This is a genomic window from Thalassolituus sp., from assembly GCF_984348125.1.
The window spans coordinates 57,540-114,036 of record NZ_CFHJLR010000008.1; the positions used below are offsets into that span (position 1 = coordinate 57,540).

The window sequence follows — 56,497 nt, forward strand, 5'->3', positions numbered from 1 at the left end:
GTTTGAAAATATCGCAATTGCTATCGATGACTTTGGCACAGGGTACTCATCGTTCGCCAGCCTGCGTACGCTGCCCGTTGATTACCTGAAAATTGACCGCGATTTTGTTAAGTCTGTGGGGATAAATAACGACGATGATGCGATTGCGGGCTCCATTATTCACCTTGCTCACAGCCTGAAGCTCAAAGTAATCGCAGAAGGGGTCGAGCAGGTATCGACGCAATCACGACTGGCAGGTCTGGGTTGCGACGAATGTCAGGGGTATCTGTTTTCAAAACCGCTCGCTGCTGAGAGAGTGCCTGAATTTGTAGCCCGGTGCGCCTGACAATACAGAACTGCATCGCTATCATAGGCGCTGATTTTTTAGCGACGGGATTTTTCTGTGAAGCTCTCCATGATAGTGGCGGTTGCCGAAAATGGTGTCATCGGACGCAATAACGCATTGCCCTGGTATCTGCCGAATGACCTCAAGTACTTCAAGCAAACCACGATGGGTAAGCCTGTCATCATGGGGAGAAAGACTTACGAGAGTATCGGTAAGCCACTTCCCGGTCGCACCAATATCGTGATTACCCGGCAGGCCGACTACCAGCCTGAAGGTGTTAAGGTCGTGAGCAGCGTTGAAGCTGCAAGAGAACTGGCGGAGAGCGTATGCCTGATTGATGGCCAGGAAGAAGCCATGATCATGGGGGGCGCAGAAATTTACGCACTGGCACTGCCTCATACCGATCGCCTGTATCTGACCGAGGTTCATGCAGACGTTGAGGGGGATGCTTTCTTTCCTGAGTACGACAAAAGCTTGTGGCAGGAAGTTGCTCGCGAAGATTTCGCCGCCGAAGGCCCTAATCCATACAACTACAGCTTTGTTGTTTACGAGGCAAAGGCCTGACAGAGACCGGGCTCGCCCAGACTCTGACGCTCTTTGATTGCTTCCAGAGTAGCTGACAGTTCTGTGCGCCAGTCGGGTGGATAAATACCTAAATCGGGTAGCTTCTGCGATACCAGGGCAGAATTGTGTGGTCTCATTGCGCCCGAACCCGGCGGGTTAATCGTTTCTGGTAACAGACGGCAGCGACGGTCGACTAACCCTAACTCGTTGGCCTGACGTAGCATCTCACCTGCAAAAATATAAGTGCTCGCAGTTGGCGTACCGGCGAAATGGTATCGCCCTCTGGCAATACGCCCCTGTTCAGCCAGACTGGCAATTTCTACCATGGTTTCGGCTAACGAGACAGCGGGTGTCGGAGAAACATAGGCGTCGCTTGCCACATTGATCTTGAGGGACTTCTGAGCACTGTTCAACATGTAACAAAGTGGATTTTTACCATACTGACTGAACAGCCAACCCGTACGGATGACGACGGCTCTATCGCAGCTTTCCATTACTGACTGCTCTCCGGCCAGTTTACTTCGCCCATATTCTGATAAAGGGCAGGGTAAGGCACTTTCAGAGTAGGCATCAGCCATCCAGCCAGAGAAAACGTAGTCTGAAGACAGAGGAATCAACCAGGCGCCATTGTCGTTACACCATCGGGCCAGTGTTGAGGGTGCCCTCGCATTGACTTTCCAGGCGAGTTCTCCCTGTTGCTCTGCTTTATTCATGTGGGTATAGGCAGCGCAGTTGAAGATCACTCTGGGTCTGCTGGCCTCGAGTACACGAGTCAGTAGTTTGTCGTTAGTGATGTCTAATGCGCTATGACTGAGCGCGATGATGCGGCGCCGCGATTGTTTGAGTTGTTGCTGCAAGCACTGGCCTACCTGGCCTCCCGCACCTGTGATCATCCATGTCATACCATTCTCCTTCGGTATTTGATGCGTATTGGTCTCGTCACACTACCAGACCATGAATCTACTGACAGTGACCATCGGAGACATCAGAAGCATTCTGAGAATTGCTGATATTGTCACTCTTTCCTGACTTGGAGAGGTGTGCCTATCTGGCCCTGACAATTATTTATAGTCGTGTACGTTCGTTCTTCACACACTTCCGTAAACTATCTGATTAATTCCTCTTAAAATTTGATGTCGTCAGCATTTTCGTAAAATTTCTGAAGACCATCCAGCGGGAGCCCCTTGTGTCTGAGAAAACCTACGTCTGGGATATATTTATCCGTATTTTCCACTGGGGGCTGACTGTTTGTCTGGCGGGTGCCTGGCTGACTGTCGAGCAGGGCTGGATGGATTGGCACCAGGCCTTTGGACTGACGGCTCTGGGATTGATCATTTTCCGGGTACTGTGGGGCGTGGCTGGGCCTGCGTATGCCAGATTTAGTCACTTTATCCGTTCTCCGAAATCGACTCTGGTGTATGCCCGGGATTTGCTCAGCGGAAGAGAGTTGCATTATCTCAGCCATAACCCCCTGGGTGCGTTGGCGGTGCTTGGTTTGTTAGGTCTTGTCGGATTTCAGGTTGTCTCGGGATTATTCGCTACGGATGATGTTTTGTTCGAGGGGCCCTTATTCCCGATGGTGAGTTATGACACCAGTCTGCTTCTTACTGAACTCCACGAAATTTCCTTTAATGTGCTTCTGGGCATCGTTGGCCTGCATATTCTGGCAGTACTGTTTCATCAGTTCGCGAAAAATGAAAGCTTGCTGCAGGGGATGGTGACAGGCAATAAAAAACCGGGCCGGTATGCTGACGGGCCGGTGAATAAAAAAGCCCGGGCGCCTGTGTGGACCGGGCTTTGTTCTGTGGCGTTGGCCGCCGGAGCGGTGGCGCTTTTAATCAGTCTTTGAAGTCATCGTGGCAGCCTTTACAGGTGCGGGCAGTGGCTACGAATGCTGATTTGATCGCTTTCATATCGTCGCCTTTTGCGGCGACCGCTAAGGCGGCTGCTTTTTCGCTGAAGGCATCACCAGCTGCGGTGAAGTCTTCCCATTCGTCTTCAATCACAGGCAAGGCTGATGTGGCACTGGCGTAGGTGCCAGGGCGGAAACCTTCCCATGGCATCTGACTTAATGCCGCGAGCAGATCTGCGCGGCGCGCGAAGTCTTCGCTGTCGAATTCAGCTTTACCTTTGACCATGTCACCCATAGCGCCGAAATGCCATTTAACGGCTTTAAAAATACCCTTTCGGTATTCCACAGCCTCAAAAGGTTTAATGTCGGCGGCAGCGTGGCCGGCGACACCCGCAAGTACGAGGGTCGCGGCAACTTTAAAAAGTGGCTTCATCAGAGTTCTCCATCTCGGTAGTCGGTTGTTAGAACTCAGTGTATATGAACCATCCTGCGACGGACTGAGCACTTACTTTCCTTTACCCATGTCCCGGCCGGGTGAGACTCTCTGACGTTTCATGACGTTATCAGAGCTCGCGTTTGGCCTGAGTCATGTCGCTCCAGTGGGTGATGGCTTCTTTTACATCCGCCTGGTTGAAGTCTGCGCCCACGGCCTCGCAGATCTCTGGCGTCAGTGCGCGCTTGCCTTTGCGTACTCCGGCCATTTTTACCAGCGCGTGGCCATATAGCTTACCTTTCACCATTAAGCGGTGTTCGAAGTAGATGTACTTTTCGTCCCAGGTCAGCAGCTTGGTGTGAATTTCGTAGCTGCTGAACAGGTTAAGCTCACGGATAAAGGTAATTTCCAGCGATGCCACTACCAGGTTGATGCGCTTCTCAAAGAGGTGTTTGAACCAACCGTTGTCACGGAAAAGGGTCCAGCGGGCACCTTCGAGAACATTCAGGTACTTGGCGTTATTCATGTGAAGGTTGTAGTCGATCTGGTGTGGCCAGACGCGCTGGCGAACGACCGAGGTTCCCTGCGCAGGAATGATTGCAGGCTCATTGCGTTTGATAATCGACTTGATGATCTGACCGAGCATGGAGATACAGCCTCATGAGTGATTCATTAGAGGCAGGCATATTACACCAGACGGTTGCCGGTGCATTGGCAAGGATGACGTTGATTGTCTTGAGTTCGGCCTGCCAGCAGGCAGGCCATCTGAATAGCCGGGTATATCAGGCGGAGGTCAGTGGGCGGTTTCGTACCCACAGTGTAAACAGGGTCGCTGTGGCGAACATCAGCAGGCTGTACACCGATGGTGCAACAGCCATTTCGGGGCTGGCCAGAATACCGGTGACGACCATGAGAGCCAGCGTACCGTTCTGGAGGCCAACTTCGAGGCAGATCGTTCGGGCCTGGTCCTCGTGGTGAAGCAGGGCATTGCCCAGCAGGTAGCCAAGACCCATAGTAATCAGGTTCAGCAGCAGAGTGGCCGGGCCAGATGCGACTACAAAGTCGATAAGCTGAGGGCCCAGATTAATACAGATGGAGATGATAACGAGAGCCAGTACGGCGACCGAAAAGCGCGATACCCAGGGTTCCATCTTTACAGCAAAGTTGCTGGCAAAGCGGCGGATCAGCATGCCGACAATTACAGGAATAACCGTCACAACCATCAGCGTAATCCAGGTCTTGGCCAGTGGCAGCTCAAACGTCTGGTCGGCATCGCCATACTGGTGAATCGCCCAGGCGCCGAGAATCGGGATAGTAAATGGTGTGATAAAACCGATGACGGCGGTCAGCGATACTGACAAACCGACGTCGCCACGGGCAAGAAGCGTATAGAGGTTTGAGGTGGTGCCTCCTGGGCAGAGTGCGAGTATAAAGAGGCCGATCGCCAAGGGGCCGGTCAGGCCCGTCAATTCAATGATGCCGATAGCGATTAAAGGCAGCAATACCATCTGGCAGACAGCACCAATCACGAACGCTTTTGGCTGGGCAATCACTCGGCCAAAATCAGCTGGAGTCAGCCCCATGCCGACGCCTGCCATGATCAGAATCAGGGATATAGGAAGAGCAACCTGGGTGAGAATCTCGAACATGGGAGTTCCTGAATAAGTTGTTATTTAGCGACGAAAACTATCGCAGCAAAGGGGGGATAGCAAGGTGGAATGACTCGTGAGTTGATTATAGGTACCATGCGATTATTCGACACAATAACAGGGTTTTAAGATGGATCTGGCAGCTTTCGCAGTATCATTTCTCGGCTTTGCCATTATGTATGCGGGCATCATTATGGCCCGTAAGGTAGACAGTAAAGGGTCGGCTTCGGTATTCCGTATTGGCGGTATCTTTATCGGCTTTATGATGGTGCCGATGCTGCATACGGCGCTGGGTTCACCGGTGACGTCCGCAGAAATCTCAGGTAAGTATCTGTTGGGGATGGTCATTGCTGGCTTTATCGTCGATTTCTTCTTCGTACGGCGTCGCGGTTAAAAGTGAAGCGCCGCGATTGAGAGTGGAGCGTGGTAGCAGAAGGCTCTTTACTTAGTCCAGGCTTGACCTGTTGGGCTTTCCGCGCCATTGTTTTGTTCTTCTCACGAATCAGATTCTAATAACAACAATGAAAATACAGTATGCAATTGGCGCGCTCGTGGGCGCGGCTGCTCTTTGCTCAGCGAATGTCTCGGCCAGTCAGTATCTGGGCGTAGGTGCAGAATATGGTGAGCTCAATGAGCAGTACTCAGGCGCTGACTATCCCATTCTGAACTTTGAAACCCGCTTTGGTATGGACTTCAGTGATCGCTTTTCGCTGGAAGTCGAAGGTGCCGTTTTGGGTAAAGACGACCGGGAGTTTGAAGGAGGCTGTCTGGATCAGACGGCAGTTGACCGCATTACTAACGATGTTTCTGTTGGTTGTGCTTATCTCGATAGTGTCAGTCGTCAGGCGGTGACCGTGAATTTTGTTCTGTCGCAGCCTTTTGCGAATTTTGACCTCTTCGCCGGTTTGGGTGTTGGTGCTGTTCGTACCAGTTATACTTTTACAGTCGATAGCGTCGGTGTCAGTTCGACGGAAGCCTTTCAGGAATTTGCGGCAGCAGATATTCAGCAGATACAGAATTACCTGGATTTTTTCCTTGGTGAAGGCGCTATTGATCTGCAGCTCCCGGACGATGTGTCAGAAACCTCCATTGATCTGATGTACTCGCTGGAAGGCGGCATCCTGATTGATGATACGCACCGGTTGTCGGTTACCTGGAATCCGGAATACGGCAGCGAAGAAGTCGGCAAATATGAGTATGTTGGCTTTTCTTATTCATGGCTGTTCCGTTTCGACGATTTTTAAACCGACGAAACGTTTAAGCGAATCAAGCTCTGACACCCGGGTGTCAGAGCGTTTTAAAGAAGACCTTAGAGTTTCTCTGGAAGTTATATAACTTCTGCTTTTCCTGCGGTAATTCACTGACCTGCCCGGCTTTAAAACCGTGCTCAACAAACCAGTGCGCTGTTCGCGTCGTCAGAACAAAAAGGCGGTTGTAATGACGTCTTTTGGCTTCCTGTTCAATCTGCTCAAGCAGCCTTTGACCACGATTACTACCGCGATAGTCTCCATGAACAGCAACGCAGGCCAGCTCGGCTTCGTCGTCTGAGTAGGGATAAAGCGCTGCGCAGGCCGTAATTAAACCGTCGCGCTCGATGACATAAAAACGGTGAATTTCGGTTTCCAGTAATTCACGCGAACGCCGTACCAGAATGCCGTCGTCTTCTAATGGTTTCAGCAAATCAAGAATGCCTGCCACGTCATCGATGTTAGCAGCGCGCAACTGGTCATATGCATCCTGACTGATCAGGGTGCCGCTACCTTCACGGGTAAACAGCTCTTGCAGTAATGCACCGTCAGTCTGATAACTCAACATATGCACGCGCGGCACGCCCTGACGTACACACCGCAGTGCCATATCGGCCTGCCAGCGTGGGCTTCCCGACAAGGAGCTGAGAATATCTTCAAGCTCACGGCAGGTTAAATCTTCCAGCGCAGTGCCATCTTCACCGGTTAAACCGTCGTTTTCACCAAACGCGATCAGTTTATCGGCGCGTAATGCAACGGCAGCGTGACGCGCAACATCTTCGACGCTGAGGTTGAACATCTCACCCGAGGGCGAGTAACCGGAGCAGGATAAGAGCACGACATTTTGTTGATCTAACAGATGACTCACCGCCTGATGTTCAATACGACGGACTTCCCCCGTGTGCTGATAATCGACACCATTGATGACGCCGAGGGGCTTAGCCGTGACGAAATTACCACTGACGACGCGGATACGCGCACCATGCATCGGAGAGCCAGGAATACCGATCGACAGCCGGGATTCAATGTCTGCCTTAACCATCCCCACGGCCGCTTTTACCGCGCGCAGGGCCTCACCGTCGGTAATGCGCAGGTCGTTATGGAACTGGCTGGTAATATCCAGACGCTCCAGAACGGCATCAATCTGTGGTCGAGCACCATGTACCAACACGAGTCGCACGCCAAGGCTGTTCAGCAGGGCAATGTCCTGAACCAAGGTATCAAAATTAGGATGCAGCAAAGCGTCGCCATCAAACATGATGACAAAGGTCTTGCCTCTGTGCGCATTGATGTACGGTGACGACTGGCGAAACCACTGTACGTATTCGGTGTTGTCGGTCAAAACGGGACTTCCTGTTCTGCGTTAGTTGGTCCAAAGGGGCAGCAACGTTCGGCAGTGGGTACGGTGTAGTGATACTGAATAAAGGATTCGGGCGTCTACGCCATGGATGGCGCGGCCGAGCCTACATGGATGTATTTACGGCGTCCCGTAGAGTTATTCGGTATCACTTCTTCTCATGATTTAATCACGGGCGGGAGTGAGACAAAAGCGCTCGATCAGATTGCGCAGAATATTCACGCACGGCTCTATCTGATCCAGTGCCATAAATTCATCGACCTGATGCGCCTGATCAATACTGCCCGGGCCTAGCACCACGGTTTCCATGCCCAGGTTCTGCAGAAACGGCGCCTCAGTGGCGTAGTTAACGGCCACGCTGGTGTATCCGGTGAGGCGTTCGGCTTCTTTAATTAGCGCGCTGTTTTCGCTTTCTGCAAAGGGTTCGACGCCAGGGAATAATTGCTCGAATGACATTTCTACATTGTTCTGCGCGGCAATCGGATTCATGCGTCGACGAATTTCTTCGCGCAGGTCGTCATTACTCATGCCCGGCAGAGCGCGTAAATCGAAAGCCAGTTCGCAGCTGCCGCAAATACGGTTTGGGTTGTCGCCACCGTGAATACAGCCAAGGTTGAGTGTCGGTGTTTGCACGGCAAAGTGCGCATCGCGATAATTCTCGGCCAGCTCAGCGCGCAGGTTTTTAAGTTCGCCCATAACTTCATGCACGGCGTCCATGGCATTAATGCCCAGCGCCGGATTGGAAGAATGTCCGGCCCGGCCTGTTACCCGGATGCTATCCATAATGATGCCTTTGTGCATGCGCACCGGTCGCAGGCTTGAGGGCTCGCCTATGACGGCATAACGACCACCGGGGCCCGTACTCTGACTCAGCGCGCGGGCGCCGCTCATTGAGCATTCTTCATCGGCGGTCGCGAGTATCATCAGCGGCTGGTGGAATGTTTTATCGCGAACCTGTTCTAACGCTTCCAGCGCAAGGGCAAAGAAGCCTTTCATATCGCAGGTGCCCAACCCGTAGAGTTTGCCGTCGCGCTCGGTCAGGGTGAATGGGTCTGATGTCCACTTTTCCGGGTTGCAGGGCACAGTATCGGTATGGCCACTCAGTACCAGGCCGCCCGGCCCGCGGCCGTAGGTGGCCAGCAGGTTGAATTTCCCCGGATGGCCTTCAATCGGCATAATAGAAACTTCGAAACCGAGATCCCGGCACCAACCTGCCAGCAGGTTAATCACACCTTCATTACTTTGATCGTATTCGGGTAATACAGAGCTGATACTGTTCTCAGCGATCAGGGCCGAGAGCTTTTCGAGCGTGGAGGGCAGCGGCATGATGGCCTTATCCTTGATGATCTTAAACTGCAAAATACAGCGACATAAAACAATAGCGCGATGGCAAAAGAAATTGAACTGAAACTCAGGCTCCAGCCTGAAGATATCCCGGCGCTGGTCAGCTGGCTTGATAACGAAGCGACAGCAACGGGCCAGAAAACTCTGAATAACGATTATTTCGATACGCCTGAGCTGGCGCTGTCTGCCGCGCATTCAGCATTAAGAATACGCTCGACGAACTCGGGATTTGAACAGACTTTCAAGGCCCGCAGTCAGTCCAGCAGTGGTGTTCAGGTTCGTCACGAATGGAATTGGCCTTTGCCTGAAAGGCAGCTTGATCCATCGTTGCTGGCGTTACCAGAGGTACAGGCGTGCTGGCCAGAATCGGCAGCGAGGGATCGTCTTACGACGGTGTTCAGTACTGACTTTGAACGTCGCAGCTGGCTATACACAGCTGCGGATGGCTCGGAGATTGAAGTGGTAATCGATCAGGGCAGTATTCTTGCCAACGGTCAGTCGGAACCTCTGTGTGAGTTGGAGCTTGAGTTGGTTTCAGGTGATGCCGCTGCAATGTGGCCTTTATCAGAAGCGCTGCATGACGTGGCGCCCATGTGGTTGAGTGATATTTCCAAAGCCGAGCGTGGCTACCGCCTGGCTGGAGTCGGGTCTGCATCGTTTCACGGCGCAACAATTGATGCAGAGGGCGCCGGTTTGCCTGAGCAGGCGTTTGATCTGCAGCGGGCGCTTGAGTATTACCTTTGGAGTGATGGCGACTTACAGGCCATCTGGCAGTCAGGCTACCCCATTGCGCGGCTTATGAGCAAAGAGAGTGTACTTTGGCAATTGCTCGACAAGAGTCTCTCTATGAAGTCAGAGCATCTGCTGAAGGATAAAGCAGCAGCGAAGGCATTAACGTGTGCGGTTCAGCAAGTGGCTGGAATGTGCACTGAGTCGCAGCTAGGCCGAGAAAGTATCCGTGATCGCTGGGACGAGGCTCGCAGCCAGGTAGGTGATGTGATTGAATGCAGTGAGACATCTTCGTTATCAGCTTCTTTGAAACAGTTACTAAAGGATTAATGCATGCAGGCGACGCCAGACCGGGTACTCAATCTGTCGACACTGGTGAGTGATCTACACCGCGATGGCCTGCTCACCGAAGATGATCACCAATTGGCCCTGACGATTCGCAGAGGGGCGGATGACGCTACTCTGCATCCTCTGACCCTGATCGCCCGCCAGCGTTACAAAGACGCCCGCGTAGACGGCAAAGTGCTGACTGAGCACGCATTGATTGAATGGTTGGGTGAGCGTGAGTCGATGGATGTGATCAATATTGATCCACTTGAGATTAACGTATCTGCGGTAACTGAGGTGATGTCATACGCCTTTTCAGAGCGGCACAAAATCCTCGCGGTGAAAGTCAGTACTGATGAGGTGGTGGTGGCCTGTACCGATCCGGATTCATCAAGCTGGGTCGGTGACCTGGAACACGTGACCCGTCGCAATGTGAAACGGGTGTTAGCTTCGCCATCTGATATCAGTCGCTACCGGGTTGAGTTTTATCAGTTAGCAAATTCGGTCTCTAAGGCGCGCAAAGATCATTCTGGTATCAGCTCGGTGCAGAACCTGGAGTCGATGCTGGAGCTGGGCAAAGCGAAAGCGCCTGACGCCAACGATGAACATATCGTCAATATCGTGGACTGGTTGCTGCAGTACGCCTTTGACCAGCGCGCCAGTGATATTCACCTTGAACCGCGTCGCGAAACAACGCACGTGCGTTTCCGTATTGATGGTGTTCTTCATAATGTCTACGAGTTACCAGCCGCAGTAGGTATGGCCGTGATTGCGCGGGTTAAGTCACTGGGGCGTATGAATATTGCTGAGAAGCGTAAACCTCAGGACAGCCGCCTGAAGACTAAAACGCCCGAGGGTGATGAAGTCGAGCTGCGTCTGTCGACCTTGCCCACTGCTTTCGGCGAAAAAATGGTGATGCGTGTCTTTGACCCACAGGTGCTGATGCGCAGTTTCTCTGAAATGGGATTCTCGCGTGAAGATCGCCGTCGCTGGTCTGAAATGACTGACAATAATCACGGCATTATCTTCGTTACCGGGCCGACAGGCTCAGGTAAAACGACCACCTTGTATTCGACACTGCGCCAGCTGGCGACCAGTGAAGTGAATGTATCGACCATTGAAGACCCGATTGAAATGGTTGAGCCCGCGTTTAACCAGATGCAGGTCAACCCAACGATTGACCTGACCTTTGCGTCAGGGGTTCGCGCTCTGCTGCGTCAGGACCCGGACATTATTATGGTGGGTGAGGTGCGCGACCTTGAGACGGCCGAGATCGCTGTGCAGGCTGCGCTTACCGGACACCTTGTTCTGTCGACACTTCACACCAATGATGCGCCTTCGGCCTTTACCCGCTTACAGGAACTGGGACTGCCTGCTTACCTGATTCGCTCCAGTGTGATCGGTGTTATGGCCCAGCGTCTGGTGCGTACTTTGTGCCCACACTGCAAAGAGAAGCAGCCTGTCGACGAAAAGGTCTGGAAACAGCTGACTGCCCCTTGGCTGATGAAAACGCCAGAACACATCTATACTGCAAAAGGCTGTCTGGAATGCCGCGGGACAGGTTACCTCGGGCGAATGGGGATTTACGAAGTGATGCCCTTGTCTGAGTCGCTGGAGCCGCATATTAATGAAACAACGGATTACCAGAAGCTACGCCAGGCAGCGATGAAAGAAGGGATGCACAGTCTGCGCCTGAGTGGTGCTCATAAGGTCGCCGCAGGTATGACAACCATTGCAGAGGTCATGCGGGTCGCCCCAGCGAGCAGAGCGCTGTCTCAGTAGGTGACAGCCGTAAAGGCAGTAAAATAGTCACATTGAATAATCCGGCCTGAGCGTCCAGAATGCCGGCCTGAAATTAACGAGAATATGGCAGTTATTTGTGAGTAGTTCCCTTCCACCCATCATTGACGTCGAAGCCTCTGGATTTGGCCGGGGGAGTTTCCCCATCGAAATCGGCTTTGCTCTCGAAGACCGGGAAGTGCACAGCTATCTCATCAAGCCTGTCAGCCACTGGACGCACTGGTCAGAAGAGGCCGAAGCGATCCACGGCATCAGCCGCGACAAACTTGAGCAGGAAGGTCTGAGCATTCGTGATGTCGCCCTGCTGCTCAATGAGCACCTGTTCAATAAAACTCTCTACTCTGATGCATGGAGCTTTGACAGCTCATGGATTGGCCGCCTGTTCGAAGAAGCTGAGCTGGTCCAACGCTTTCGCATCGAAACCATCAACAAGCTACTGACCATGGAAGAAATGGAGCGCTGGGCAGACACTAAAAGCACACTCTGGAATGAGTTAGATGTCGACCGGCACCGTGCTGCCAATGATGTGAAAGTCCTTCAGGAAACCTTCAAGCGGGTAACGGGCAACTAAGGTGGGCCTGAGAGTCGAGTGCCTTTACGGCGTGGAAATAAGCCCGGTTCTTGAGGAACTTGCCGACCTGCGGATTCGGATATTCCGCGATTTTCCATACCTCTACGACGGCTCGGAAGATTACGAGCGTGCTTACCTCGCCACCTACACCAAGTGCCCTGACAGTATTGTGGTGCTTTGCTGGGAAGGCGACCATCTGGTTGGAGCATCGACCGGTCTACCCTTAGCGGCGGAAGTCGATGAGTTCAGAGCTCCGTTCCTGAAAGCGGGAATCAATGACAAGGCGTTATTCTACTGTGCTGAGTCTGTACTCCTGCCTGAGTATCGGGGTAAGGGAGTGTATCGACAGTTTTTTGATGCTCGGGAGAAGCATGCACGTGCCCTTGGGTTATCCGCCTGTGTCTTTTGCTCCGTGGTACGGCCCGATGATCATCCTTTACGCCCAGAGAACTACCAGTCACTTGATCCGATCTGGAAGCATATGGGCTATCAGCCTATGGCGGGTATTCGCACGTCTTTTGCCTGGAAAGACGTCGATGCATCGGGCGAGTCGACCAAACCTATGCAGTTCTATCTGAAAAACCTCTTCTGAAATCTGTGTTGCTCTTTAGTACGAGTTGGTGCAAATTGGTGCAATGCAGCTACATCGAGCTTTCTTCTAAAGCGCCATCCGTACTTTGTCTGACTTTCTGTTTGTGAGTTAGATGCTCTTATCTCGATAAACCCGTTAAAAATCATAATGTTATAGATTCCCCTGTCTTGCCTGACGAATCTGGCACAAGTGTCGCTACGAATCTTGTATACAAGTATGAATTCAATGGCGGTTGGCATGACAGAAGTAACGACAGGAATTGGCTGGAATCTGAACGATTGGGCCCGGGCATATAGGAATGGCGCTGATGTAGGTGAGCTTTTACTGGCCACCCGGAAAGCGATTGCTGCAGACGAGCTGGATACGAATGGATTGCCCCGCAATGGTAGCGCCTGGATTGCGCTAGCCAGCGAGGAACAGCTTACTAAACAAATAAGTTACCTCGAAAACCTGAAAGCTGCAGCGGACGATGAGGGCAGAAACCTTCCCCTTTTCGGTGTGCCGTTTGCCGTGAAAGATAATATTGATGCTGCGGACTTTCTCACCACGGCGGCGTGCCCTGAATATGCCTACGAGCCGGATGATGATGCTTTTGTTGTTCAGCTTCTGCGTAAGGCAGGTGCCATCGTTATGGGGAAAACCAATCTCGATCAGTTCGCAACCGGACTGGTTGGTACTCGCTCGCCATACGGTGCAGTGAACAACGTGTTTAATCCTGAGTATATTTCTGGCGGCTCAAGTTCTGGTTCTGCGACTGCGGTTGCAAAGGGCCAGGTGGCCTTTTCGCTCGGTACCGATACCGCTGGCTCTGGCCGGGTGCCTGCGGGCTTTAATCATATCGTCGGTTTAAAGGCGACTGTAGGCGCTATCAGTGCTTCGGGCGTTGTTCCAGCATGCCGAAGTCTTGATTGCGTTTCTGTCTTTGCGCTCAATAGCCGCGATGCCGAGCGCATTTATGAAATTGCTGCGCAATTCGATCCAGCAGATGGCTACGCCCGCTCACGTACTATGGTGCGTAATGAACGTATCCAGACATTGGGTATCCCTGCAGATGCACCATGGTTTGGAGATGACATACAAAAAGCGGCGTATGAAAAAGCCTGTGAGCAGGCTGTTGATGCAGGCTTCGATTTAAAAACAATCGACTTTACGCCCTTGTTTGAGCTGGCCAGCCTTTTATATCAGGGCCCATGGGTGGCCGAACGCTATGCGGCTGTCGGCGAGTTTCTGAAACGGGATTTACCGGGTATTAATCCGGTCGTAAAAAACATCATTGCTGGTGGCGTTAACGGTACGGCAGTGGATGCATTCAAAGCAGAGTATCGCCGCAAAGATCTGGTGCGCCAGATACAGAGTATTTTTAAAACAGTGGATGCGTTATTTGTTCCCACTGCTCCTCGATTTCCGACGATGGCAGACGTTGATGCCGCCCCGGTTGAGGTCAACAGTCAGTTAGGCACTTACACAAACTTCGTCAATCTGGCCGACTTATGTGCCTTGTCGTTGCCTGCGCATATGCGTACCGATGGTTTACCGTTTGGAGTTACTGTTATTGCACCTGGATGGCACGAGCTGGCTCTGACCAACTTTGCTGGCCAGTGGCAGTCACACCTTTGCTTAGCCGAAGCGCCTGTGATGCTGGGCAAAAAAGAAGATACTTCTGTAGTCGTTGCCGTTGTGGGTGCCCATCTGACCGGGATGCCTCTGAACCATCAGCTGACTAGTCGTCACGCGACCTTGTTGGAACAGACACTCACCGCCAACAAGTATCAGCTCTATGCTCTCGCAAATACAGTACCTCCGAAGCCCGGTCTGGTGCGCCTTAACGAAGAGGATCTGAAGAGCGGCGAGGTTACAGGGAATCAATTAATCGTCGAGCTGTGGCGTTTAGATCAGGCGGCCTTTGGTTCTTTCGTTGAAGAAATTCCGCAGCCGCTTGGTATTGGAACTCTTGAGCTGGAAGACGGCCGTCTGGTGAAAGGCTTTATCTGCGAACCAGAGGCGGTGGCGAGCGCAACGGACATTAGTCATCTCGGCGGCTGGCGGGCCTATATCTCATCACTGAACGCATAAGGTCATGTTGTGAACCTTGCCGAGAAAGTATATCGACAGCTGAAAGAAGATATCTTCGACTTCAGAATGCTACCCGGAGATCGCTTCAGTGAAAGTGAAGTTGCAGAGCGTATGCAGGCCTCCCGGACACCTGTCAGGGAAGCGCTGTATCGCCTGGAGCGCGATGGGTATGTGCAGGTGTACTTCCGTAATGGTTGGCAGGTCAGGCCTTTTGACTTTCGGTATTTCGAAGAGCTCTACGATGTCCGCATTCTGCTGGAGTGTGAAGTGGTTCGCCGCCTGTGTATGGAACCAGACCGGGCGGAACGCTTAGCGGGACTGGTCACCATCTGGTGCTGCAAGCCCTCACAGAGGCAGGTTGATCCTGTTGATGTAGCGTTTCTGGATGAGGAATTTCACTTCGGACTATTGGAGTGTGGCCAGAACAAGCAAATGGAAGCCATTCATAAAGGCGTATGTGAGCGTCTGAGGATCGTAAGGCGCCTCGACTTTTATGAGCCTAGGCGTATACAGGCAACATACGATGAGCACAGTAGTATTCTCAGTGCGATTCTTTCGGCAGACAGCTCTCGTGCAACGCGAGATCTTACTAAACACATCGAGGTCAGTCGCAATACTGTTCGCGAAATAACAGTTCACAGAATTCAGGAAGCGCGACAACGATACTCCACCGACTTATCAAGGAAATAGATACGCACGCTTTCAAGGCAAAAAAAACAACTCGCTGAGCACTATTGGTGCGAATTATCTCCTCAAGACCGGAAATGCTCCTCTGGGGGGCACTCTTTGCCAGAAATTGCCGAAAAATAAGGCATGAAAACTGGTACGGCGATTGCTCTAACTAGATCGGTTTTATAGTTGCCCGCTCTTACACACCCCCAAGAGAAGAGTCGAGGCCGGACATAATCCTGACCATAAAAAGGAAATAATTATGAAAAAAGTAAGTCTCAAAACTCTGATGAAAGCGTCACAGATTGTTGGTATGACAGCGATGGCTGCAGGCGTAAGCATTGCGAATGCAGCAGATGACACCATTAAAGTCGGTGTCCTGCACTCTCTGTCGGGTACTATGGCAATTTCAGAAACTACTCTGAAAGACACTGTTCTTATGATGATCGAAGAACAGAATAAGAAGGGCGGCCTGCTAGGTAAAAAGCTTGAGCCAGTGGTTGTCGACCCAGCATCTAACTGGCCTCTGTTTGCAGAAAAAACCCGTGAACTTCTGGAAAAAGAAGACGTTGATGTGATCTTCGGTTGCTGGACTTCAGTATCCCGTAAATCGGTTCTGCCAGTTGTGGAAGAGCTGAATGGTCTGCTGTTCTACCCGGTTCAGTATGAAGGTGAAGAATCTTCTTACAACGTATTCTATACCGGTGCTGCGCCAAACCAGCAGGCGATTCCTGCGGTTGATTACCTGATCAACGATCTCGGCGTTGAGCGTTTTGTACTTGCAGGTACTGACTATGTATACCCTCGTACGACTAACAAGATTCTTGAGTCTTACCTGAAGTCTAAAGGTGTTGCTGAAAAAGACATTATGGTGAACTACACGCCGTTTGGTCACAGCGACTGGCAGACTATCGTATCGGATATTAAGAAATTCGGTGCCGCTGGTAAGAAAACGGCCGTTGTTTCTACCATTAACGGTGACGCGAACGTTCCTTTCTACAAAGAACTGGCTAACCAGGGCGTAGCGTCTGAAGAAATTCCAGTTGTTGCCTTCTCAGTAGGTGAAGAAGAGCTGTCAGGTTTTGATACTGAGCCACTGGTTGGTCACCTGGCTGCATGGAACTACTTCCAGAGTGCAGAAAGCGAAGCTAACGATGAGTTTATCGCAGCATGGCATAACTACATCGGCGATGAAGACCGTGTAACTAACGACCCAATGGAAGCGACTTACATCGGTTTCAGCATGTGGGCAGAAGCGGTTGAAAAAGCAGGCTCTGCAGAAGTGGATAAAGTACGCTCTGCGATGTACGGCATCGAAGTACCTAACCTGACTGGCGGTACGGCCGTAATGAACGAAAACCATCACCTGTCTAAGCCGGTACTGATTGGCGAGATTCAGGAAGATGGCCAGTTCGAAATCGTTTGGGCTACTGACGAAGAAGTGAAAGGTGATGCATGGACGGATTATCTGCCAGAAAGTGCAAACCTGATCTCAGACTGGACTGCACCTATTAACTGCGGAAACTATAACACCTCAACGAAAACCTGTGGTGGTTCGGCGGTTGCAGGCGAGTAATTCGCTGGCAGCGGAATAGAGTGCGGTAAAACGCGCTCTATCGCAGTTCGTAACAAGGACAGGCAGGGAAATTCTTTCCTGCTTCTCTCAAAATTCCCGGTGATAATTATGTTTTCTGTATTGATACGGACGGCCGTGCTGTTCGCATTTGTTTTGTATACTGTGGTGGTGGCAGGGGCTGAAGCATCACCTATGAAGCCCAACACAGCGTTGCATGCGATAGCTCAAGAATTAATCGATGCAGGGTATCGAGAAAAACAGGCATTAACAGAACGCCTGACGACCATCGATGACCCAAAAACTCTCGAATTTATGCAGGTTATGGTCGAAGGCGACCTGTATTACCGTAAAGACGATCGGGTCGTCGTTATTAATGACGATGATTCGGTGACGACATTTTTCAGTGGTGAAGAGGTCACTCTGGAAAGTAAACGCGATATCAAAAAAATCAGCGTAAATAATAAGCTACGTGTGTTGCTGAGAAACGGCATCGCACGCTTGCAGATTTTCTCAGATGATCCGGACATGCGCTTGCAGGCAGCGGTCAACTTACTGAAGTCTGCGGAAGATCTTGATCAGGCGACGCTTGATGAAGCGTTAGATAACGAAGAAAAAACAGACGTTCGTGACGTTCTTCTTCTGGTGAAGGGCATACGCCTGCTGGAAGCAGAGACCGAAAAAGAACGCATCGCAGGCGTGAAGCTTCTTTCAGGGTCACTTTACCCGGATGTTCGCGGTGCGTTGGCCAACTATCGCCGTGCTGCTGAAGCAGATTCCAGAACCGAGGAAATTCAGGCGGCAGACGAAGCACTCAAGAAAATCGAAAGCCTGCTGTCACTGAACAGCGTTGCTGAAAATCTCTATTTTGGCCTGGCTCTCGGTGCTGTGCTGCTCCTTGCGGCCATTGGTCTGGCGATTACATTTGGTGTGATGGGCGTGATCAATATGGCTCATGGCGAAATGATCATGCTGGGCGCCTACACAACCTACGTTGTTCAACAGTTGATGCCAGACCATATTGGCATGTCACTGGCCGTTGCTGTGCCTGCAGCATTTCTGGTGAGCGGTCTGGTGGGCGTCGCTATTGAGCGTGGTGTTATCCGCCATCTCTATGGCCGCCCATTGGAAACTCTGCTCGCCACCTTCGGTATCAGTCTGGTGCTGCAGCAGGCGGTACGCTCAATCTTCAGCCCGTTAAACCGTGAAGTAGCTACGCCCGACTGGATGGCGGGTACTTTCATGATTAATCCGGCGCTTGAACTGACCTTTAACCGTTTATACATCATTATTTTCAGCCTCCTGGTGCTCGCGTTGTTGGCATTAATACTTAAGCGAACCCTGTTCGGATTGCAGATGCGTGCAGTAACCATGAATCGTCCGATGGCGAGCTCTATGGGGATTCGCACTGGCTGGGTTGATGCACTGACGTTTGGCCTGGGCTCAGGTATCGCCGGTATTGCAGGTGTTGCCCTGTCACAGTTGACTAACGTTGGGCCAAACATGGGTCAGGCGTACATTATCGACTCATTTATGGTTGTCGTGTTCGGTGGTGTAGGCAACCTGTGGGGCACTTTGGTCGGTGCTATGTCTCTGGGTGTTGTGAATAAACTGCTGGAGCCGTGGGCCGGTGCCGTCGTCGCAAAAATTCTCGTACTGATATTTATTATTCTGTTTATCCAGAAGCGTCCTCGTGGGTTGTTTGCCCTCAAGGGTCGTGCTGCGGATATGGGTTAAGGAGCGCATAATGAAACAGGAAATTAAAGGCGGTCCACTTACCCGGTTGATTATGAACGATGTCGCTGGCCGTCGCATGATGATGATCATTCTTGCGATTGCCATCATCGTACCTTTCTGCAACCTGGTATTCCCGGAAGGATCGGCCCTGCACGTATCTACCTACACAATGACTCTGTTAGGTAAGTATCTTTGCTACGCACTACTCGCAGTATCCGTTGATTTAATCTGGGGATATTGCGGAATTTTAAGCCTGGGTCACGGGGCATTTTTTGCGCTTGGCGGTTATGCGATGGGCATGTATCTGATGCGTCAGATCGGCGACCGTGGTGTCTATGCTAATCCTGATCTGCCAGATTTTATGGTGTTCCTGAACTGGACAGAGCTGCCATGGTACTGGTTCGGTTTTGATCAGTTCTGGTTTGCTATGGTGATGGTTCTCGCCGTACCGGGTATTCTGGCGTTCGTCTTTGGTGCATTGGCATTCCGTTCGCGGGTTACCGGGGTCTACCTTTCCATTATTACCCAGGCGCTGACGTATGCCCTGATGTTGGCGTTCTTCCGTAACGATATGGGCTTCGGTGGTAATAACGGCCTGACTGACTTTAAGGATATTTTAGGCTTTGATCTACAGGCTGATTCGACGCGTGCCGCGCTTTTCTTTGCCTCAGGTATTGCTTTGATTCTCGGTTATTTAATCAGCCGCTTTATCGTGACCTCTAAGCTCGGACGAGTTCTGGTCGCAATCAGAGACAGTGAGTCACGGGCGCGATTCTTAGGTTATCGCGTTGAATGGTACAAGCTGTTTGTGTTTGTCGTCTCAGCGATGCTGGCAGGCGTAGCGGGTGCCTTATATGTTCCTCAGGTTGGCATTATCAATCCGGGTGAGTTTGCTCCGATTAATTCAATCGAGATGATTATCTGGGTAGCCGTCGGTGGTCGTGGAACCTTGTTTGGCGCCGTCATCGGGGCCGTACTGGTGAACTACGCCAAGACCTATTTTACCGGTGCTTTTGCCGAACTGTGGCTGTTTATGCTGGGTGGTTTGTTTGTATTGACGACTCTGTATCTGCCAAAAGGTGTCGTTGGTTTGTGGGCACAAATGAAAGACAAATTTATGTCTTCTGGCGGTGGTGGTAACAGTGGAATCACTACAGGTTCGAGCTCTGGAAAAAGTAGCGATCAGAAGACCAGCAAAGAAGCGGAGGGTAATGCATGAGCCTCGCAAAAACGAAACATATCGAGCAGCCTACTGTTCTGTATATGGATGGTGTGAGCGTCAGTTTTGATGGCTTCAAGGCTTTAAACTCCCTGTCGCTCTTTATCGAACCAGGAGAAATGCGCGCAATTATCGGCCCGAACGGTGCCGGTAAAACTACCATGATGGATGTCATCACAGGCAAGACCCGCCCCGACGAAGGGACGATTCTGTTTAATGATGAGCTCGACCTGACGCGTTACGACGAAGCGCAGGTAGCGAATATGGGCGTTGGTCGTAAGTTTCAGAAACCAAGCGTGATTGAGAGCCTGACAGTATTCGAAAACCTCGAAATGTCGTTAAAAGGTGGTCGCTCAGTCTGGCAGGCGCTGACCCATAAACTGACGGGCGCAAAGCAGGATAAAATCGACGAAATTCTATCCATGATTGACCTGAAAGATCGCCTCTACGAAGACGCGGGTAGCTTGTCGCATGGCCAGAAACAGTGGCTTGAAATCGGCATGTTGTTAGGTCAGGAGCCTGAACTGCTCTTGATTGATGAACCTGCTGCCGGAATGACCGACGAAGAAACGATGAAAACGGCTGAGCTGTTTAAAGAGCTTTCAAAGAAACACTCTTTAATGGTGGTCGAGCACGACATGGACTTTATTGAAGCCCTGGATTGTCGTGTGACGGTACTGCACGAGGGCTCGGTACTCGCCGAAGGCAGTCTGGCGAATGTGAAGAATAACCAGCAGGTTATCGAAGTGTATCTGGGGCGCTGATATGTTGAATGTAACGGATTTAAATGTTTCTTACGGTGCTAGTCAGGCGCTTTACAACGTCAGCCTTAACGCAGACGTGGGCAAAGTGACCTGTGTTCTGGGACGTAATGGTGTTGGTAAAACCACCCTGATGAAATCACTGGCCGGGCACCTTGCACCGGGGTCGGGTGATATCACCTGGGACGGAAAAAGCATTATAAAACTCGCGCCCTATGACCGCGCGAAACAGGGGATTGCGTTTGTACCCCAGGGTCGGGACATCTTTCCGCAGCTGACGGTAGAAGAAAATCTTCAGACCGCGTTTTCAGCGGTGCCGCGCTCCCAGCGTTTTATCGACCCGGAAGTCTTTTCGCTTTTTCCTGTGTTGCAGCAGATGCTCAAACGTCGTGGTGGTGACCTCTCGGGTGGTCAGCAACAGCAGCTAGCGATTGCTCGAGCACTGTTATTACGCCCGAAAATGTTGATTCTTGATGAACCAACCGAGGGTATTCAGCCATCGATTATTAAAGACATTGGTCGCGTCATTAAACTGCTTCGTGATCGCGGTGATATGGCGATTGTTCTTGTTGAACAGTACCTCGATTTTGCCAAAGAACTCGCTGATGAATTTATTATTCTTGAGCGGGGGAGAGTAGTGAGTCAGGGGACGGGTGAAGAGCTTGAACACTCCGAGGAAGCGAAGGAGCTTCTGGCTATTTAACAGTAGCCGCTAGTTTATGTGGCCGCCGATTCTGTAGCCGCTAGCGCGGTCTGACTTTTTTGGCTGTCGCCAGGGTTTTATTGCCCTGTTTGGGGATTGCATCCCCGGGCGGGCAGCCCCTCCCCTGCTTCGCACTTTCTGGGCCTTAGTTCTGATATTTACTGGCTTTTCCGGCAACCGGCTCCGGCGGGCACCCATGCCCGTATGGAGCCTCGTTCGGCATCCTGCCTCTCGTTGCCTTCAAAGCTGGCGTAAATTTCAGCGGCCCCAGAGGCGCAGAATTTTACCCTCAATATCGTATTTCAAAATCTGATTGGCCCTACCGTAAAAGTGTGTGGTGGATATTGCTCACCAGGCTGTGTTGCAGTTAAACCTATCTAATTAAGAAAGATACTTTCGCGGGCTGGTAATTGCGCCTCTGGGGCCGCCGAGCAGAATGATGAGAAGCCCGCATGGCCCCGGCATGGATGCCGGGCAAGGGGCTGGCAGCAGGGATGCTGCATTGGCCCGTTGCGAGGGTTCTCAAGTTCTGTGAAGGAAACACGGCCCAGAAAGCGCGAAGCAGGGGAGGGGCTGCCCGCCCGGGGATGCAATCCCCAAACAGGGCATTAAAGCCCTGGCGGCAGCCAAAAAAGCCAGCCCGCGCTAGCGGCAACTCAACTGGCCATCAGACCTTAGCGGCAGCTAAAGAAGTTACCCCGCGCCAGCGGCTACTACCACAGCGGCCCGCAGAATCAGCGGCCAAAAACAAAAAAGCGGCCATCAGGCCGCTTAATCAAAGCATCAGAAGATCACTCTGCTTCTAACTTAGCAACACGCTCTTCAAGCTCCGCCAGTCGTGCACTGGTACGACGCAGAACTTCTGCCTGCACGTCGAATTCTTCCCGGGTCACCAGGTTGGCGTTAGTGATCAGGCTCTGCAGTTGAGACTGAAGTGCCAGCTTCAGGTCAGATGACAGGCTGGCAAACGGGCTCTTTTCCAGCATTTCTTCGAGCCGGCTCTTAATCGCATCGGGTTTCATAATTTACCTCCGGAAGGGTTTTGGCGCAGTGTACCAGAAAGGGCAAAGGGGATAATTTCAAATGCTGCACCCAAACAGTGCAAACCGTCAGAAGGGTGTGCAATAAATGGGTGCTGGTTTTGGCTGCGTGCCCTCTTTTGGTTGCGTCAATGACTGTAAAAGTCCGCATACTTTTACTAAGTTATTGATTTAAAAGGGTGTATCAAAAGTTGGCACACACCCTGCTATAACCGAGTGACAGAAAGATATCGGTGCGAATTGCCCATATCGACCAAATTGAAAGATCAACAGCTAAAAAAACCGTAATAGGAAAAAGAACGATGAAAAAACTGACTAAAGCAATCGCTCTCGCTGGTGTAATGACTACAGGTCTGACTGGTGCTCAACTGGCTCAAGCTGAAGTAGATGTGTCTGCATCTGCGGCAGTTGCGAGCATGTACCTGTGGCGTGGCCAGGACCTGGGTAACGGTGATGCTGCCGTATCTGGTGACATTACGCTTTCATCTGGTGGTGCTTACGCTGGTATGTGGACTTCTAGCGGTGATAGCGCAGCTGGAAACGAATACGACCTGTATGTAGGTTACGGTGGTGAAATGGAAGGTTTCTCCTACGACGTATCTGTTGTGACTTACGTTTACCCAAGCGCGGGTAACTTCTCTTACGTAGACACTACCGATGAAGATGGTAACGGCATTGCAGATGTTCTGGAGTCTGAGCAAGACACTAGCGGAAACACTTTTGATCTGTCTGAGCTGATCGTATCTCTTGGTTACGAAGGTGCGTCTTTCTCTTACTACTACCCAGTATCAAGCAACCCTAACGACTATAGCTACCTGACGCTGGGTTACGGCATGGGTGCTTTCAGTGCAATGGCTGGTATCACTATGGTTGAAGATGATGCAGGCGAAGACGCTGGCTACACTCACCTGGACCTGAGCTACGCATACAACGACAACCTGTCTTTCACTGCGAGCAAGGTTGTTGCTGAAGACGAAGAAGACTCTTACGACGACGATCTGAAGTTTGTTGTTTCTTACAGCCTGCCTATCGACATGTAAAAAGCATACAATAGCCCGTGCCCCCGCACGGGCTATCTGTAACCTTATCTAAAAATTGAAAGGGGTTTTCTATGAAACTCATTACTGCTGTTGTTAAGCCGTTTAAGCTTGACGATGTTCGTGAATCACTGTCTGAGATCGGTGTTCAGGGCATCACAGTGACTGAAGTAAAAGGCTTCGGTCGCCAGAAAGGCCACACTGAACTGTACCGTGGCGCTGAATACGTGGTGGACTTCCTGCCTAAAGTAAAAATTGAAGTAGCGGTTGCTGAAGATCTGACTGAAAAAGTTATCGAAGCAATCACCAAAGCTGCGAACACCGGCAAGATCGGCGACGGTAAAATTTTCGTCACCAGCCTCGAGCAGGTTATTCGTATCCGTACTGGCGAAACTGGCGCAGACGCGCTGTAAGACGTCCGACCACTACATAACAGAGCCTGATGCGGGGGGCTTATAATGGAATCGAATCTTAATCATATTTTTGAACTTCAGTTCGCCATGGACACCTTTTATTTCCTGGTGTGTGGCGCGCTGGTAATGTGGATGGCGGCAGGTTTCGCCATGCTGGAAGCGGGTCTGGTCCGCTCTAAAAATACCACTGAAATTCTGACCAAAAACGTCGCCCTGTTCGCGATCTCGTGCACCATGTACCTGATCTGTGGTTATGAACTGATGTACGGCGGCGGTTACTTCCTGTCTGGTGTAACGACTGTTGCTGGTATGGACGACGCTGCAATCGCAGGTGTTCTGGCCGCTTCTAACGAATCAGGCTTCGGTGACATGGGCGAATACGCCGGTGCTTCTGACTTCTTCTTCCAGGTTGTGTTTGTAGCAACTGCAATGTCTATCGTATCTGGTGCGGTTGCTGAGCGTATGAAGCTGTGGGCTTTCCTGGCGTTCGCTGTTGTGATGACTGGTTTCATCTACCCAATGGAAGGCGCATGGACCTGGAACGGTGACTCTGTATTCGGTCTGTACGAGCTGAGCTACTCTGACTATGCAGGTTCAGGTATCGTTCACATGGCGGGTGCTGCTGCAGCTCTGGCTGGTGTTCTGCTGCTGGGTGCACGTAAGGGTAAATACGGTCCTAACGGTGAAGTTCGCGCTATTCCTGGTGCTAACCTGCCACTGGCTACCCTGGGTATGTTCATCCTGTGGATGGGTTGGTTCGGCTTCAACGGTGGTTCTACTCTGAAACTGGGTGGTATCGCGGTTGCTAACGAAGTAGCTAACGTATTCCTGAACACCAACGCTGCTGCATCAGGCGGTCTGATTGCTGCTCTGATTACTGGTTACATCCTGTTCCGTAAGGCTGACCTGACTATGGCTCTGAACGGTGCACTGGCTGGTCTGGTTGCGATCACTGCTGAGCCTGCTGATCCATCACCTTTCCTGGCAACTCTGATCGGTGCTGCGGGTGGTGTTCTGGTAGTTCTGTCTATCCTGACCCTCGACAAGCTGAAGATCGACGATCCAGTAGGTGCGATCTCTGTACACGGTGTTGTTGGTGTATGGGGTATCTTCGCAGTACTGCTGTCTGACGCTGATGCTACCTTCATGGGACAGCTGGTTGGTACTCTGACTATCTTCATCTGGGTATTCGTAACTTCTCTGATCGTTTGGGGCGTACTCAAGGCCATCATGGGTCTGCGCGTCAGCGAAGAGCAGGAATACGAAGGTGTTGATATTGCTGAGTGTGGTATGGAAGCGTACCCAGAGTTCACTTCTAAGTAAGTTGAACCTCAGCTGGCAAGGATGCCAAAACGAAGAACCGGCCAACTGGCCGGTTTTTTTATGTCTGTTATTTTTAGCACAGGGTTGATCAGCGAGTATTTAAAGGCGATCAATTAACGACAGAAGAATGCTTAAACGGAGCGGTTGGAATCAACCTGTAAACCACTGTGGGAGTGAATCAGCCGAAGGCTATTTAGCGAATACCGTAGCCGCAAAAACCATCGCCATTGGCCAGGCAAGCTGGCTGAATAGCTCCCACAAACGAACTCTGGATCTCAGGGAGCGAATCAATCTGAGTTCGCTCTCTGGCTAGTAAAAATGCCGAGTTTGGCTGATGAAAATATTCAGGCAAAAAAAAGCAGCCGGTTGGCTGCTTTCTCTATTGCGGACTGATCAGTCGAAGTAATAAGCTTCGAGGTCTTTTTCCAGACGCTTCCGCTCTAAGTGTGCCTCAATGGCCCGGCGGGAGATTAATTTCTTAGAAGCGTGCGCCTCTTTGTTAACAACAACATTACCGTTTTCGTCGAATGATACGGTTTCTTCAGAAGTATAATCTTTAGCGGTTTCCATAGTGTTTTTCCCTCTGGGATTCACAAGTCCGGTTGCGATTCTGCTTATTTTTGTTTACAGACAGATTACAGGAACTGACTGATAAGCCAACCGGTTTATTCAGCCACACTCTCTAATTGGGCGTGATTGTCCTAATTCCATCGTTGAGTAGTTTATTACTAAGTGTCGGTTTGAATAGTTCTGTTTCAGGCGGACCTTAATGATCCCCTTCAGATCGCAAAGACCGGATGCTTTGTTTGATCGCATTAAGATGGTTGGCAAAGTCGGGGCCACGACGTTGCGTGACGGCAACCGCCAACATATCAATGACCATGAGATGAGCAATACGGGAAGTCATCGGCGTAAACTGGTCGGTGTCTTCTTCCATATTAATATGAATCGGCAAGTCGGCGGCGTTACTGACCGGAGTATTCTGAGGGGCCAGACTAACGACTACGGCGCCATGTTTCTGCGCCAGTTTAATCGAGTGCATAAGATCCAGAGTGCGGCCGCTTTGCGAAATAGCGACGACAACGTCTTTATCCCCGAGAGTGACGGCTGACATCGACTGCATATGTGGATCACTGTAAGCCGCGGTGGCGACCTGCAAACGGAAAAACTTATGCTGGGCGTCGGTTGCAACGGCTCCTGACGCGCCGAAACCGTAAAACTCCACACGCATCGCGCTGCTCATGGCCTGGGCTGCGTCTGCAACCTGAGCGGGCAGCAGCTGGGATTTGACCTGATACAGCCTCTGGATCGTTGTGTCGGCAATCTTGGTGCAGATATCGTCAATGCTGTCGTCTTCAGCAATCGCGAACTGCCCAAGATTATTGGCCACCGCGGTTTCCTGTGCGATACGTACTTTGAACTCCTGGAAGCCGTTGCATCCGATGGCACGGCAGAAGCGTACGATGGTTGGTTCGCTGACCTGGGCTTCCTGAGCCAGATCGACAATCCGCATATGCATTACTTGCTCTGGTTCGGCGAGAACAAAGTCTGCGACTTTGATTTCTGACTTGCGCAGAGACGACCGGGCGCTGGCGATTTCTTTCAGAATGGGCTGATTTTTCACGTACGTTCCAGAGCTCAGGTGTCAGAGTCTGATTATACGAAATTCACTCTCCTTAGCCATGGGACTTATGACGACGTATAAGCCCACAGCAAGTGTTCAGGGCGCGTGAAACATTCTGGTAGACTTGGTGCCCATGGATATATCGCTTCTTATTGATCAGCTGAATGATGGTCAGCGCAACGCCGTATGCGCTAACTCTCCACATCAGCTTGTACTCGCAGGTGCCGGTTCGGGTAAGACCCGTGTGCTGGTGCACCGTATCGCCTGGTTATTGAAGGTAGAGAACGTCTCGCCTTTCTCTGTTATGGCGGTCACCTTCACCAATAAAGCCGCTCGTGAGATGCGTACCCGCATCGAGCAGGTACTTAATGAGCCATCAAATGGTTTATGGGTAGGTACCTTTCATGGTCTGGCGCACCGCCTGCTGAAACAGCATTGGCGGGAAGCGAAACTGCCTCAGTATTTTCAGATACTCGACAGTGATGATCAGGTGCGTCTGATCAAGCGTCTGATGAAAGAACACAATATCGACGACAGCCGCTATCCGCCGAAGCAGATACAGTGGTACATCAATGGCCAGAAAGACGAAGGTCGTCGTGCTGCGCATGTGATTCCTTCTGCCGATCCGTTTACACGTCAGTTGCACGAGTTCTACTACATCTACGAAGAACACTGTCAGCGCAACGGGCTGGTCGACTTTGGTGAAATCCTTCTGCGAGCCCACGAACTCTGGTTAGAAAACCCGGAGCTGCTGGCGCATTACCAAAGCCGCTTCCGTAATATTCTGGTCGACGAATTCCAGGATACCAACAACATCCAGTACGCATGGATTCGCTTACTGGCGGGCAATACCGTCTCTGTTATGGTCGTCGGCGATGATGACCAGTCGATTTACGGCTGGCGCGGTGCCAATGTCGGTAATATCCGTGCATTTCAGGAAGACTTCCCCGGCGCTGAAATGATCAAGCTCGAGCAGAACTACCGTTCGACGGCAAACATTCTGGCCGCCGCGAATGCGGTGATCTCGAACAACAGCGGCCGCCTCGGTAAAGAGCTGCGTACGGATGATGAAGACGGCGAGCAGATTTCGCTCTATGCCGCATTCAATGAACAGGATGAAGCACGTTACATTGCTGATCTGGTCGATGAATGGGCACGAGCAGGCCGGGCTCGCACGGATATGGCCGTACTGTATCGCTCGAATGCACAGTCGCGCACTCTGGAAGAAGCCTTTCTGCGTTCAGGTATTCCTTACCGTATTTATGGTGGCCAGCGCTTCTATGAACGCCTCGAAATTAAAAATGCCCTCGCTTATCTGCGCCTACTGTTAACCCGTGAAGATGACGGCGCAGTGGAACGTGTGATTAATGTTCCTGCACGCTCTATTGGCGAAAAGACCGTTGAATCATTGCGCGCTATTGCTCGTGATGAAGGCTGCTCTCTCTGGCAGGCTCTGCATAAAGCTCTGGAACATAACAGCCTTCCTAAGCGTGCCTCTGGCGCCGTTCAGGGGTTTATTGATCTGATTGAAGAGCTCGCTGTCGGAGCAGAGGATCTGCCTCTGCACGAGCTGGTCGATAATGTTATCCAGCAGTCTGGCTTGATTGAACATCACAGAAAAGAAAAGGGTGAGAAGGGGCAGGCCAGGATCGACAACCTCGAAGAGCTGGTGACCGCTGCGCGCCAGTTTGAACCCGATTTTATTGACGATGAAGAGGAAGAAGAATCTGCGCTGGCGCGCTTCCTCGACAGTGCTGCACTCGAAGCTGGCGAAGGTCAGGCGGATGAATACGATGATGCGGTTCAGCTGATGACCCTGCACTCGGCCAAGGGTCTTGAGTTTCCACAGGTCGTTCTGGCTGGCGTCGAAGAAGGTCTCTTCCCTCATAAAATGTCCATGGACGAAGCGGAAGGCCTCGAAGAAGAGCGTCGCCTTGCTTATGTCGGCATTACCCGCGCGATGGAAAAGCTCATTATTACCTACGCCGAAAGTCGCCGCCTGCATGGCCAGGAAAACTTCAGCACACCGTCACGTTTTATTCGCGAGATACCTTCTGAGCTGGTGTCTGAAGTCCGCTTGAAAAATAGTGTCAGTCGCCCATTGTCGGCACGAACCTCTAAGCCGTCTTCGTTCGGACAGCCCGACTTTGTTCAGGAGCAATACCCGTACAGCCTTGGGCAGCGGGTCTTTCATGAAATGTTTGGTGAAGGCACGGTGATGCAATTTGAAGGGCAGGGTGCGGGCTTACGGGTTCAGGTGAATTTTGATGATGCTGGCAGTAAGTGGTTAGTAGCCAGTTTTGCAAAACTAGAAGCGTGTTAAAGGCGCACAAAATAACAAAGGCAGGAGATCCCAATGAAACGACTGTTAGTGATGGTGGCGGCAGCACTCGTGCTGAGCGCATGTAATAAGGACTGTGAACCTCAGGCAGGAGCCACGGGCGCCGAGCCAGCAAAAACGTTTAAATGGAAACTGGTGACCTCCTGGCCTAAGAACTTTCCGGGTCTGGGTACAGCACCAGAACGTTTTGCCGAGCAGGTCGAGCAACTGTCGGGTGGCCGTTTAACCATTAAAGTGTATGGCGCTGGTGAACTCGTGCCTGCGTTGCAGGTGTTTGATGCTGTATCGCAGGGCACTGCGGAAATGGGTCATAGTGGCGCTTACTACTGGAAGGGCAAAGCGTCTGCTGCGCAATTTTTCACCTCTGTTCCGTTTGGTTTAACTGCACAGGAAATGAACGGCTGGATTCAATACGGTGGCGGTCAGGCCCTGTGGGAAGAAGTCTATGCGCCGTTTAACCTGCTGCCATTACCGGGCGGTAATACCGGTGTGCAGATGGGCGGCTGGTTTAACAAAGAAATCAACAGCGTTGATGACCTGAAAGGTCTGAAAATGCGGATTCCGGGCTTAGGCGGAGAAGTACTGGCACGTGCTGGTGGTACGCCAGTGACTCTTCCGGGCGGTGAAATCTTCACCTCCCTGCAGACGGGCACCATCGACGCAACCGAGTGGGTTGGCCCTTACAATGACCTGGCCTTTGGGCTTTATAAGGTGGCTGAACACTACTACTACCCGGGCTGGCACGAGCCGGGTTCAATGATGGAATTCACCATCAATAAAGGTGCTTTTGCTGAATTGCCAGCTGACCTCCAGGCCATCGTCCGTATCACCGCCAAAGCGATTAACGAAGACATGCTCGCGGAATACACGACGCGAAATCAGGCGGCATTGATCGAACTGAAAGAAAAGCACGGCGTAGATGTGCGTGAATTCCCGGCGGATGTGCTCGACAAACTTCAGACATTATCTGATGAAGTCGTTGCTGAGGTTGCAGGCGCTGACCCACTTTCTCAGAAAGTATACGACTCCTACAAAGCCTATCGTGATCAGGTGAAGGCTTACCATGCAGTGAGTGAACAGGCGTATATTAACGCCAGGGATTGATCGCTCGTAACTTTGTCATCTCTTTTCAAATAAACCCGGAATAGTCCGGGTTTATTTTTATCGTGCTGGTGAAGAAGTCCGTGCGAATGGTGAGTCCGCAGATGTGATTAATGCTATTAATCAGGAGTTGGGTGAAAAGTCTGAACTGCTGACTAGGAATTTGCTTGAATCCCGAGGATTTACTCAGTTGGATGGTGGTAAGTACAATACCGTCAATGGATTTGATCATGTATTTATTACAGAAATCGACGGCGTTGAGCATGTCATGATTGTTGATACCAAACAGCTTAAGAACGGTTCTGCTGCTCTTGCGAATACGAATAATGGTGTGCAGATGTCCCGTCAGTGGGTCGATAACGTCCTGGAAAATCTCGATTATGACGGAGATATGGCACAGGCCAAGTTGTTACTGAAGAGCAAGATCTATTCTGCTAAAACCAATGGAACTTTACTCAAAGGTGTCGCAGGCTTGGATAAGAAGACTGGTGAATTTTCTGTTGTTAAGCTCGATGAGATTTTTTAATAATGAATTTGTCAAATAACGTTATTGTCAAGATGAATCTAGCAGTACAGGATTTATCAAGATATGTTGACGGATATGCTGATTCAACGATCTCGTATATGGGAGAAAATGGCGGAGCAAGACTGGTACATTTCGGTAATGTGTATCGAGGGTGCTCTCTGCATGCGCTGCTCTTGAAAAAGGATAGCCATCTCGCACGGGTTTATGCTTTTAGACATTGTTACTTGAATACCGCAGCATTCCATTTTCACCCCGAGCAGCGTCCTGGTTATGCCAGTGAGGTATTCTGGGCGCTGCTGAGTGGACATCAGGAAATCCTTCATTGGATCACTCAATATTTTGCCAATGAATTGGTGCTTGTCAGTAAGGGCATCTCGAAGTGTTTTATCCCGGGGACCTATCAACATCTGTACATGGTGTTGCATTACGCACTTCTTAAAGATTGGGAGCGTGTCGCTCAGGAGGCTGAGGCGGCCATTGAGCATGGAAAGTTCGAATATGCGTCTATGGGGATTGATTACGAGTTCTATCTGGCGCTGGCCTCTCAAGACCCAGAGAGAATGGAAAGTGCCTTAAAAGAGCTATGCAAGAATAAGCACCTTAAGAAACGAAATGGTGAACTGACATTTTCAGCCATAAAAGACGTCATCTATGGCTGGGGTTTCATTTATACCAAGCTTGCTCATCTGAATGGTTTTGAGATCGACCCCGAGTGCGACTACGTTCCGATGGAGCTTATCAGGCTTGGGTCACTTCCTGCGGAAGCACACACTCATGACTTTAAGTGCATGGATGACTTTGATATTTGGAAGCCGATTAATCGTGACACAGCCATGTACATCGCTAATGTCGATCAGTTGTCGCCCGCCAAACCCGGCGAGCCACCGCTGACGATTCATCAACAAGCAGAGCGAATTCGCCTATACACGCGTACAGAGAATAACTCTGATGAAGCTAAACATGCCCGCAAGCTCCATGAAGCTCAGTACGCACTGACCAAAAGTATGCTATCGAGCCGGGGGTGGGAATGGGTGACTTTCCCTGAAATCAAAGATGCGCCGGGTTTTGATCTGTTAATGAAATCTGAGGATGACGAAGGGCAGACGATGGCTTTAATAATCGGGCTTAATGAGATCGATGATGGTGGCGTACAGCTTTATTTCAATAAAAAGAAAGCCATGCAGTTTTCGCCGGAATGGTATCAGCCGATTCTTGCTGCGCTTCCTGATGATTGCCAGGCTAAGAAGTTACTGACGTCCGGAGCTTTGATAATTACCGCGGTCGCTGGCCTTGATAAGACGGATCAGGAGTTCAAACTTATCAAAGTTAAGAATGAGTTGAACTTGTAGAGAAGCTAAGCCTGAAATTCGATAGCGATGCGGCTTGGGTTATCCGGCTGATGGCCCTTGTCTTGCGATGATCTTTGATCCTGTGCTAACGTTTGTGTGTACATTTTCGGTTTGTATGTATAGAAGAGAGGCTCAGGATGGACACCCGTATACAGTTCCGAGTTGATGAAGAAACAAAACGTCTGGCCCAGTTAATGGCCGAAAGTCAGGGGCGTACGCTGAGTGATGCTTGCAGGGAGCTCACAGAGCAGCTGGCTGAACAGCAACGCAAGGTAATGACTCACGACCAGTGGCTGACAGAGCAGGTTAATGCTGCCTTCAGTAAGTTAGAAAGTGGCCAGAGTGAGTTTGTCAGCCATGAAGATGCACGTATGGATATGGAAGCCCGGAAAAGTAAAATCCGGAATACAGGCTAAGGGATGATTGCCATCGTTTGGGAAAAAACCTCACTGGACGATCGCGAGCGCATTTTTGAATATCTCTATGCGTTTAATCCATTAGCTGCAGATAAGGCGGATGCGATCATTGAGTCGAAGGTTGAAAATCTGATTCAGCAACCATTGATGGGGGTAGAAAAGGAAGGGTTACCGGGTAGATTATTGATCATCCCAGAGGTATCAATGATTGTTTTGTATTTCCTAAAAGAGAACACCATCCACGTTCTTCGTGTCTTACATCAGAAACAAAAATTCCCCGACCACAATTGATTCATAATGCAGTGCTGCAAACGCAAGCGCCTAGTCAGCATTTTTGGGGGGCTATGTAGGCGCGGAGCTTCTCCCCGCTTGGCGGTTAACGCCAGTTGATCGCGAATAGCCTCCGGCTGATTCGCTCCCACAGATACTTATTAGCTGATTTACTCCCACAGATAACTTAAGGCTGATTTGCTCCCTCAGAGACTTATTAGCTGACTTGCTCCAAGAGGAGCACTCTTACCGCGGTACTCTTATCTGGGTACTTCTCTGATTCGTCCCGTCCCATCAATTGCCACGTACACAAACACTGCATCCACAACCTTGCGCTCGGCGGATTCTGTCGGGTTGCGGGTCCAGGCTTCAACGGCGATGCGGATGGATGAGGTGCCAATCTCTAACAGGCGGGTGTAGATGCATACTTCGGCGCCAAGACGGATTGGCGACATAAACACAACGGATTCCATCGCGACGTTGGCGATGCGCCCCTGGGCGATCCGGCTGGCGTCTGACTCTGCGGCATGGTCCATCTGAGCAACGACCCAGCCACCGCTGATATCGCCGTGGATATTGCAGTCGGCACGGGTTGGCAGCAGCTTTAAGGTGAGGCTGCCTTCAGGTGACGGTTGGTTGTCTTCGGTCTTTTCCATGAGGACACCGGCTTTTATTATTCTGTTGGTTGCAAATTGTACCGCATGGCGTGCCAATGTATAGGGTGCGGGGCCTCTTTCGTCTAACCGTATATCTGATCGGGTAACCATGTTGCCAGTTCAGGGAACACGGCCAGTAATCCCAGAACCGCCACCTGAATAACAATAAACGGAATAACGCCTTTGTAGAGCGTCCGGGTGGGCAGCTCGGGCGGCGCGACGCCGCGTAAATAGAAGAGCGCGAAACCAAACGGTGGCGTGAGGAATGACGTCTGCAGGTTGATGGCGATCATGATGCCGAGCCACACCGGGTCGATGCCCATCGCCACTAGTACTGGAGCGACAATCGGTACGACCACGAAGGTGATTTCGATAAAGTCGAGAATAAAGCCCAGCAGAAAGATCACCAGCATTACCAGCAACATGGCAGAGAAAACACCGCCGGGCAGGTCATTGAATACTTCATGAACCAGCTCTTCGCCGCCAAAGCCTCGGAACACTAGCGAGAATAGAGCAGCGCCAATAAAGATCAGGAAGATCATGCTGGTGACCTGCAGGGTCGCATCCATCACTTCGCGCAGACGTTGTAGATTGAACTGGCCGTACGCAATGGCGAGTAGCAATGAGCCGAATGCACCAATACCCGCAGCTTCGGTAGGCGTGGCTTTACCGGTAAGAATCGAGCCGAGAACGGCGACAATCAGCAGCAGTGGAGGAAGGAGGCCTTTGAGTAACTCGAATATAAAGCCTGGTGACAGAGGCTCACGATCCTGAACCGCTGGAGCAGCTTCGGGTTTAAATATGGCCACAATGCTGGTGTAAATAAAATAGCCGAGTACCAGTATTAATCCGGGGATAAGAGCACCCACAAACAGGTCGGCAACGGAGACAGTTTCTGGCGAAAATATGCCCATCTTGAGCTGCGCCTGCTGATAGGCACTGGATAACACATCGCCGAGAATAATGAGCGCAGTCGATGGTGGAATGATCTGACCGAGTGTCCCTGTGGCACATATAGTGCCGCTCGCCAGTGATGGGCTATAACCATTGCGCAGCATCGCGGGTAATGAGATCAGCCCCATGGTGACCACGGTTGCGCCGACGATACCTGTGCTGGCCGCCAGCAGCATGCCGACAATGATCACGGAGAAACCCAGACCACCCCGTACCGGGCCAAATAACAGGCCTAAATTGCGGAGCAACTGCTCCGCGATCTTCGACTTCTCCAGCATTACCCCCATAAAAACGAATAGGGGCACAGCGACGAGTATCTGGTTAGACAGAATACCGAACATGCGGTTCGGCATGGCATTAAGAAAGGCCGGGTCAAAGGTGCCGGTTAATAAACCAATACCCGCGAAGAGCAGTGAAGTCCCTGCCAGCGTGAAGGCCACCGGGAAACCACACATAAGGACCAGACAGACAACGGCAAACAGCACAAGAGGCATAAACTCAGCCATGGTGATTTGCCTCGCTGCTGTCGTTGGTATTTATGTCGGAATCAGTGTTCAGCCCAGTAAAAGTGCGCAGTAGTTCAGCGATGGCTTGCAGAATCAGGGTGACAGGTAAGACCACAATTAAGGTTTTCAGAAGATATATAAAAGGCAGGCCTGCGGCCTCCTGAGAGCGTTCGCGGATCGCCCAGGCATTGCCGACGTATTCCCAACTCGCCCAAAGTAGAAACAGACTGGTCGGCAATACCAGAAGAAGAATGCCAAGTCGTTCAACCCATCGACGGCGCTCTTCTGTCCAGCCCCGGTAAAATACGTCAACGCGTACATGTCCGCCTTGTTGCCAGGTGTAGGCGGCGCCCAGCATGAACAAAGATGCGTGCAGGTACATCACGCCTTCCTGCAGGGCAATGGATGGCATATCAAACAGGTAGCGCAGAACAACAACAGAACAGGTAGCCAGCACCATAAAGAGTGACAACCAGCGGGTTACCCGGCCGGTGGCCGATGTAAAACGATCAATCAGGCGTATTAACTGTGACATCCCTTATGACATCCCTTGTGATATCGCTGTGGAGCAGGGTAATGGAACCCGGATAGTAGACGGGGCGGGAGTATATCAGGGTCGGCGGCCCCTCAGTAGCGAGAACTCAGTAGCGAGAACTCTGTGGGGGCTGGGCGCAGCAGTGTCGAGGTCGGGTGTAATATAACTGTCATGTGGGTGTAACAAATTGCCGCTTTGTCACATTTCTGTAATATACCATCCTGATAATGGCCAGCATCCGAAATCAAGTGACTCAGGCATACAACATGCCACACAACATGAAGGACACTCTCATGAAAAAAGTACTTCTGACTGGTGCCGCTCTGCTGGCAACCATGACTGGCTCAAACGCTTACGCTGAGCGTGATTACATCAGCATCGTAGGCTCTTCTACTGTTTACCCGTTCTCTACTGTTGTTGCTGAGCGCTTCGGTAAGTCGTCAAGCTTCCCTACACCAAAAGTTGAGTCTACCGGTTCAGGCGGTGGTATGAAGCTGTTCTGTCAGGGCGTTGGCGCGAACACGCCTGACATCACTAACGCTTCTCGTGCGATCAAGCAGTCTGAAATCGATCTGTGTGCAGAAAACGGCGTTAAAGACATCGTTGAAGTGATGGTCGGTTACGACGGTATTGTACTGGCCGGCAGCAACGAAGCACCACAGTACGAACTGACTCGTAAAGACATCTTCCTGGCTCTGGCGAAAGTCGTTCCAGCGCAAGACGGTTCTGAAACTCTGATCGACAACCCATACAAGACCTGGAAAGACGTTAACCCAACACTTCCAGCGAAGAAAATTGAAGTGCTTGGCCCGCCACCAACGTCTGGTACCCGCGACGCGTTCGTTGAGCTCGCTATGGAAGGCGGTTGTAAGAAATTCCCGTTCATCAAAGAGATGAAGAAAACAGATAAGAGCAAGTACAAAGCTCTGTGTCACGGTATCCGTGAGGACGGTGCGTACGTTGAAGCAGGCGAAAACGACAACCTGATCGTTCAGAAGCTGGTTGCTAACCCAGACGCACTTGGCATCTTCGGTTACAGCTTCCTTGAGCAGAACGCTGACACAGTTCACGGTTCTATCGTTGAAGGTCAGGCGCCAGAGTTTGACGCAATCTCTGACGGTTCTTACCCAGTAAGCCGTTCACTGTACTTCTATGTTAAGAAAGCACACGTTGGCGTGATTCCTGGCATTGAAGAGTACCTGGCTGAGTTCGTATCTGACAAAGCGATGGGCGAATACGGTTACCTCGCAGACAAGGGCATGATCCCTATGACTGAAGAGGAATATAAAAAAGTGGTTGATACTGTCGAGAATCTGAAGACAATCTCCGCTAAATAAGACAGACAGCTGTCTGTTGAAAGCCGGGCGTGCAGAGTGCACTCCCGGTTTTTGTGCATTCAAAACACTTACTGACAGAAGTAACCCATGAACTACAGTACCTTGCTAATCGCGTTGTTGATCGCGCTGGGGGCAGCATACTTTCTCGGACGTAATCGCGCCCGGTCACTTGCCGGTCAGGGAGAGAGTATGCACTCACTTCCAACCCATTACGGCGCTCTGACTGCGCTCTGGACTACTCTGCCGCCTCTGCTCATTCTGATCATGTGGGTAATGCTGGAACCTCGCATCGTTGATGCGCTGCTGACAATGCAACTTCCTGAAGCCATCCGTACGGCCAGTGAAGCAGAAGTACGTCTGGCACTTTCCAAGGTTCATAACATCGCCAGTGATCCTGCAATGATGGGGCAGAGTGATTTAGGTTCTGTCGCGGCACACCTGGTCGACCTTGAACAGCGAGCTGCGGTTCTCAAGGGTGGTGTGATTCTGTCATTGATCCTGCTGGGCGTGGCTGTGACCTGGAGACGTATTCAGCCAGATCTTCGCGCCCGAGGTGAAGTTGAACGCATCGTTCGCGTGATGCTGTTTGCCAGCTCGGCGATCGCTGTACTGACCACGCTGGGTATTCTCGTCAGTGTTCTGTTTGAGGCTGTTCTGTTTTTCCAGAAGGTATCGCCGATTGAGTTTCTGTTCGGAACGACCTGGTCACCTCAGGTGGCACTGCGTGCAGACCAGTCTGGTTCTTCGGGCAGCTTCGGTGCGGTACCTCTGTTTGCTGGTACTCTTCTGATCTCTGCCATCGCCATGTTTATTGCGGTGCCAGTCGGTTTAATGGCGGCCATTTACCTCTCTGAGTACGCAACTTCACGCGTACGTCAGCTAGCCAAGCCGGCGCTCGAAGTTCTGGCGGGTATCCCGACCGTTGTCTATGGCTTCTTTGCTGCTCTGACTGTCGCGCCGTTTATTCGTGGAGTCGGTGAGTCGGTGGGGCTGGATGTCTCGTCCGAGAGTGCTCTGGCGGCTGGTCTGGTCATGGGCATTATGATCATTCCTTTCGTGTCATCGCTGTCAGATGACGTGATCAACGCCGTACCTCAGTCACTGCGTGACGGTAGCTATGGCCTCGGTGCGACCCGCAGCGAAACAGTACGTCAGGTCGTTATACCGGCTGCTCTGCCAGGTATTGTCGGTGCTGTGATGCTGGCCGTTTCGCGTGCGATTGGTGAAACCATGATTGTTGCGATGGCCGCGGGCCTGGCGGCAAACCTGACTGCGAATCCGCTCGACAGTGTCACCACCGTGACGGTGCAGATCGTGACCCTGCTGGTCGGTGACCAGGAGTTTGATTCGCCGAAAACACTTGCTGCCTTCGCGCTGGGCCTCGTGCTCTTTATTGTGACGTTGGTGCTGAACTTTGTAGCTATTAAGATCGTACAGAAGTACCGGGAACAATATGACTGATTCAACCATGACAACGCGTCAGAAAGTCGAAGCCAGTATGCGTCGCCGCCGTGCGGCTGAAACTCGCTTCCGCCTGTACGGCATGGCCTCTGTATTATTTGGTCTGCTGTGTCTGGTAGTCCTGTTTGGCGATATTTTTTCAAAAGGCACATCGGCCTTCTCGCAGACAGTACTGACTACCACTATCGAGATCGATGGGGATTACCTGGATATCACCCCGGATTCATCCGAGAGTGACATCATGAGTGCGAACTACGACGGCCTGATTAAGCGTCATTTTAAAAATGACGTTCAGCCAAAAGGTCGTTCAGAAGCACGTAGCCTGTTCAGCCTGATTTCTTCTGGTGCCGGCTGGCAGATTCAGAGTCAGGTTCTTGAAGACCCTTCCATTATCGGCAAAACCGTGACTGTGGACCTGCTGGTCGATGACGATGTCGACCAATGGTTTAAGCACGAGTACGGTAATGACAGCGGTAGCGTCCGCCTGAGTGAAAAACAGCTCGAGTGGATTACCGGCTGGATCGAAAGTGATGCGCTTAAAACTCAGTTTAATACCACGTTCTTCGTGAACGGGGATTCCCGTGAGCCTGAGCTGGCGGGTATTCGTGGTGCAATTACCGGTACCCTGCTGACTCTGCTCGTGACCTTCCTGCTGTCTTTTCCGATCGGTGTGGCCGCAGCGATTTATCTGGAAGAGTTCGCCCCTAAAAATCGCCTGACAGAGATTGTTGAAATCAACATTAATAACCTCGCGGCGGTGCCATCGATCACCTTCGGCCTGCTAGGCCTGGCCATCTTTATTAATATCTTTGGTGTGTCACGTTCAACGCCGTTGGTAGGTGGTCTCGTTCTGACACTGATGACACTGCCGACGATTATTATTTCTGGTCGTGCAGCCATTAAAGCGGTACCTCCTTCTATTCGTGAAGCGGCGCTTGGTCTGGGGGCATCCAAGATGCAGACCGTGTTCCATCATGTACTGCCGCTGGCCATGCCGGGCATGCTGACCGGTACCATTATCGGTATGGCGCAAGCACTGGGTGAAACGGCGCCTCTGCTGATGATCGGTATGATTGCCTTTGTCGTGGATGTTCCTGGCTTCATCAATGACCCATCCACCGTATTGCCAGTGCAGATTTTCCTGTGGTCAGACAGTCCTGAGCGCGCTTTCACAGAACGTACATCGGGCGCCATTATGGTTCTGCTGGGCTTCCTGATCATTATGAACACTGCCGCCGTTATGCTTCGTCGTCGTCTTGAGCGTCGCTGGTAACAGGCCTGAAACAGAAATTATCGGATAACGTTATGAGTATTATTGAAAATCACGAAACGGTCGGCTCTCCTCTCAGCGAAGGTGCGAAACTTCGCGCTCGCGACGTCTGTGTGTTTTACGGTGAGAAGCAGGCCATTTACAACGTCAGTCTGGATATTCGCCAGAATGAAGTGATCGCCTTAATCGGCCCTTCAGGTTGTGGTAAATCAACCTTTCTGCGCTGCCTCAACCGCATGAATGACACCATCGACATCTGTAATGTCACGGGTGAAATCCTGCTGGATGGCGATAACATCTACGATCCACGCGTCGATGTGGTGCCACTCCGCGCGACGGTAGGCATGGTTTTCCAGAAGCCTAACCCTTTCCCTAAGTCGATTTACGACAACATCGCTTATGGCCCGCGTATTCATGGTCTCGCATCGTCACGTGTTGAACTGGACGAAATCGTTGAAAAAAGTCTGCAGCGTGCGGGCCTCTGGAATGAAGTGAAAGATCGTCTGCATGCACCGGGCACCGGTCTTTCTGGCGGTCAGCAGCAGCGTCTTTGCATTGCGCGTACCATTGCGGTTGATCCTGAAGTGATTCTGATGGATGAGCCGTGTTCTGCACTGGACCCGATTGCAACTGCTAAAATTGAAGAACTGATCGACGAGCTGCGTGAGAACTATACGATCGCGATCGTTACTCACTCGATGCAGCAGGCTGCCCGTGTGTCACAGCGCACTGCGTACTTCCACCTGGGCCAGTTGATCGAAGTGAATGCAACAGATAAGGTATTTACAACGCCTGAGCATCAGTTGACTGAAGCCTATATCACCGGCCGCTTTGGCTAAGGAGCAGTACGATGGAAATGAATTTTAACCAGCATATTTCTGGTCAGTTTAATGCCGATCTGGAAGCGATCCGTAACCACATGATGAGCATGGGCGGACTGGTCGAGCGCCAGGTAAACCATGCGGTTCAGGCGATCTGTTCAGGTGATACTCAATTAGCCGATGATGTTATCCGCCGTGAAGATGACGTTGATAAAGCAGAAGTCGCAATTGATAACGAGTGCACTCAGATTCTGGTTCGTCGTCAACCAGCCGCGTCAGACCTGCGTATGGTTCTGGCTGTGTCACGTGTGGTTCGCGACCTTGAGCGTATCGGTGATGAGGCAAGTAAAATTGCAATTCACACGCTGGAAGTAAAAGACTCGAAGAACCCACAATTCTGCCAGCAAGCCATCCGTTACATGGGTGAAGAAGTGGTGAAAATGATTTCTGGCGCTCTGGATGCCTTCGCCCGTCACGACGTTGAAGGTGCGATTGAGGTGGTGCGTACCGATAAGCTGGTCGACAAGCAATACGCTTCTGCGTTGCGTGAGCTGATCACCTACATGATGGAAGACCCACGCTCTATTGGCCAGGCGATCAATATCCTCTGGATTCTTCGTGCTATTGAGCGTATCGGTGACCATGCACGCAACATCTCTGAACAGGTTATCTACCTTGTGAGTGGCACAGACGTTCGTCACAGCTCTCTCACAGAAATGGAAGAAACCGCTCAGAAAGAAGATTGATCTGATCCCCCGCTTTTTGCGCCTCAACCTCCCCTGAGGCGCGAACTTTCCCTTTGCTTTCCTGAAACTGGCCTATACTAAGCAGCGCAATATCTTGTTTGCTCCTGCATGGCTTTCTCTAAATATGACAGTTTGATTTCACAAATATGACTGATTTGTCATATTGCTGTAATAAAAGTGCCATAGAGTAGACATCATCCTGTAACACAGTGCGTTGCAGTAACTATTAAGCAAGACCATCTTGCACATAACTAACTCTGGATGAGAAGCATGAAAAAAACAGCACTCTTTATCGCTATCGCTTGCGCGGCAGGTTTTGCTCAGGCAGATGAAAAAGATGATCTGATTATAAAAGTCGGCGGCGGCCTGATGGCTCAGGAAAAAGAAATTAAATTCCAGACGGGAGGACGCTTGCAGTGGGACTACAATCTGGCGAAAAAGAATGGTGAAACAGACGAGTCTGACATCCATGTTCGTCGTGCTCGTATATACGTGAAAAGTACAGTGGGTGACTGGAGTCTCAAGTCGCAGTTCAATATTGATCAGGCGTCAGAAACCGATGACGGTGCACGGGAAGATTCCGGTGGTACTGTGGAAGACCTATACATCACTTACGAAGGTTTTGGTAAGCCAGCTAAGATTTCTGTCGGTCATCAACGGGTTGAGTTCAGCCTGGAAGACTACACCTCTTCCAATGATAATACTTTCCTTGAGCGTAGCGCCGTGACCGAGGAATACTCTGTTGGTCGTCTTGCTGGCATCCAGGTGAAAGGCGATATTGATGGTCTGCATTATGGCGTAGGCTTGTTTGAAGATGGTGAAGATAAAACGGAAGCCAGCGAAATGTTTCTGGCCGCTCGTGTGGCTTACGCTGCCGATATTGATGGCGGACTGGTCCACGTTGGCCTTGGTAGTCACAACCAGGGTGAAGACACCTTAACTGCGGGCTTGGAACTTGCTGGCGTTTTTGGTCCACTACATGCGCAAGCTGAATATATGCAGCGTAGTATCGATGATGCAGACGATCTTGCGGGCTCCTACGTTCAGGTCGGTTACGTATTGACCGGCGAGACCCGTCCATACAAAGCTGGTAAGTTTAAGCGTATCAAGCCTGCCAGTAGCAAGGGCGCCTACGAGGTTGTGGTCCGTGCTACTCAGGGGGATGGTAACTACTCAGATACTGAGCTTGGGGCTACCGAGGCCTCTGAAATCGGTATTGGTCTGAATTACTATGCAAACAACAACGTTCGTCTGGGGATGTCGTACTCTGTGGCTGAAGGTGATGCTACCTCTGATGAAGGGCAGGAATTCCGTGCGCGTGCTCAGTTCGTATTCTGATTCTGTTTAACTAATCTCGTAAGACGTGAGGGCGCCTCCGGTTGTTTCGGTGGCGCCTTTTTTCTTTTATGATAATTGCTAAATAAGGGCGCCAGGAGCCTGGCATGTATAAAAGAAAGTTGTTCCTCTTCGGTTTTATTTCAGCAGCTGTTCTTTTCGTTGCGCTAAGTGGTGTTGCCGTTTCTGCATACATAACCAAGGAAAATCTTCGTCAGAGTGCCACTGCACAATCCTTGCTTTCTGAACATCAGATGCTGTCGAGTATCTCCTACCGCTTGTTTAAACAACTCACCGATGAACTGATCTTTGGACGCAATGCCAACCAGGCCGAAGTACGCAATAAACAGGCTCTCATTGAGCAGTCATTAATGGTCATCCGGGACCTTGAAGTGCGTCAGAGAAATGAGCTTGGTCCCGACATTACTCAGGGAAGTGTTGAAGATACTGACGAATTGCAATTTTTAATCGCTGAAATTATTGACGAGTTCAATGCGGTTATTGCCATGAACGATACAACTCCGCTCAGTCAGCAGGAGCGTGTCCAGCGCTTGCTGGAGTTCACTATTGATAATAAATTCCGCGAAGCAATTAATGCGGCTGTATCACGCCAGAGTAAAGTAGTTTCTGCGACGAATGCTCGTATCGAAGCGTTAAACTCAGCCATCGTATGGTTCAGTATCATTCTTTGCGTACTGGTTGGCCCCTTTATTGTCTTCGGGTGTGTGTGGCTGTTTAATCAGCTTTATCAGCCCCTGACTGTGATAGGGAGTGGTACTCAGGTCATTGCGTCCGGGAACTATAACTTCCGTTTACCAGAAAACCTTGATCAGGAGTTTCACTCACTCGTTCAGTCTCTCAATCAGCTAGCAGGCCAGATGGCTGAGCATGAGAAGCAGGCAGAAACGATGCGTGATCAGCTTCAGTATGAGGTAGACCAGCGTACATCAGAACTGACCGAGGCTAATAGACAGCTCACTCTGATTGATACCAGACGTAAGCAGTTTATTGCGGATATATCGCATGAACTCAGAACACCGTTGACCATTATTCGTGGAGAGGCGCAGGTAACCTTGCGTCAGAATCATGCGGATACCAGAGACTACAGAGCTGCATTACAGACAGTACTTGATCAGGTTGTTGGCCTGAGCGTCCTGGTCGATGATCTGCTACTGCTGGCTCGTGCTGAAATTAACCAATTACGGTTATTTCCTGATGATCTCCAGGTCGTTGATATTCTTGAACACCAAGTGGAGCAGTGGCAGAGAAAAATGCCATTGCGATCTTTCCGATTAAATACCGCAGACGCTGAGAAATCACGCATTGTTATACGCGCTGACGAGCAGAGGCTACGTCAGGTTATGACCATCCTGATAGATAATGCGACTCGTTATTCTGATCCGGGTGACCCTGTCGAAATATCACTCAAAGCGACAGAGGATCAGGTAATGATTAGTGTCCGCGACCATGGCGATGGAATCTCACCTGCCGACTTACAGTATATTTTTGAGCGCTTCGTACGCTTTAAGCCACGGACAGATGGCGCCGGTCTGGGTTTATCAATTGCTCGCACCCTGGTAGAAGCGCATCAGGGTGAAATCTATGCAGAATCAGAACAGGGGCAAGGATCAGTGTTTACCGTCGTTCTACCAAGGCAGGCCGCAGAATGAAGATTCTGATTGCGGATGATGAACTGCCATTGCTCAGCTTTCTGCAGCGAGGACTGGAGTCTGAAGGGTATGACGTCATATCGGAAAGTGACGTTCACAACCTGATCGTGACCATAAGCAGTGAGCTTCCTGTCGTAGCAGTTCTGGATCGTATGTTCGGTGATGTGGACAGCCTGGTATTGATACAGAGTATTAAGCGACTGCCTTCGCCGCCTATGGTGCTGTTGCTGACGGCGATGGACGACGTCAGTGACCGGGTGGATGGACTGCGTCAGGGCGCCGATGATTACCTCTGTAAACCGTTCGACTTCGAAGAATTGTTAGCGCGTATCCAGGCGATGACACGACGCGCAGTGCCCTCAAATCAACACATTGAAGAAACGCTTCAGTGTGGGCCGTTAATACTCTATCGCGATGAACGTATTGTCCGGCATGCAGGGGTCGAACTATCGTTAACCCGGCTGGAGTATGACCTGTTGGAGTTCTTTGTTGAGAATAGGGGCAAAGTACTGAGCCGCGAGAGAATTCTTCAGCGGGTATGGCAATCAGAGAAAGATCCGATGACTAATATTGTGGATGTATACATCAGCAGGGTTCGCCATAAGCTCGCTTTTACTGATGCGCTGATTATTGAAACACTGCGCGGAAATGGTTACCGGCTGACGACTGCCAGCCGGTAGTATCCATCGCTGCTAGGGTGCTGCTTAGGGTTCTTTGTTAACCCGTGTGTCTGGTCAGTGTATTTCAGACAGTAGCTGTGGGTTCAGTACAAGATTGCGTACACCGTGAGCGTGATCTTCATTGAATTCATTTTCTTCACACCAGTCGGCCACTGTTTCAATATCAACGACAGCGACTTCCGGGCGCACGCTCCAGCTCACCTGCAACGGGGAGCCTTTTTCATTGTATGACGGGCCTGTTGTTGATCCTGCGTACTGGACCGGTGTACCCGTATCGGATGGAATATTTGGCGCCTGGTAATAGCCGTTTACCTGTTCAACGTTTGCCATCTCACCAAAGTCGAGGGCGTCATCGTCATTGGCCAGAACAATCACCTGGGCTTCGACGCGCAGTTGAGGGTTCATGATGTTGTCTGACAGACAGGCGCCAAGTGTCGGGCCTGGTTGAATCTGAGCGGTGGTATGTACGAAGTGCACCTCGATGGTATCCCCCGGAACCAGGTTTCTGCCTTTTGCTGCACAGACTTCTCCTTTAAACGGTTTAAGCTGTTTTTTAGTCAGTTTGCCGTCGTACAGATAACCTGTATCAGCGCCCTGACCATTACCATTTCCGGCATAAGTCGTGAACTCTCCGCCTTTGTGTTCGGCACCAACGTGGAAGTGAATATTGCAAAGATTCATTTGAGTATGTGCAGGGGCTGGCTGGAACATGTTGCTGTTCTCGCCCGAAACCTGATCGATATCGCGTGGCGATTGAGGTCCAAAACCCTGACCCTGGGTGTTTTCCGCAAGGCGTTCGCGCTGTTCAGCGATCACCTTATCAGACACAGTTTCGGATGAAGAATAATTACCCGCCAATACGGCAGCAGGCATCAGTAAAGAACTTGCGACAACGGCGTACTTAATTATGGACATTTTTGTTCCTCCTAGGTGAAGCCACTACGATACGGAGGAACACTGAAAAGAACCTGACTCCTTTATTAATAAAAGATTAACGTCCTGAATTCTGACGATCCGGATGTGCGAGAAGAGCATTCAGGCGTTGTTTTCTCTTCGAAAAGACGGGATCACAAAAGAAAAGGTACTACCTTGCCCCAGCGCCGATTCAATTTTAAGCTCGGCATCGTGATGTTCCAGTGCGTGTTTAACAATCGACAGCCCGAGGCCTGAGCCCCCAACGGTAGACTCCCGCGACTCATCCACACGATAGAAACGCTCGGTTACCCGAGACAGGTGTTCCGGTGGAATACCTGGCCCCTGGTCTGTCACGGCAACCTCGATACCGCGATCACTTGGGGCAATGTCGATATCCACTTGTTTTCCATCACCATATTTAATCGCGTTAGTGACAAGGTTGGTCAGAGCAGAATGCATCTCTTCTTTGAAGCCATCGACAATCAGGCTGCGCTCGGTGTTAATTCTGACTTCAGCATCGCCTGAGTAGCCTTTCATTTCTCCGGCAACCTGATGGCACAGCGCTGTCAGGTCAAAGGACACACCATCCCGCTCCCTGCTCGCACTTTCCAGTTTGGATAGCTGAATAAGGTCGTTTACCAGATTTGTCATACGGTTCGCCTGGCTATCCATTTGTGCCAGTGCTTTAGACAGTGGAGCTGGCGTATCCATATCAGAGAGCATTTCCAGATAACCATTAATGACGGTTAGTGGTGTGCGCAATTCATGGGAGACATCGGCAATAAAGTCCTGGCGCATGGTTTCTACGCGTTTGCGTTCAGTGACATCTCTGACGAGCATGATTTTCTGATCGATACCAAATTCAGTGATCTGAACCTGCAGACTGACATTTCTGAGATCGAACTGCAGAGGCTCGCTGAAGTCGCTGCTGCGGAAATAGCGGACAAATTGAGGGGTGCGGATAAGATGAGTTATGTGCTGACCATTATCATCTTTACGCAGGTACAGCATACGCGTTGCTGCGCTGTTGAATGTCGTAATGTGGCCGGCGCTGTCGAGTACAACGACACCATCTTTCAGTGCTTCAATCCCCTGATTATAGCGTTGCAGCATTTTCGCCTGATTCAGCAGGCGATCTTTAAGTGTCTTTTCTCGTCGGATGATGCGGTCGGCAGAGTAACCTATCAATCCGCTGTCCTGTGGGGCCGGGCCCTGGCGATAACTCCATTTAAAAATAGTGGCCGCGTGGCGGATACTGATGATCTGTGAAACGACCAATCCGATCAGTAAGCCATACAGGGAATATCCGACTGACCAGCCGGCAGCGAAACCTGCAAGCACTATAATGCCAACCCGAAACAGCTCTCGCTGCAGTGCATCCTGATACAAACCTGCGTTACCTCACCTTACTGATCGGGAGAAAAACGATACCCACTTCCCCTGACTGTTTGAATCAGACGTTCGTGGTTATCGATAGAAATCGCTTTGCGTAAACGCCGGATATGAACATCAACGGTGCGTTCATCGATGTAGACGTTGCCGCCCCAGACCTTGTCGAGCAGTTGTTCGCGGGAAAACACCCGGTTCGGGTGGCGCATAAAGAATTCGAGTAGCTTGTATTCTTTCGGGCCGAGCGATACCAGTTCACCCTTGATACGGCATTGCTGCTCATCTGGGTGGCACGTCATATCGAGAACGGTCAGCGCTTCAGACGATGTGGTTTGGCTGCGACGGAGAACCGCCTTAATACGCGCATTCAGCTCTCTGGGTGAAAACGGCTTAGTAATATAGTCGTCAGCACCGCACTCCAGCCCTTTGATTTTGTCATCTTCTTCGGCGCGCGCCGTAAGCAGAATGACAGGGATGTCTTTTGTGCGTTCTTCGCGCTTCAGCCGGGCTGTCAGCTCCGGTCCGCTCATCATCGGCATCATCCAATCCAGTACTACAAGATCCGGTTGTTCGTTGATGATCATCTGGAGGGCTATCTGGCCATTGGCAGCTTTCCGGGTTTTGTATCCCGCAAGCTCAAGACCGGTACAGATCATTTCGCAGATGGCTGGTTCATCGTCGGCAACGAGGATAAATCCGGCGTTCATGTCGGCACCTAGTGTATTCATTTCAGGGGCATGTATTGTGACATTTTTATTACGATTTTGGACTGTTTTTCGTGCTGCTTAGCCTGTCCCTGAGTGGGTGTTGTTAACTTATTGAAAAATAGTAAATTCTTTTCGAAAAATGGTTGACGACCCCCGGGCTGATCAGTAATATTTCCGCCCACTTAGCCGGTATAGCTCAGTTGGTAGAGCAACTGACTTGTAATCAGTAGGTCCCGAGTTCGACTCTTGGTGCCGGCACCATACAAAAAAGCCCGTACGGATGTACGGGCTTTTTTCTTTTCCAGCATTCTGTTTTCCGGATTGTTCGGCTCTCAGAAAAAAACCTTCACTTCGACCTGATAGCCCTCGCTGTTATCTGTCTCACTCAGACTGTAGCGCCATTCACCGGCTTGTGGTTCACCTTTGTACAGATCGTACGCGGTCGAAAGAATTCGCATAGCCTGTTCTGACTCGTTGTAGCTTTGCTGTTCTTCTCCCTGCAGGTACCAGTAGGTTGCAGCTTCATCCTGAGCAGAGAGCATGTGCTCCTCAGGGTCATATGCGTATGTCACTGACATGGGAGACAGGAGGGCAAAACAGGTGGCACAGGGGCGCAACCATCGCTGCTGCCGCAGGACGCGCTTAAGCACGCCCTCATCAATAGCGCCCAGCGCAATCAAGGCTTCGCCGAGCTTCGCCCCTGCGTGTTCTTTCTGGTATTGAAGTGCATCATCCAACTGCTTACGAGTAATTGCGCGTCGGTTCAGAAGAAGCTGCCCGAGGCGTAGCTTAAGTGATGGTGATGGCATACTGTTCTTCCGGTGTGATCTTTGTACAGATACAGGATGGCACAGCATCGGGTAAGCACCACAACAGTGAGTATGCTGATGGTTGCCTTTTGTACTGTCGTTGATGGAAATTTGACGAGCTTTAAGTGATATATGTGTCACTATATGGCCGGTGTTCCAGAGGCGGAATTAATGAGTGGAAAAATGCTGTTACTAAGCTGATTTCAGGGTTACTGAACGCATAACGTGTTATCCAAGAGTATCGGTCGTGAGAGTGCTTGAAGTAACTAGCTTGGGGTAACTGAAAATGGGGGGATGCCATTACGATGGGCCGGGAGCTAAATGGGCGGCCAGGACATCCTGTCCTCACCGCCACAGCACCCTATACCTTCCTGGTATATCGTCCTTGAGCGAGATCCTCTCTACCGTCCTGGTTGGCCTCCTGGCCACAATAATCCTTCGCTTCCTGTATCGTCCTTGCGCATCCTGCCCGGCGATCCTGCCGAATCCTGCGTCCTGCTTGCTGATCCCATCAGCGCCTTGCGTCCTGCGGAATTAAAGATAGCAAAACTGTGAGTTCATGTTACGTGACTATTGCGACAGACTATGTCGTCGAATGCCAGTGGTTTTTGAAAAATCTTTTTAAAACAATGAGTTAGGTTTTTCTGGGGAGGGAGGCGCGGAGGTTAAGGCAGTGTTATGCCTAAATCTCCCACCTGCTTGTGAGATATATCGCACAAATAGGTGGGCGAATAACTTACAGTGTTACTTTGACTCAGAAACGCTGAGTAACACTATTGTTCGATATTACTGATCTGTACGCTTTGTTGCACTTTTTGTTTTGTAACAATCTGTTCAAGTCAGGGCTTTCACCCCTTCTTTTTGGCTGCCCTATGCGCATTGTACAGATCAGAAAAACCTTGCGGGTCTGCCAACTCTCCATCTTCCCGTAACTCAGGATAGCTGAGATTATTTTCCCGACACAGGCGCGCAATCTTGGGTTGGCACCATTCGAACAACAGGCGGTCAAACCATTCATCTGGCAGGCGCTGTGAGTCATACATGCCGGCGGCCTGACGCTGGTAATGAGCTTCATTGAGAATGATGGCTGCGGCCACGGAAACATTGAACGATTGCACCATGCCGCGCATCGGAATAATCAGGTGCTCGTCGGCCATGTCAGAAGCCGCATCGCTGACGCCTTCCTTTTCAGTGCCCATGAGTAGGGCCGTCGGCTGGGTAAAGTCATAGTCGCGGTAGTCAATAGCGCGATCGGTAAGATGGGCTGCTACGACTTTTACGCCGTTGTCCTGTAACTCACGAATCCCGGTTTCGATATCGGCGTGAGTCTGAACTTCAATCCAGTCGGATGAGCCGGCGGTTGCCGCTGTTTTCAGGCGGTAACGATCACGTGGCCAAACGCAGTGAATCTTAGGAATACCGACGGCATCGCAGGTGCGCGCTATGGCTGCCAGATTATGAGGTTTATACACTTCGTCCGTAATGACGGTAAGGTCCGGCTGGCGCATCTCAAGGGTTTTACGGATGCGGTCGTAGCGTTCCGGGGTCATGTCCGGCACTCCTGGGTGGTCAACAAAGGGCGAGGATTGTATAAAAGGCTTTTCGTAGATGCACGAGGGAATCATGAGCGGTAATCCTTTCACCGGTATGCAGTATGTCTGGCGTGGTTTTCAGAACTTAAAAACCCCCGGGCTGCGTCGTTATGTTGCTTTTCCATTACTCCTGAACATCATTGTGATGGGTTTCGCCAGCGTCTGGGGCATCAGCCAGCTGGATGCCTGGATTGGTCAGTTGGTTGACCTGTTACCCGGATGGCTATCTTTTCTGTATTGGATACTGATGCCGCTGGTCGTCATCTTTCTGGTGTTGTCACTGGTGTACTTCTTCAGTGCCGTCCTGATGATTATTGCGGGGCCGCTGAATGGCCTGTTGGCTGAGCGTGTTGAAACTTTGCAGGGGCACTCGATTCCGGATGAATCCATTCCGGCAATGACGATCCGTACCCTCGGGCGGGAACTGACTAAAGTGGGGTACTACCTGCCGCGTTATCTCGGTATTTTTCTACTTGGCTGGATTCCCGGTATCGGGCAGCTTGTCGCTCCTCCCTTGTGGTTCTGGTTTGGCGGCTGGATGATGGCGATTCAGTACATGGATCTTTCGTTTGATAACCATGCTAAGCCGTTTGCAGAAGTTCGTGAGAGATTGGCTGAGGATTTATGGACGGTAATGGGGTTTGGCTTGCTGGTGGCGCTTCTGCTGACTGTGCCCGTGGTTAACCTGTTTATTATGCCTGCAGCCGTGATTGGAGCGACTCTGATGCGACTGGAACGTATGCCCTTTGGCAGCGATTCTGGCAAAAGCAGCTATGCTGAGTTAACAGAAGACGTTACTCCAAGGCTGACGCACGATGAAACTGAGGGTTCTGGTCGTTGATGACGCAGCGTTCGTCCGCGACCTGGTAAAAAAAGCAGTCAGGGATACCTATCCCGGCTGTGAGATTAATGAAGCGGTCGATGGTCGTAAGGCCGTGACTGTGATGAATCAACGTGAAATTAATCTCGTCCTGTGTGACTGGGAGATGCCTGAGATGTCGGGCATCGAGGTTCTCGAGTGGATGAGATCTGATGAGCGTTACAAGAAAACCCCTTTTATGATGATCACCAGTCGTGGTGATCGTGATCACGTCGTTAAGGCTGTGCAGTCTGGAGTTTCGGACTACATCGGCAAGCCTTTCACACGGGAAAATTTCGTCGCCAAGGTTTCTAAAGTTGTTGCCAAGCATCTTGGCGTGAAGCCGGGTGAGGGACCTGCGTTCAAGGGAATGCCCGGACAGCAATCAGCAGATGTTCTGATGGGTAAACCTGCTGGTGGCGATGCCTCTGGTGGTAAAGGTGCGGGCAAACCGGTAGCTCAGGATATGGGCGGTGCGAGCGTACTTATGGGAGGTTCCTCCTCTCCAGAAGCTGCCCCGGCTTCTAAGCCTAAGTCCAAGGCAAGGGGGGTAGCGAGTGTTCGTTTCGGTTCGGGTAGCTCTGCCAAGTTGGTACTGAAGGACATTAATCTGCAGGAAATGATCGGCGTATTCCGCAGAGATGGCGCCCTGCCTGCGCTGTTGGAACCTGCGGTTGCCGATATTGTTGATCAGGATTCAGGCGATGTGGCGCGTATCAATGGCTATGTCCGCATGATGCAGGCTCAGGAGCCGCACCCAGAAGCCGAGACAATTCAGATGCTTATCCGGTTTGTGGATGACGACGAAGATAAATTAGCCGTGCTTTCGCGTTTCATTGCGAAAGTCCGCTGATGCCGGAAGGTGAACAGGCGCTTCGAAGCAGGCGGTAAAGCAGCTTCCTTTCCCGTAGTCGCTGGTGACCAGCAGGTTGCCAGCGTGGCGTAGTAGCACATGTTTTACGATCGCGAGACCTAACCCCGTGCCTCCGGTGTTTTTACTGCGGCTTGGATCGGCGCGATAAAATCGCTCGGTCAGGCGCGGGAGGTGATGTTCTTCAATGCCGATACCCGAGTCTTTCACTTCCAGGCACAGACTCTCCCCGTCCCGATACCAGCGAATATGGATGGAACCCCCGGAGGGAGTGTATTTCACTGCATTAATGATAATGTTGGTGAACGCACTGCGTAACTCGTGCTCATAGCCGCTGAGGCTGTCGTCGCTTTCTATGTTCAGGCGTATGTCGTGTTGTCCTGCGGACACCGCGATAGCTTCTTCTGTGATCTGCTCCAGCAGTGTGAGGACATCAACACTCGTCCTGGGGTCGTGTGCCCCATTCTCAAGGCGCGACAAGGCGAGCAGGTCGCGCACTAATGAATCCATTCGTGAAGCCTGCTCCTGCATCTGTGTCAGCATGCGCCGGGCCCGCTCTGGGATAATATCTTCAAAGGTTTCAAGGTAACCCTGAATGACCGTAAGGGGCGTTCTCAGTTCATGGCTGACGTTACCGACGAAGTCTTTGCGCATTTGCTCGAGCTGCCGCAGACGGCTGACGTCATGAGCGACAATCAGGCGCTCGTTGCGGCCGAACGGCGTAATATTCAGAGACAGGCACATGTCTTTGGCAATCGGTGAGTTCAGCTCCAGTGGGGTATCGAACTCGCCCCTCGAGAAATAGGCCGTGAACTCAGGTGCACGTATCAGGTTGGTGATGGGCTGGTTGATATCGATCGGGTCACGCAGTCCCAGCATCTTTCCTGCAGAGCGGTTCCACCATTCAAGATTGCCATGGCGATCCACCATGATGATGCCTTCCTGCAGAGCGGAGGTGGAATCCTGAAGCCGATCAAACAGCGCCTGTAATTTATGGCGATAGCGTTGGCTACGCTTGGTTGGGCGCAAGCTGAGTTTGATGAGATCCTGCCAGATACCGCTGGTGGCCGGAGCTTCCTGAGATTCGTAACGGGTCAACCAGTGCTTCATGCGGATGGCCTGACGTAGATGCCAGAACAGAATCAGCAGACTGATTACTGCCAGAGGCAGGAACGGCCAGGGGCTCCACCAGAGCCCGCTCAGGCCAACGGCTAGCAGAAGCAGGAGCCGTTTAAGCTCCTGACGCCAGCCCGGCATGATCAGGACGCTTTGGTTGAAAAGCGGTAACCGGTACCGCGAACTGTCTGAATCAGCTGCTCATGCGACTGGCCCAGCGCCTTGCGAAGACGACGGATATGCACATCCACCGTGCGTTCTTCGACATAAACGTTGCCACCCCAGACCTGATCCAGAAGTTGAGAGCGCGAGTAAGCACGCTCCTGGTGTGTCATAAAAAATTGCAGTAGTCGGTACTCGGTAGGGCCCACATCAACCGCTTTGTCGTGGGCCATCACTCGGTGGCATACGGGGTCTAGAATCAGGCCATTAACTTCGATGGTTTCCTCGACGCCCGGTGGGGTTGCCCGGCGCAATACGGCCTTCAGACGAGCAACCAGTTCGCGTGGAGAGAATGGCTTGGTGATGTAGTCGTCAGCACCGCTCTCGAGGCCCTGAACTTTATTTTCTTCTTCACCCTTTGCTGTAAGCATGATAATCGGCAGCTCAGCTGTTGCTTCTTCGCGTTTCAGGCGACGAGCGAACTCAATGCCACTGACACCCGGCAGCATCCAGTCAAGCAGGATCATATCCGGGCGTAGGTCCACTACAAGAGAGTGAGCGTCCTGAACATTTTCGGCTTCGAGGCATTCGTAGCCAGCCATTTCAAGCGCTACAGCGATCATTTCACGGATGGGTGCTTCATCGTCAACGATGAGTACGCGTTTTCCAGCGTTAGTCATAGTCCGGTCACAGATTAGTTATCATTACCGTCGTATTACACAGGCGGGATGTTACAGGTATGTGACAAGGGGCTATTCACTCTTCGTAAATAGCCCCAGAGTCAGAAAAGATCCGGATACTAAGTTGCTCAGGAGGCACTCAGCAGGTAGTGGCCGACAATTCCGAGCCAGACAATGGCTCCGAACCAATGCGATTGACGGAATACCCGGAAGCAGTCTTCGCGATTGCGGCTCCGGGCGTTCCAGATCTGCCACCCCAGAAAGGTGGCGCCGATCACGAGACTGAGGTAGTAGACCCAGCCAAAGCCAAACTGCTGCCCTGCAAAAAACAGAAATGCGACACTCATGGCCTGGAGAAGCCCGATCATCTGTAAATCGAGCTCGCCAAACAGAATCGCAGTCGATTTTACGCCAATCTTCAGGTCGTCATCACGATCGACCATGGCATAGAAGGTGTCGTAAGCCACGGTCCAGCACAGGTTGGCCGCGTAAAAAAGCCAGAGGTAAGCGGGCAGAGTTTCCGACTCTGCGGCAAACGCCATAGGAATCGCCCAGGAAAATGCTGCCCCCAGAAATAGCTGGGGTAAGTGCGTGTGACGCTTCATAAAGGGGTAGATGGCAGCGAGAGCGACGCCGCCGAAAGAAAGCCATACCGTCATGCTGTTGGTCAGAAGCACCAGACCGAACGATAGGGCGCAGAGAAGCGCAAAACCAACCAGTGCCGCCTTTGCTGACAGGGCCCCAGTGGCTAACGGACGGTCATTGGTACGCTTAACGTGACCGTCGACTTCGCGATCAGCATAATCATTGATCACGCAACCGGCAGAGCGCATCAGAAATACGCCGGCCGTAAAAATAATGAGATTACTGAGTGATGGCATTCCTTCGGCTGCCGTCCACAATGCCCAGAAGGTTGGCCATAGCAGCAGATAAGATCCAACCGGCTTATCCAAGCGGGTAATGGCAATCCAGGCACGCCACTGCGGCCAAAAAGAATCCAGTCGGGCTGTCAGCACAGGAACCTCAGTTTGTTCTGTTTGTTTGATCGAAATCGGTCAATAAGGGGCTGAATGCCTCAGTAACCATCAGCGAACTGCCTCCGAGGGTAAAGACAGATCGACGCGCCCATTCTAACCCGGCCGTATTGGCTTTGCAGCGAGAGACACGGACGAAAGTCCGACGCATATCCGGCTGGCTGAAGAGAAAGGAGCCTAGAGAGCGATTGCCCAGTTGGCGCAGTCTTGCCAGGCGGCCAGTCAGAGCCGCCGCCGGTACTGCCGTGCGCGCATGAACAACCGAAGTACCATCCAGTTTGAGCAGCACCTCGCGGAACCAGACACGCTGATTGGCGGATAAACCGAGTTCTTTCTGTTCCGCTGGCGTCGGGTAGCCAATGCCCTCCTGCTGACAGTCGACGCTGAAACGGCCGGGCGCAAGGCTGCTCAGGCGGGCGGTAAGGGAGCCACGCTCCAGTAACCAGGATCGCCAGAATGGTGGTAATGCCTGAGGAGCGACGTTGAGTCGGGTCGACCAGTCGGGGCGCGCAGGATGAATAATGACTGCGAGGTCAGAAGAGTGCTTCATGGCGCGGAGAATGCGCTAAATCGTGCGGTCAGGCAAGTCAGACCAGACTGTTGGTCAAAAAATGCCCGGAATTGACCGTTGCTTTTAGCGAGCTTGATAAGTACTTTTAGCGACCTTTAAAAACTCACCGAATCATAGGTTATTGGCATGAAGAAGTGGCAATGTGTTGTATGTGGCTGGATTTACGATGAAGCGGAAGGCGCGCCAGAAGAAGGCATCGCTCCGGGTACCCGTTGGGAAGATGTGCCTGACGATTTTATCTGCCCAGACTGTGGCGTAGGTAAAGAAGATTTTGAGATGGTAGAAATCTGATTATCCGGGCTACCGGTTCCCGGTAGCCCCCCCCCTGCGTTTCTGCAGACCTTCCTTATCTGACAACTTAACGGACCCTTCTATGAGTAATTCATCTGCTCCTATCGTAATTATTGGCTCAGGCCTGGCCGGATATAACCTGGCAAAAGAACTTCGTAAACTTGCTGCTGATCAGCCTTTGCTGATGATCACTGGAGACGACGGCCGTAGCTACTCCAAGCCGATGCTGTCGACAGGTTACGGCAAGAATAAAACCGCAGATGAACTGGCGATGAACACTGCTGCGGGTATGGCCGAACAGCTGAACATGACGATCCGTACCAATACTGTGGTGACCGCGATCGATATCGATGCTCATACCATCAGCCTGGGTGATGAAACGGTTGAATACAGCAAGCTGGTTCTGGCCTGGGGTGCAGAAGCGGTGGGTCCACGTATCGAAGGTGGTGCTGAAGATCTGGTGTTCTCGATCAATGATCTCGAAGACTACGCCAAATTCCGTACCGCAGCCGAAGGTAAGAAGCGCGTTCTGATCATGGGCGCAGGTCTCATTGGTTGTGAGTTT

At 51.3% G+C, this 56,497-nt stretch carries 58 protein-coding genes and 1 tRNA gene (2 of these 59 only partly in view); 38 read left to right on the forward strand and 21 right to left on the reverse strand.

From position 1 onward, the window contains the following. Both AC5E51_RS07675 and AC5E51_RS07680 read left to right on the forward strand, forming a co-directional pair. Positions 1 to 325 carry the 3' end of a putative bifunctional diguanylate cyclase/phosphodiesterase gene (locus tag AC5E51_RS07675; RefSeq protein WP_490364141.1) on the forward strand. It extends 1,346 nt beyond the left edge of the window, so the window shows 325 of its 1,671 coding nt (coding positions 1,347–1,671); its start codon lies off the left edge, out of view; its stop codon occupies positions 323 to 325. Between the two features lie 69 nt (positions 326 to 394). After that, positions 395 to 889, forward strand: coding sequence for a dihydrofolate reductase (locus tag AC5E51_RS07680; protein ID WP_301387311.1), 495 nt, complete (start codon positions 395 to 397; stop codon positions 887 to 889). Here the strand turns inward: AC5E51_RS07680 and rfbD are convergent. Continuing rightward, positions 871 to 1,791 carry a dTDP-4-dehydrorhamnose reductase gene (gene rfbD, locus AC5E51_RS07685; RefSeq protein WP_491778391.1) on the reverse strand — a complete coding sequence of 307 codons (921 nt, stop codon included), beginning with the start codon at positions 1,789 to 1,791 and terminating at the stop codon, positions 871 to 873. The two genes, AC5E51_RS07680 and rfbD, sit on opposite strands and share 19 nt — an antisense overlap. Before the next feature lie 284 nt (positions 1,792 to 2,075). Here rfbD and AC5E51_RS07690 point away from each other — a divergent pair, with 284 nt between their 5' ends. Beyond that, entirely contained in the window at positions 2,076 to 2,738 is a 663-nt protein-coding gene (locus AC5E51_RS07690) for a cytochrome b/b6 domain-containing protein (protein ID WP_068442738.1), read from the forward strand. Here the strand turns inward: AC5E51_RS07690 and AC5E51_RS07695 are convergent. The 3 genes from AC5E51_RS07695 to AC5E51_RS07705 all read right to left on the reverse strand — a co-directional run bounded on the left by AC5E51_RS07695 (position 2,728) and on the right by AC5E51_RS07705 (position 4,823). Beyond that, a complete protein-coding gene (locus AC5E51_RS07695; protein ID WP_068442741.1) occupies positions 2,728 to 3,174 on the reverse strand; it encodes a c-type cytochrome in 447 nt (148 codons plus the stop codon). The genes AC5E51_RS07690 and AC5E51_RS07695 overlap by 11 nt on opposite strands. Positions 3,175 to 3,304: 130 nt before the next feature. Further along, positions 3,305 to 3,820: a thioesterase family protein gene (locus tag AC5E51_RS07700; protein ID WP_068442743.1), complete on the reverse strand. Its 516-nt coding sequence runs from the start codon at positions 3,818 to 3,820 to the stop codon at positions 3,305 to 3,307. Positions 3,821 to 3,956: 136 nt separating this feature from the next. After that, on the reverse strand, positions 3,957 to 4,823 hold the full coding sequence (locus AC5E51_RS07705; protein WP_301376944.1) for a bile acid:sodium symporter family protein: 867 nt from the start codon (positions 4,821 to 4,823) through the stop codon (positions 3,957 to 3,959). 130 nt (positions 4,824 to 4,953) lie between these two features. Between AC5E51_RS07705 and AC5E51_RS07710 the strand changes: the two genes are divergently transcribed. Next, on the forward strand, positions 4,954 to 5,217 hold the full coding sequence (locus tag AC5E51_RS07710) for a hypothetical protein (RefSeq protein ID WP_301376942.1): 264 nt from the start codon (positions 4,954 to 4,956) through the stop codon (positions 5,215 to 5,217). A 127-nt stretch (positions 5,218 to 5,344) separates the two neighbouring features. After that, positions 5,345 to 6,067, forward strand: coding sequence for a hypothetical protein (locus AC5E51_RS07715; RefSeq protein WP_301376941.1), 723 nt, complete (start codon positions 5,345 to 5,347; stop codon positions 6,065 to 6,067). A gap of 43 nt (positions 6,068 to 6,110) precedes the next feature. Here AC5E51_RS07715 and argA read toward each other — a convergent pair whose 3' ends face one another. Continuing rightward, positions 6,111 to 7,412, reverse strand: a complete 1,302-nt coding sequence (gene argA / locus AC5E51_RS07720; RefSeq protein WP_068442756.1) for an amino-acid N-acetyltransferase — start codon at positions 7,410 to 7,412, stop codon at positions 6,111 to 6,113. Positions 7,413 to 7,592: 180 nt separating this feature from the next. Next, on the reverse strand, positions 7,593 to 8,753 hold the full coding sequence (gene argE / locus AC5E51_RS07725) for an acetylornithine deacetylase (RefSeq protein ID WP_273091371.1): 1,161 nt from the start codon (positions 8,751 to 8,753) through the stop codon (positions 7,593 to 7,595). Positions 8,754 to 8,813: 60 nt separating this feature from the next. On the opposite strand from argE, the gene AC5E51_RS07730 reads away from it, so the two are divergent. The 11 genes from AC5E51_RS07730 to urtE all read left to right on the forward strand — a co-directional run bounded on the left by AC5E51_RS07730 (position 8,814) and on the right by urtE (position 21,525). Next, complete coding sequence (locus AC5E51_RS07730; RefSeq protein WP_301376939.1) at positions 8,814 to 9,830, forward strand: CYTH domain-containing protein; 1,017 nt, start codon at positions 8,814 to 8,816, stop codon at positions 9,828 to 9,830. A gap of 3 nt (positions 9,831 to 9,833) precedes the next feature. Further along, a complete protein-coding gene (tfpB, locus tag AC5E51_RS07735) occupies positions 9,834 to 11,609 on the forward strand; it encodes a type IV pilus assembly ATPase TfpB (RefSeq protein ID WP_301376937.1) in 1,776 nt (591 codons plus the stop codon). 97 nt (positions 11,610 to 11,706) lie between these two features. Then, positions 11,707 to 12,198, forward strand: coding sequence for a 3'-5' exonuclease (locus AC5E51_RS07740; RefSeq protein ID WP_068442768.1), 492 nt, complete (start codon positions 11,707 to 11,709; stop codon positions 12,196 to 12,198). Between the two features lie 31 nt (positions 12,199 to 12,229). Continuing rightward, positions 12,230 to 12,790, forward strand: coding sequence for a GNAT family N-acetyltransferase (locus AC5E51_RS07745; protein WP_297531523.1), 561 nt, complete (start codon positions 12,230 to 12,232; stop codon positions 12,788 to 12,790). 237 nt (positions 12,791 to 13,027) lie between these two features. After that, on the forward strand, positions 13,028 to 14,863 hold the full coding sequence (atzF, locus tag AC5E51_RS07750; RefSeq protein ID WP_297531525.1) for an allophanate hydrolase: 1,836 nt from the start codon (positions 13,028 to 13,030) through the stop codon (positions 14,861 to 14,863). Positions 14,864 to 14,872: 9 nt separating this feature from the next. Further along, positions 14,873 to 15,553 (forward strand): GntR family transcriptional regulator, encoded by a 681-nt coding sequence (locus tag AC5E51_RS07755; protein ID WP_491778392.1) that lies wholly within the window; start codon positions 14,873 to 14,875, stop codon positions 15,551 to 15,553. Positions 15,554 to 15,821: 268 nt separating this feature from the next. Next, a complete protein-coding gene (gene urtA / locus AC5E51_RS07760; protein ID WP_414716229.1) occupies positions 15,822 to 17,108 on the forward strand; it encodes an urea ABC transporter substrate-binding protein in 1,287 nt (428 codons plus the stop codon). 108 nt (positions 17,109 to 17,216) lie between these two features. Then, a complete protein-coding gene (urtB, locus tag AC5E51_RS07765; RefSeq protein WP_301376936.1) occupies positions 17,217 to 18,842 on the forward strand; it encodes an urea ABC transporter permease subunit UrtB in 1,626 nt (541 codons plus the stop codon). 82 nt (positions 18,843 to 18,924) lie between these two features. Continuing rightward, complete coding sequence (urtC, locus tag AC5E51_RS07770) at positions 18,925 to 20,061, forward strand: urea ABC transporter permease subunit UrtC (protein WP_414716230.1); 1,137 nt, start codon at positions 18,925 to 18,927, stop codon at positions 20,059 to 20,061. Then, on the forward strand, positions 20,058 to 20,825 hold the full coding sequence (urtD, locus tag AC5E51_RS07775) for an urea ABC transporter ATP-binding protein UrtD (protein ID WP_068442781.1): 768 nt from the start codon (positions 20,058 to 20,060) through the stop codon (positions 20,823 to 20,825). The genes urtC and urtD overlap by 4 nt, the downstream gene beginning before the upstream one ends. Position 20,826: 1 nt before the next feature. After that, on the forward strand, positions 20,827 to 21,525 hold the full coding sequence (gene urtE, locus AC5E51_RS07780; protein WP_301376934.1) for an urea ABC transporter ATP-binding subunit UrtE: 699 nt from the start codon (positions 20,827 to 20,829) through the stop codon (positions 21,523 to 21,525). A gap of 791 nt (positions 21,526 to 22,316) precedes the next feature. Here urtE and AC5E51_RS07785 read toward each other — a convergent pair. Next, positions 22,317 to 22,547, reverse strand: a complete 231-nt coding sequence (locus AC5E51_RS07785) for an accessory factor UbiK family protein (protein ID WP_068442784.1) — start codon at positions 22,545 to 22,547, stop codon at positions 22,317 to 22,319. A 320-nt stretch (positions 22,548 to 22,867) separates the two neighbouring features. Between AC5E51_RS07785 and AC5E51_RS07790 the strand changes: the two genes are divergently transcribed. The 3 genes from AC5E51_RS07790 (at position 22,868) to AC5E51_RS07800 (ending at position 25,338) form a co-directional block, all read left to right on the forward strand. Further along, positions 22,868 to 23,605 carry a TorF family putative porin gene (locus tag AC5E51_RS07790; protein WP_301376931.1) on the forward strand — a complete coding sequence of 246 codons (738 nt, stop codon included), beginning with the start codon at positions 22,868 to 22,870 and terminating at the stop codon, positions 23,603 to 23,605. A gap of 71 nt (positions 23,606 to 23,676) precedes the next feature. Beyond that, positions 23,677 to 24,015, forward strand: coding sequence for a P-II family nitrogen regulator (glnK, locus tag AC5E51_RS07795; protein ID WP_068442786.1), 339 nt, complete (start codon positions 23,677 to 23,679; stop codon positions 24,013 to 24,015). A gap of 45 nt (positions 24,016 to 24,060) precedes the next feature. After that, positions 24,061 to 25,338, forward strand: coding sequence for an ammonium transporter (locus tag AC5E51_RS07800; protein ID WP_491778393.1), 1,278 nt, complete (start codon positions 24,061 to 24,063; stop codon positions 25,336 to 25,338). Between the two features lie 393 nt (positions 25,339 to 25,731). On the opposite strand, the gene AC5E51_RS07805 is transcribed toward AC5E51_RS07800, so the two are convergent. Further along, on the reverse strand, positions 25,732 to 25,908 hold the full coding sequence (locus tag AC5E51_RS07805; protein ID WP_175607853.1) for a PA3496 family putative envelope integrity protein: 177 nt from the start codon (positions 25,906 to 25,908) through the stop codon (positions 25,732 to 25,734). Positions 25,909 to 26,104: 196 nt separating this feature from the next. Then, complete coding sequence (locus tag AC5E51_RS07810) at positions 26,105 to 26,962, reverse strand: SIS domain-containing protein (protein WP_491778394.1); 858 nt, start codon at positions 26,960 to 26,962, stop codon at positions 26,105 to 26,107. Between the two features lie 133 nt (positions 26,963 to 27,095). Between AC5E51_RS07810 and uvrD the strand changes: the two genes are divergently transcribed. From uvrD to AC5E51_RS07840, 6 genes are all read left to right on the forward strand, one after another. Next, on the forward strand, positions 27,096 to 29,285 hold the full coding sequence (gene uvrD / locus AC5E51_RS07815) for a DNA helicase II (RefSeq protein ID WP_491778395.1): 2,190 nt from the start codon (positions 27,096 to 27,098) through the stop codon (positions 29,283 to 29,285). A gap of 33 nt (positions 29,286 to 29,318) precedes the next feature. Beyond that, on the forward strand, positions 29,319 to 30,407 hold the full coding sequence (locus AC5E51_RS07820; protein ID WP_491778396.1) for a TRAP transporter substrate-binding protein: 1,089 nt from the start codon (positions 29,319 to 29,321) through the stop codon (positions 30,405 to 30,407). A 103-nt stretch (positions 30,408 to 30,510) separates the two neighbouring features. Beyond that, positions 30,511 to 30,930 carry a hypothetical protein gene (locus AC5E51_RS07825; RefSeq protein ID WP_491778397.1) on the forward strand — a complete coding sequence of 140 codons (420 nt, stop codon included), beginning with the start codon at positions 30,511 to 30,513 and terminating at the stop codon, positions 30,928 to 30,930. Positions 30,931 to 30,932: 2 nt separating this feature from the next. Continuing rightward, positions 30,933 to 32,279: a hypothetical protein gene (locus AC5E51_RS07830; RefSeq protein ID WP_491778398.1), complete on the forward strand. Its 1,347-nt coding sequence runs from the start codon at positions 30,933 to 30,935 to the stop codon at positions 32,277 to 32,279. 137 nt (positions 32,280 to 32,416) lie between these two features. Beyond that, positions 32,417 to 32,695 (forward strand): type II toxin-antitoxin system TacA family antitoxin, encoded by a 279-nt coding sequence (locus tag AC5E51_RS07835; protein ID WP_491778399.1) that lies wholly within the window; start codon positions 32,417 to 32,419, stop codon positions 32,693 to 32,695. A gap of 3 nt (positions 32,696 to 32,698) precedes the next feature. Further along, positions 32,699 to 32,986 (forward strand): type II toxin-antitoxin system RelE/ParE family toxin, encoded by a 288-nt coding sequence (locus AC5E51_RS07840; RefSeq protein ID WP_068434686.1) that lies wholly within the window; start codon positions 32,699 to 32,701, stop codon positions 32,984 to 32,986. 239 nt (positions 32,987 to 33,225) lie between these two features. Here the strand turns inward: AC5E51_RS07840 and AC5E51_RS07845 are convergent, their stop codons facing one another. From AC5E51_RS07845 to AC5E51_RS07855, 3 genes are all read right to left on the reverse strand, one after another. Next, positions 33,226 to 33,621 carry an acyl-CoA thioesterase gene (locus AC5E51_RS07845; RefSeq protein ID WP_076514218.1) on the reverse strand — a complete coding sequence of 132 codons (396 nt, stop codon included), beginning with the start codon at positions 33,619 to 33,621 and terminating at the stop codon, positions 33,226 to 33,228. Between the two features lie 83 nt (positions 33,622 to 33,704). Continuing rightward, positions 33,705 to 35,081: a TRAP transporter large permease gene (locus AC5E51_RS07850; RefSeq protein WP_491778400.1), complete on the reverse strand. Its 1,377-nt coding sequence runs from the start codon at positions 35,079 to 35,081 to the stop codon at positions 33,705 to 33,707. Beyond that, the gene (locus tag AC5E51_RS07855) at positions 35,074 to 35,616 is read right to left on the reverse strand and encodes a TRAP transporter small permease subunit (RefSeq protein WP_068434681.1); all 543 of its coding nucleotides are present in this window, start codon (positions 35,614 to 35,616) and stop codon (positions 35,074 to 35,076) included. The genes AC5E51_RS07850 and AC5E51_RS07855 overlap by 8 nt, the downstream gene beginning before the upstream one ends. Positions 35,617 to 35,909: 293 nt before the next feature. Between AC5E51_RS07855 and AC5E51_RS07860 the strand changes: the two genes are divergently transcribed. From AC5E51_RS07860 to AC5E51_RS07895, 8 genes are all read left to right on the forward strand, one after another. After that, positions 35,910 to 36,953, forward strand: coding sequence for a PstS family phosphate ABC transporter substrate-binding protein (locus AC5E51_RS07860; protein WP_491778401.1), 1,044 nt, complete (start codon positions 35,910 to 35,912; stop codon positions 36,951 to 36,953). Between the two features lie 87 nt (positions 36,954 to 37,040). Then, complete coding sequence (pstC, locus tag AC5E51_RS07865; RefSeq protein ID WP_491778402.1) at positions 37,041 to 38,414, forward strand: phosphate ABC transporter permease subunit PstC; 1,374 nt, start codon at positions 37,041 to 37,043, stop codon at positions 38,412 to 38,414. Next, a complete protein-coding gene (gene pstA / locus AC5E51_RS07870; protein WP_068434677.1) occupies positions 38,407 to 39,687 on the forward strand; it encodes a phosphate ABC transporter permease PstA in 1,281 nt (426 codons plus the stop codon). The genes pstC and pstA overlap by 8 nt, the downstream gene beginning before the upstream one ends. 32 nt (positions 39,688 to 39,719) lie before the next feature. Next, the gene (pstB, locus tag AC5E51_RS07875) at positions 39,720 to 40,523 is read left to right on the forward strand and encodes a phosphate ABC transporter ATP-binding protein PstB (RefSeq protein WP_301181234.1); all 804 of its coding nucleotides are present in this window, start codon (positions 39,720 to 39,722) and stop codon (positions 40,521 to 40,523) included. An 11-nt stretch (positions 40,524 to 40,534) separates the two neighbouring features. Further along, positions 40,535 to 41,251, forward strand: coding sequence for a phosphate signaling complex protein PhoU (gene phoU / locus AC5E51_RS07880; RefSeq protein ID WP_068434673.1), 717 nt, complete (start codon positions 40,535 to 40,537; stop codon positions 41,249 to 41,251). A gap of 270 nt (positions 41,252 to 41,521) precedes the next feature. Continuing rightward, positions 41,522 to 42,589 carry an OprO/OprP family phosphate-selective porin gene (locus AC5E51_RS07885; protein ID WP_491778403.1) on the forward strand — a complete coding sequence of 356 codons (1,068 nt, stop codon included), beginning with the start codon at positions 41,522 to 41,524 and terminating at the stop codon, positions 42,587 to 42,589. 104 nt (positions 42,590 to 42,693) lie between these two features. Further along, positions 42,694 to 44,256: a HAMP domain-containing sensor histidine kinase gene (locus tag AC5E51_RS07890; protein WP_301387323.1), complete on the forward strand. Its 1,563-nt coding sequence runs from the start codon at positions 42,694 to 42,696 to the stop codon at positions 44,254 to 44,256. After that, positions 44,253 to 44,936, forward strand: a complete 684-nt coding sequence (locus AC5E51_RS07895; RefSeq protein WP_308790806.1) for a response regulator transcription factor — start codon at positions 44,253 to 44,255, stop codon at positions 44,934 to 44,936. Before AC5E51_RS07890 ends, AC5E51_RS07895 begins: the two co-directional genes overlap by 4 nt. A 54-nt stretch (positions 44,937 to 44,990) precedes the next feature. Here the strand turns inward: AC5E51_RS07895 and AC5E51_RS07900 are convergent, their stop codons facing one another. The 3 genes from AC5E51_RS07900 to phoB (AC5E51_RS07910) all read right to left on the reverse strand — a co-directional run bounded on the left by AC5E51_RS07900 (position 44,991) and on the right by phoB (AC5E51_RS07910) (position 47,947). Continuing rightward, a complete protein-coding gene (locus tag AC5E51_RS07900; RefSeq protein ID WP_301376915.1) occupies positions 44,991 to 45,851 on the reverse strand; it encodes a delta-class carbonic anhydrase in 861 nt (286 codons plus the stop codon). 120 nt (positions 45,852 to 45,971) lie between these two features. After that, a complete protein-coding gene (phoR, locus tag AC5E51_RS07905) occupies positions 45,972 to 47,240 on the reverse strand; it encodes a phosphate regulon sensor histidine kinase PhoR (RefSeq protein WP_297531575.1) in 1,269 nt (422 codons plus the stop codon). 17 nt (positions 47,241 to 47,257) lie between these two features. Continuing rightward, on the reverse strand, positions 47,258 to 47,947 hold the full coding sequence (phoB, locus tag AC5E51_RS07910) for a phosphate regulon transcriptional regulator PhoB (RefSeq protein WP_297531576.1): 690 nt from the start codon (positions 47,945 to 47,947) through the stop codon (positions 47,258 to 47,260). A gap of 185 nt (positions 47,948 to 48,132) precedes the next feature. Here phoB (AC5E51_RS07910) and AC5E51_RS07915 point away from each other — a divergent pair. Then, positions 48,133 to 48,208: transfer RNA gene (locus AC5E51_RS07915), tRNA-Thr, on the forward strand. 71 nt (positions 48,209 to 48,279) lie between these two features. Here AC5E51_RS07915 and AC5E51_RS07920 read toward each other — a convergent pair. Next, positions 48,280 to 48,756, reverse strand: a complete 477-nt coding sequence (locus tag AC5E51_RS07920) for a cyclic di-GMP-binding domain-containing protein, MshE-related (protein WP_491778404.1) — start codon at positions 48,754 to 48,756, stop codon at positions 48,280 to 48,282. An 848-nt stretch (positions 48,757 to 49,604) separates the two neighbouring features. Next, a complete protein-coding gene (trmH, locus tag AC5E51_RS07925) occupies positions 49,605 to 50,306 on the reverse strand; it encodes a tRNA (guanosine(18)-2'-O)-methyltransferase TrmH (protein ID WP_068441805.1) in 702 nt (233 codons plus the stop codon). 73 nt (positions 50,307 to 50,379) lie between these two features. On the opposite strand from trmH, the gene cysZ reads away from it, so the two are divergent. Together cysZ and AC5E51_RS07935 are read left to right on the forward strand one after the other, a co-directional pair. Further along, entirely contained in the window at positions 50,380 to 51,189 is an 810-nt protein-coding gene (gene cysZ, locus AC5E51_RS07930; RefSeq protein WP_301376911.1) for a sulfate transporter CysZ, read from the forward strand. Beyond that, the gene (locus tag AC5E51_RS07935; protein WP_068441812.1) at positions 51,164 to 52,060 is read left to right on the forward strand and encodes a response regulator; all 897 of its coding nucleotides are present in this window, start codon (positions 51,164 to 51,166) and stop codon (positions 52,058 to 52,060) included. The genes cysZ and AC5E51_RS07935 overlap by 26 nt, the downstream gene beginning before the upstream one ends. Here AC5E51_RS07935 and phoR (AC5E51_RS07940) read toward each other — a convergent pair. The 4 genes from phoR (AC5E51_RS07940) to AC5E51_RS07955 all read right to left on the reverse strand — a co-directional run bounded on the left by phoR (AC5E51_RS07940) (position 52,022) and on the right by AC5E51_RS07955 (position 55,620). Further along, entirely contained in the window at positions 52,022 to 53,335 is a 1,314-nt protein-coding gene (phoR, locus tag AC5E51_RS07940; protein ID WP_068439054.1) for a phosphate regulon sensor histidine kinase PhoR, read from the reverse strand. The genes AC5E51_RS07935 and phoR (AC5E51_RS07940) overlap by 39 nt on opposite strands. 2 nt (positions 53,336 to 53,337) lie before the next feature. Then, on the reverse strand, positions 53,338 to 54,036 hold the full coding sequence (phoB, locus tag AC5E51_RS07945) for a phosphate regulon transcriptional regulator PhoB (RefSeq protein WP_068441814.1): 699 nt from the start codon (positions 54,034 to 54,036) through the stop codon (positions 53,338 to 53,340). Positions 54,037 to 54,164: 128 nt separating this feature from the next. Beyond that, complete coding sequence (gene ubiA, locus AC5E51_RS07950; RefSeq protein ID WP_068441829.1) at positions 54,165 to 55,049, reverse strand: 4-hydroxybenzoate octaprenyltransferase; 885 nt, start codon at positions 55,047 to 55,049, stop codon at positions 54,165 to 54,167. A gap of 10 nt (positions 55,050 to 55,059) precedes the next feature. Further along, the gene (locus AC5E51_RS07955) at positions 55,060 to 55,620 is read right to left on the reverse strand and encodes a chorismate--pyruvate lyase family protein (RefSeq protein WP_488045535.1); all 561 of its coding nucleotides are present in this window, start codon (positions 55,618 to 55,620) and stop codon (positions 55,060 to 55,062) included. A gap of 147 nt (positions 55,621 to 55,767) precedes the next feature. Here AC5E51_RS07955 and AC5E51_RS07960 point away from each other — a divergent pair, with 147 nt between their 5' ends. Together AC5E51_RS07960 and AC5E51_RS07965 are read left to right on the forward strand one after the other, a co-directional pair. After that, positions 55,768 to 55,932, forward strand: a complete 165-nt coding sequence (locus AC5E51_RS07960; RefSeq protein WP_068441816.1) for a rubredoxin — start codon at positions 55,768 to 55,770, stop codon at positions 55,930 to 55,932. An 82-nt stretch (positions 55,933 to 56,014) separates the two neighbouring features. Then, a protein-coding gene (locus tag AC5E51_RS07965) for an FAD-dependent oxidoreductase (RefSeq protein ID WP_068435109.1) crosses the window boundary here: on the forward strand, positions 56,015 to 56,497 show its start. 678 nt of this gene lie beyond the right edge of the window; the window shows 483 of its 1,161 coding nt (coding positions 1–483); it begins with the start codon at positions 56,015 to 56,017; its stop codon lies off the right edge, out of view.

Bases quoted from the DNA above. Each gene is read 5' to 3' on its own strand.
- AC5E51_RS07680 (WP_301387311.1), top strand. From the start codon at position 395: ATGATAGTGGCGGTTGCCGAAAATGGTGTCATCGGACGCAATAACGCA.
- rfbD (WP_491778391.1), bottom strand. From the start codon at position 1,791: ATGACATGGATGATCACAGGTGCGGGAGGCCAGGTAGGCCAGTGCTTG.
- AC5E51_RS07695 (WP_068442741.1), bottom strand. From the start codon at position 3,174: ATGAAGCCACTTTTTAAAGTTGCCGCGACCCTCGTACTTGCGGGTGTC.
- AC5E51_RS07700 (WP_068442743.1), bottom strand. From the start codon at position 3,820: ATGCTCGGTCAGATCATCAAGTCGATTATCAAACGCAATGAGCCTGCA.
- AC5E51_RS07705 (WP_301376944.1), bottom strand. From the start codon at position 4,823: ATGTTCGAGATTCTCACCCAGGTTGCTCTTCCTATATCCCTGATTCTG.
- AC5E51_RS07710 (WP_301376942.1), top strand. From the start codon at position 4,954: ATGGATCTGGCAGCTTTCGCAGTATCATTTCTCGGCTTTGCCATTATG.
- AC5E51_RS07715 (WP_301376941.1), top strand. From the start codon at position 5,345: ATGAAAATACAGTATGCAATTGGCGCGCTCGTGGGCGCGGCTGCTCTT.
- argE (WP_273091371.1), bottom strand. From the start codon at position 8,753: ATGCCGCTGCCCTCCACGCTCGAAAAGCTCTCGGCCCTGATCGCTGAG.
- AC5E51_RS07730 (WP_301376939.1), top strand. From the start codon at position 8,814: ATGGCAAAAGAAATTGAACTGAAACTCAGGCTCCAGCCTGAAGATATC.
- tfpB (WP_301376937.1), top strand. From the start codon at position 9,834: ATGCAGGCGACGCCAGACCGGGTACTCAATCTGTCGACACTGGTGAGT.
- atzF (WP_297531525.1), top strand. From the start codon at position 13,028: ATGACAGAAGTAACGACAGGAATTGGCTGGAATCTGAACGATTGGGCC.
- urtA (WP_414716229.1), top strand. From the start codon at position 15,822: ATGAAAGCGTCACAGATTGTTGGTATGACAGCGATGGCTGCAGGCGTA.
- urtB (WP_301376936.1), top strand. From the start codon at position 17,217: ATGTTTTCTGTATTGATACGGACGGCCGTGCTGTTCGCATTTGTTTTG.
- urtC (WP_414716230.1), top strand. From the start codon at position 18,925: ATGATCATTCTTGCGATTGCCATCATCGTACCTTTCTGCAACCTGGTA.
- urtD (WP_068442781.1), top strand. From the start codon at position 20,058: ATGAGCCTCGCAAAAACGAAACATATCGAGCAGCCTACTGTTCTGTAT.
- urtE (WP_301376934.1), top strand. From the start codon at position 20,827: ATGTTGAATGTAACGGATTTAAATGTTTCTTACGGTGCTAGTCAGGCG.
- AC5E51_RS07785 (WP_068442784.1), bottom strand. From the start codon at position 22,547: ATGAAACCCGATGCGATTAAGAGCCGGCTCGAAGAAATGCTGGAAAAG.
- AC5E51_RS07790 (WP_301376931.1), top strand. From the start codon at position 22,868: ATGAAAAAACTGACTAAAGCAATCGCTCTCGCTGGTGTAATGACTACA.
- glnK (WP_068442786.1), top strand. From the start codon at position 23,677: ATGAAACTCATTACTGCTGTTGTTAAGCCGTTTAAGCTTGACGATGTT.
- AC5E51_RS07800 (WP_491778393.1), top strand. From the start codon at position 24,061: ATGGAATCGAATCTTAATCATATTTTTGAACTTCAGTTCGCCATGGAC.
- AC5E51_RS07805 (WP_175607853.1), bottom strand. From the start codon at position 25,908: ATGGAAACCGCTAAAGATTATACTTCTGAAGAAACCGTATCATTCGAC.
- uvrD (WP_491778395.1), top strand. From the start codon at position 27,096: ATGGATATATCGCTTCTTATTGATCAGCTGAATGATGGTCAGCGCAAC.
- AC5E51_RS07820 (WP_491778396.1), top strand. From the start codon at position 29,319: ATGAAACGACTGTTAGTGATGGTGGCGGCAGCACTCGTGCTGAGCGCA.
- AC5E51_RS07830 (WP_491778398.1), top strand. From the start codon at position 30,933: ATGAATTTGTCAAATAACGTTATTGTCAAGATGAATCTAGCAGTACAG.
- AC5E51_RS07835 (WP_491778399.1), top strand. From the start codon at position 32,417: ATGGACACCCGTATACAGTTCCGAGTTGATGAAGAAACAAAACGTCTG.
- AC5E51_RS07840 (WP_068434686.1), top strand. From the start codon at position 32,699: ATGATTGCCATCGTTTGGGAAAAAACCTCACTGGACGATCGCGAGCGC.
- AC5E51_RS07845 (WP_076514218.1), bottom strand. From the start codon at position 33,621: ATGGAAAAGACCGAAGACAACCAACCGTCACCTGAAGGCAGCCTCACC.
- AC5E51_RS07850 (WP_491778400.1), bottom strand. From the start codon at position 35,081: ATGGCTGAGTTTATGCCTCTTGTGCTGTTTGCCGTTGTCTGTCTGGTC.
- AC5E51_RS07855 (WP_068434681.1), bottom strand. From the start codon at position 35,616: ATGTCACAGTTAATACGCCTGATTGATCGTTTTACATCGGCCACCGGC.
- AC5E51_RS07860 (WP_491778401.1), top strand. From the start codon at position 35,910: ATGAAAAAAGTACTTCTGACTGGTGCCGCTCTGCTGGCAACCATGACT.
- pstC (WP_491778402.1), top strand. From the start codon at position 37,041: ATGAACTACAGTACCTTGCTAATCGCGTTGTTGATCGCGCTGGGGGCA.
- pstA (WP_068434677.1), top strand. From the start codon at position 38,407: ATGACTGATTCAACCATGACAACGCGTCAGAAAGTCGAAGCCAGTATG.
- pstB (WP_301181234.1), top strand. From the start codon at position 39,720: ATGAGTATTATTGAAAATCACGAAACGGTCGGCTCTCCTCTCAGCGAA.
- phoU (WP_068434673.1), top strand. From the start codon at position 40,535: ATGGAAATGAATTTTAACCAGCATATTTCTGGTCAGTTTAATGCCGAT.
- AC5E51_RS07885 (WP_491778403.1), top strand. From the start codon at position 41,522: ATGAAAAAAACAGCACTCTTTATCGCTATCGCTTGCGCGGCAGGTTTT.
- AC5E51_RS07890 (WP_301387323.1), top strand. From the start codon at position 42,694: ATGTATAAAAGAAAGTTGTTCCTCTTCGGTTTTATTTCAGCAGCTGTT.
- AC5E51_RS07895 (WP_308790806.1), top strand. From the start codon at position 44,253: ATGAAGATTCTGATTGCGGATGATGAACTGCCATTGCTCAGCTTTCTG.
- AC5E51_RS07900 (WP_301376915.1), bottom strand. From the start codon at position 45,851: ATGTCCATAATTAAGTACGCCGTTGTCGCAAGTTCTTTACTGATGCCT.
- phoB (WP_297531576.1), bottom strand. From the start codon at position 47,947: ATGAACGCCGGATTTATCCTCGTTGCCGACGATGAACCAGCCATCTGC.
- AC5E51_RS07920 (WP_491778404.1), bottom strand. From the start codon at position 48,756: ATGCCATCACCATCACTTAAGCTACGCCTCGGGCAGCTTCTTCTGAAC.
- trmH (WP_068441805.1), bottom strand. From the start codon at position 50,306: ATGACCCCGGAACGCTACGACCGCATCCGTAAAACCCTTGAGATGCGC.
- cysZ (WP_301376911.1), top strand. From the start codon at position 50,380: ATGAGCGGTAATCCTTTCACCGGTATGCAGTATGTCTGGCGTGGTTTT.
- AC5E51_RS07935 (WP_068441812.1), top strand. From the start codon at position 51,164: ATGAAACTGAGGGTTCTGGTCGTTGATGACGCAGCGTTCGTCCGCGAC.
- phoR (WP_068439054.1), bottom strand. From the start codon at position 53,335: ATGCCGGGCTGGCGTCAGGAGCTTAAACGGCTCCTGCTTCTGCTAGCC.
- phoB (WP_068441814.1), bottom strand. From the start codon at position 54,036: ATGACTAACGCTGGAAAACGCGTACTCATCGTTGACGATGAAGCACCC.
- AC5E51_RS07955 (WP_488045535.1), bottom strand. From the start codon at position 55,620: ATGAAGCACTCTTCTGACCTCGCAGTCATTATTCATCCTGCGCGCCCC.
- AC5E51_RS07960 (WP_068441816.1), top strand. From the start codon at position 55,768: ATGAAGAAGTGGCAATGTGTTGTATGTGGCTGGATTTACGATGAAGCG.